Source organism: Actinomadura sp. NBRC 104425 (assembly GCF_030269545.1).
Lineage (GTDB): Bacteria > Actinomycetota > Actinomycetes > Streptosporangiales > Streptosporangiaceae > Spirillospora > Spirillospora keratinilytica.
Genome location: NZ_BSTN01000007.1, coordinates 288121 through 333012 on the forward strand (window position 1 = coordinate 288121; position 44892 = coordinate 333012).

The window sequence follows — 44892 nt, forward strand, 5'->3', positions numbered from 1 at the left end:
CGGCGAGCGCGTCTTCGGGTGGGTCGTCCCGGCGGCGCGCACACCCTGCGACGGATGCGGCGCGCCGGGAGGCGAGGTCCTGCTCGGGGAGCGTTTCTACTGACGGTCACGGTTTGACGGAACGAGGGTGCGAACATGAAAGCGCTGCGCGATTCCAGTGATGTGCGCGACGACACCGGCGAACTGGTCCGGCGGCTCCGGGAGGACGGCTACGTCTACCTGCCCGGGACGCTGGACCCGGCGAAGGTCGAGGCGGTCGCCGCCGACCTGCGCGCCGCCATGTACCGGGTCGGCTGGCTGGACGATCCCGGCACCACCCGGGTGAAGTCCCGCGACCGCCGCTTCACCCACGAGTCCATGGCCCGGGAGTACGCCGCGCTGCAGAGCGTCGAGTCCTTCCACCGGCTCGCGCACGACCCGATCCTGATGGACCTGACCTCCGAGCTGCTCGGCGGCCGCGTCTTCAGCCATCCGGCGCATGTGTGCAGGATCTCCTTCCCCGTGGACGGACCCGCGGACTTCCTGACCCGTCCCCACCAGGACTTCGTGGTCCTGCACGTGGCCACCGACGTGCTGACGGTCTGGTTCCCGTTCACGCCCTGCTCGGCCGAGCACCAGGGATTGTGCGTGCTGACGGGCTCGCACCGGGAGGGCTTCCTGCTGCCCGATCCGGACATGGGCGGCAGGCGTCCGCTGTACGTGCGGGTGGATCCCGACGATCCGCGGTGGGCCACGGCCGAGTACCGGCTCGGCGACATCGTGATCTTTCACAGCCTCACGGTGCATGGGTCGAGACCCAACCGCAGCGACCGGGTCCGCGTGTCGGCCGATGTGCGGTACCAGCTCCCGACCGATCCGATCCGCCCGGAGTTCCTGCACCCGCACGGCTGGCCGAGCACGCCCGACTGGCCGGAGCTGACGCACGGGTGGTCGTCTCTGGAGTGGATCTCCACGCCGGAGGTTCCGCGGATACCGCCACCGCCGGACATGGAGTACCTGGAGATACTGCGGTCGCTGAATCCGCCGCCGTCGCGGCTGCTGTCGGCGTCGTGAACGCGCGCGCTCACGACGGCATCCGGGCCGGCTGCGTCGACATCACCACGACCTCCACCCTGCGGCCGACGCTGATCCGGACGTACCGCTCGTTCTTCCGGCACGTCCGCCACTCCGGGTGCTTCCGCGTTCTGGTGACCGCCGACCCGGCGTATCCGGTCAGCGAGGACGAGGCCGAGGAGGTGCGCGCCTTCCTGCGGGACCTGCCCCGGCTCGACGACCGCGTCTGCTCCGTCGTGGTCGAGGAGTTCCCCCGGCACGTGGGCCTCCAGGGTGCGCTGTCGGTGCTGTTCGCGCACAAGCGCGCGCCGGTCGGCGTCCATCTGGAGGACGACTGGGAGTTCTTCCGCGACGTCGACCTCGACGCGCTGATCGAGGACCTGGTCGAGCAGGAGAGCACGCAGATCAGCTTCGCCAGCGACCACGTCGCCCGGGGCGGGACGTTCGACCGGGAGGGCGAGGTGGAGACCGTCCTCGGCACCAGGGTCCCGCTGCGCCGCCTCACCGCGGCGAGTTGGGCGGCGTACCATCTGCCGCTCGGTCCTCACGTCCACCAGACCGGCCGCTGGGTCCCGACCGTCGCCAAGGCCCTGGCGCTGTCCGACCCGATCCGTTGCCCGGACGAACGCATCCGCGAGCATGTCATCGCCGAATCCTCCAGGGTCCACCACAACGCGCTGTGGACGGAGGAGATCGTGGTGCGGGACATCGGCCGGACGTGGCTTCGCAAGCGGGGCGCGCACAAGGTCCTGGTCCCGCAGCGGAACTCTCTCGGCGTCGACGCCCTCGGCCTGCCCCGGGACGGAGCCGTCCCGTCGCTGACCCGGTCGGCCGCGTACCTGGCCGACGAGACACGGCTGCTCCCCGGGCAGCCCGCCGCGGATCCGCCCGCCGCCCCAGAGGACGACCCGCGGCCCCGGTTCCTGGAACGGGCCGAGGGAGCCGTCGTCTGGGACGTGGACGGATTCCCCTACATCGACCTGCTGTGCGGCGACGGCGGGGTGATCCTCGGGCACGACCACCCCGCCGTCACCCGCACCATCCGCGAGCGGACGGTCAAGGGGCTGGCTCTCGCACCGGCGTCCCCGGCCCGGGTCGTCGCCGCGGAGCTCATCGCCAAGGCCATCGCGGGGGCCGACAGCGTGCGCTTCGTCCCGACGGCGGTCGAGGCGGTCCGCGTGGCCGCCGAGGTGGCCCGCCGGTTCACCGGCCGCCCGCGGGTGGTGGCGGCGGGCCCGGTGGCCTGGCCGTCCGGCGGCCGTCTCACCCCGCCCGCCGCACACGGCGGCGCTGGACACGACGGCGCCGGACACGACGGCGCCGCGGTCGACGAGGTCGTCGCGCTGGGCGGGGTCGCGGACGAGGAGCAGCTGATCGACCTGGTCACGGCGCAGGGGGCCGGGCTCGCCGCCGTGCTTGTGGCCGCGCCGCTCCACCGCCCCCTCTCGGCGGGGTTCCTGCGCGGCCTCCAGCGGGCGTGCGCGCGCCGGGGCACGTTGTTCGCGCTCGATGAAGGGCTCACGGCCTTTCGGCTGCCCGGCGGGCTTGCCGCCGCGCACGAGGTCGTCCCCGACCTGGTCTGCCTCTCCCACGGGCTGGCCTCGGGCCTGTCCGCGGCGGCCGTGGCCGGGCGGGCGGACGTCATGCGCGAGGCGCCGCCGGACGACGGCTGCGGCCGGTCCGGCAACGTCCTGGTGTACGAGGTGATGAAGGCGTGCCTGCGCGAGTACGCCCAGCCCGGGCACTACGAACGGCTCGCCGAGACCGGGCGGCGGCTGCGCGCGGCCCTCGACGGCGTCGCCGTCCGCAGGGGGCTGGACAAGGTGGTCCACGGCCACGACCAGATGCCGTACCTGCGGTTCACCGGGAACGCCGCCGTCGACCAGAGGATCGTCGGTGAGATGGCCCGGCGGGGAGTGCTGATGCGCATCGGACCCAACTTCGTGAGCCGGGCGCATGACCGGCAGGTCGTTGACGTGGTGGCCGACGCGCTCGCGCGATCTCTGGACCGGGTGCTGGACGTGGAGGGCGGTGGGCGTGTCGCCCGATGATCGAGTGAGAGGAGTGCCCGTGCCGGACCGGTACCTGCGCCCGGCCGCCGACGCCGTCATCGAGCCGGACGAGATCGCGGATCTGTGCGCGCGGCTGCGCGCTCCCGGCTGTCCGCCCCAGGGGACCGTCCGGCTCGGCCCCTGGGAGCTGGAGTACCGCCACCCGCGCGCGTTCGCGTCGACCGTGGAGCTGCTGTTCCGGGACCGCGTCTACGATGTCGACGGCCTCGCGCCGCCCGGAGTGATCATCGACGGCGGTTCGTGGCTCGGGCTCAGCGCGCTGCACTGGCGTCGGCTGTTCCCCGGTGCGCGGATCCTGGCCTTCGAACCCGACCCGGAGCTGTTCGCGGTGCTCACCCGGAACCTGGCGCGCAACGGCGCGTCGGACGTGCGGGCGCACAACGTCGCCCTCGCCGGGCGGGAGGGCGAACTGGAGTTCCTCGCCACCGGCACCGACGCGGGGAGCCTGCGGGTGCGGTCCGCGCCGGGCCGCATCACGACGGTGCCCGCCGAGACGCTGAGCGGCCATGTCCGCGAACCGGTGTCGCTGCTCAAGCTCAACATCGAGGGCTCCGAATGGGAGGTCGTCGACGAGCTGGGCGACCGGCTCGCCCTGGTGGACCAGGTGCTCATCGAGTACCACGGATTCAACGAGCTCCCGCAGACGCTGCACCGCATCCTCGGCCGCCTGGACGAGCACGGGTTCACCTACATCGTCAGCCACTTCAACGAACGCAACCGCGCGTGTGTGCCGCCGCTGCGGCTCACCACCGGCTTCCGCTACTTCCTGCTGATCTACGCGCGCCGACTCGGCGGCACCGGATGAGGTGATCGCGGATGGGACTCTTCGCCGACCATCAGCCCATGTACGTCGAGGTCGAGACGACCACGTACTGCAACCGGCGGTGCGACTACTGCCCGAACAGCGTGTTCGACCGCGGGTTGCGGCAGAACGAGGTGCGGATGCCCGAGGACCTCTTCTACAAGATCGTGAGCGATCTCGGCCGCAACCACTTCTGCAACCAGTTCAGCCCGCACAACTACGGCGAGCCCCTGGCCGACGAGCGCATGCCGTACCTGCTGGAGATGGCCCGGCACGAGATGCCCAAGGCCAGGATCGCGCTCTACACCAACGGGGACTACCTGACGCCCGAGCTGTTCGAACGGCTGCTGCCCTCCGTCGACGCCTTCGTGATCACCCAGCACGGCGAGAAGATGCCGCCCGGGGTCAAGGCGATCTTCGACGAGCACGGGGGCGCGCACCCGAAGATCCGGTACAAGACCGCGCAGTCGATCAAACTGAACGCCTCCAACCGCGGCGGCCTCATCCCGATCAAGGTCAACCGCCGCAAGGCGTGCGGCGTGGTGATGAACGAGCTGCACATCAACGCCCACGGCCAGCTCATCCTGTGCTGCGAGGACTACCTGGCCCGCAAGACCTTCGGGAACATCCGGGACATGACGATCGAGGAGGCCTGGTCCTCCGAGGAGCGCATGCGGGTCCACCGCGCCAACGTCCGCGGCGAGTTCCAACTGGACCAGTGCGCCACCTGTGGCTACGGCCGGATGACATGATCGACCGGAACGCGCCGGGCCGCGTGGTGGCGCTGTCGCCGCACTTCGACGACGCGCTGCTGTCCGTCGGCGGGCTGCTGGCGGCGGCGGACGTCCCGGTGACCGTCGTCACCGTCCACGGCGGCGCGCCGCCCGGCGGCGCCGCCTCCGAGTGGGACCGGCTGTGCGGATTCGCCACCGGCGCCGAGGCCGCCCGGGCCAGGGCACTGGAGGACCGCCGCGCCTGCGGCGTGATCGGCGCCGAGCCGGTGCACCTGGCGTACCCGGACGGGATCTACGGCGCGCCGCCGTCCCTGGACGCGCTGACCGAGGCGATCGAAGCGCTGGTCACCGAGGACGCGCTGGTGCTCGTCCCGGCCGCGGTGTGCCGCCACGCCGACCATCACCGCGTCAGGGACGCCGCCCTCGCCGCCCTGGCGCGGCTGGACGCGGACGTCTGGCTGTACGCCGACCAGCCGTACGCGGGCCGGTCGCGGCACTGGGGCGGGCCGGGCGCCGAGACACTGGCCGACGACGTCTGGCGGGACCGGATGGCGCCGGCTGTGACGCGGTACGGGCTGGCGGAGGCGCGCACCGTCCGGCTCACGGCGCGGGACTGGGCGGTCAAGCACCGCGCGGTCCTGGCGTACGCCTCGCAGCTGGTGCCGCTGGCGACGTATGCGGGCCACTTCCTGGCCTTCGAGGGGCCGTTGAGTACAGAACTCGTCTGGCGGGTGGGGCTGCCGGGGGCGGCGGGTCGCGCCCGGGAGGAGGCGAAGGCAAGGTGACGATCTTCTTCTACTGGTCCGGCCAGGACTTCGACTTCGGCAACTACCTGGCGGTCGCGTCCGCAGCGCGGCACGCGTCCGGGATGCCGGTCGTCGTGGTGGTGGACGACCCCCCGGTGGACAACCCGCACTTCGACAACGTGCGGCGGTTGCCCGCAGTCGCGGTGGAGCCGCTGGATCCGGCCGCGCTGCTGCCGCCGGTGCTGCGCGACCTGTACGGCCGGATGCGCTTCGTGGCGCACCGGTCGGACCTCGTGCGGCTCGCGCTCCTCGCCGAGCACGGCGGTATCTACCTCGACACCGACACGTTGACGTGCGCCGATCTGGGTGACACGCCGGAGGTGCTGCTGCTGGACGACGGAAAGATCGTCCATCTCGGCTGCCTGGCGCTGCCCGCCGGGCACCCCGTCCTGACCGCCACGCTGAAGGCTCTGGAGAACTTCTCCGACGCCGATCTGGACGTCTACCAGAGCCTCATCTACATCTGGACGCGCATCGTGCGCGAGCAGTCACCGCCCGTGGAATTCGGGGAGCTGGAAGCCTACTTCCCGATACACTGGCGGGATTGGGAGCTGGCGTTCACCCGGCGTCTTGCGGCGGACCGCATCCGCGTCCTGCACCACTACGGCTACTACAGCCGGCGGTACACGCGGGTGATGGACGAGGAGTGGATCCTCCGCAACGACTGCCTGTTCAGCGACCTCGCCCGGCCGCTGCTGCGCGACCTGCACCGCATGGGATGGCCGGTCGGCGCCGCGGTCGCCGCTCCGCGGGGGCCTGAGCGGGACGGATAGACTGGCGTCCGGGCGCGTCGGCGGACAAGCGAACCGCGAACAACGATGAGGGCGATGTGAGCAACGGCAGCTTCATCTCTACCACGATTCCATACGTCAACGCGCGGCCTCATCTCGGGCATGCGCTGGAGTATGTCCAGGCGGATTGCTTCGCGCGTTTCCAGCGCCTCCGGGGAGAAGATGTCTTCTTCCTGACGGGCTCCGACGAGAACAGCCTGAAAAACGTCATCGCCGCGGAGGCCGAAGGCATTTCCACCCGCGAGCTGGTGGACCGCAACGTCGTCTACTTCGAGCAGCTCACCGAGCAGCTGGGGATGAGCCAGGACGACTTCATCCGGACCAGCGTCGACCGGCGGCACATCGAGGGGGCCTCCCGCGTCTGGGAGCTGATCGCCGCCAACGGCGACATCTACAAAAAGAGCTACGAAGGGCTCTACTGCGTCGGCTGCGAGCAGTTCTACACGGTTGCGGAACTGGTGGACGGAAAGTGCCCTGAGCACCTGGTGGAACCGGAGCTGGTGAGCGAGGAGAATTACTTCTTCCGGCTCTCCCGGTACCAGAACCGGCTGCTGGACGCGCTCAAGTCCGGCGCGCTGCGGATCGTCCCGGCGAGCCGTTACAACGAGGTGGTCAGCTTCGTGGAGTCGGGGCTGGAGGACATCAGCGTCTCCCGGTCCACCGAGCGCGCCCGCGGCTGGGGCATCCCGGTGCCCGGCGACCCCAGCCAGGTGATCTACGTCTGGATCGACGCGCTCACCAACTACATCACCGCCCTGGGCTGGGTTGATGGCGACGAGAAGTACCGGCGCTACTGGGAGAACGCCGAGTCCCGCGTCCACGTCCTCGGCAAGGGCGTCACGCGGTTCCACGCGGTCTACTGGCCGGCGATGCTCATGTCGGCGGGGCTGCCGCTGCCCACCAAGACGGTCGTCCACGGTTACGTCACGGCCAACGGGCGCAAGCTCAGCAAGTCGCTGGGCAACGTCGTCGACCCCGTGGCGATGGTCGACAAGTACGGCCTGGACGCGGTGCGCTACGCCCTGCTCGCCGACATTTCACCGTTCGAGGACGGCGACTTCAACGAGGAACGGCTCGTCCAGCGCTACACCACCGACCTCGCCAACGGCCTGGGCAACCTGGTCAGCCGGGTGGCCAGCATGATCGGGCGGTACCGGAAGGGGACGATCCCGCAGGCCGGGGGCGAGCGCACCGACCTGGACGAGCAGCTCGCCAGGCAGGCGGCCGCGAGCGCCGAGGGCGTGGTGGCGGCGATGAACGGCTACGACCACCGCGAGGCGCTGGCCCATGTCGGCGACCTGATCCGCGCGTCCAACGCCTACGTCGACAGCAACGCGCCGTGGCACCTGGCCAAGGCGGCGAAGGCGGGCGACGAGGCGGCCGACGCCCGCATGGACACCGTCTTCCTGCACCTCACCGGTGCCATCCGCCAGGTGGGCCTGCTGCTGCTGCCGTTCCTGCCCGCGTCGGCGGAGAAGATCCTGGCGACGATCGGCGAGGAGAGCCGCCGCCTGGGCGACCCCGGGGACTGGCTGGCGGGCCTGCCGGGCCGCACAATGGTGAAGCCCGAACCGATCTTCCCCAGGATGGACGTGCTGGATTGAGCAACGAGCCCGAGTCCGACGAGCAGGCATTCGAGCACAGGCGCACCGCCGTGGCCCTCGTCGGCTGCGGCACCGCGGGCGGCGCCCACGCGATCACCGTGTCCCGCCATGCGACCGCGGATCTGGTCGCCTGCACCGACATCGACGGTGCCAAGGCGCGCGAGCTGGCGGCCGGGCACGGGGCGCGGGCGGTGGACACCCTGGACGAGCTGGTCGCCGTCGGCCCGCGGGTCGTCATCGTCGCGGCCGGGCCCGCCGAGCAGCCCGGCATCGTGCGGCGGCTCGTCGAACTGGGGTTCCGCGGCGGTGTCCTGTGCGAGAAGCCGCTGGCGCTGTCGCTGGCCGAGGCGCGGGAGACGGTGCGGTACGCCACCGGCCACGGGGTCACGCTCGCCGTCAACCACCAGCGCCGGTTCGGTGCGCCGTTCGTCCGGGCGCTGGAGCTGCTGCGCGGCGGCCGTGTCGGGGACCCGGTGCGCATCGAGGCGTTCGGCCCCAAGGGCACCCTGCTGGACTGGGGGCCGCACTGGATCGACTTCGCCCGGATGGTCGTGGACGACGACCCGGTGACATGGGTGGACGGGCTGGCCGACTTCAGCGAGCCGCAGGCGCACGCCGGGCTGCGGCTCGAAGGGCACGCCCTGATCACCTGGGAGCACGCGGGCGGGGTCCGGGGCGTCCTGGAGACCCGAGGCACGCCGCTCGGGCAGCCGCTGCTGCGGATTTGGGGCACCGCCGGCGCCATCGAGATCGGCTGCGTGGCGCCTGACGGGGAGGGCGGCTGGCGTCCCGGCCCCGGGCTGCGCGTGGTCGACGGCTCCGTGGAGACCGACGCCGACATCGAGAGCCCGCTCGCCGCGACGCAGTGGCTGCGTTCCCTGGACGAGCTGATCCGCGCGTTGGACGAGGGCAGGCAGCCCGCGCACGACGCGGCCCGCGCGACGGCGGCGCTGGAGATCTGCCTGGCGGGCTACCGGGCCGCCCTCGGCGGCGGCCGTCAGCGCCTTCCCCTCGACCCGGCGTACACGCTGCGCGAGGGCGTGGCGGCCGGAGGGCCGGTCGCCGGGTGACAGACGAGCGCATCCTCCTGGTCTCGGACGACTTCGGCCGCCAGGTGAGCATCACCGCACCGGCGTCGGCCCGGCTCGAAACCCTGGGCCGGGTCGTGCATCTGCCCGACACCGCCGGCGAGCAGGCGGTCTTGGACGCGCTGCGCGACAGCACCGCGCTGGTGGTGGCCGGATGGGCGACCCGACTGCCCCGGCTGACGGCCGCGCGTCTCGCCGAACTCCCCCGGCTGACCTTCGTCGGCTGCGGGCAGGACAACCGGTGGCGGTTCCTCGACCCGGCCGAGGCGGTGGAGCGCGGCATCACGCTGGTCGACTCGTCGGGGTCGATGGGCTGGACGGTGGCCGAGTTCGGGCTCGGCCTCATCCTGTCCTGCCTGCGCCGGATCCCGGCGCACCATGCGGCCGTGGCCGCCGGGGGCTGGTACGACGGCTGGACCGACGATGACGGCATCGACCGCGACCTGCGCGGCAGCCGGGTCGGCATCGTCGGCATGGGGGAGATCGGGCGGGCGCTCGTGGCGATGCTGCGCCCCTTCGGCTGCCGGGTCGACGTCTGGTCGTCCTATCTCGACGACGCGCGGGCGGCGGATCTCGGCGTGCGGGTGCGGCCCGTGCGTGAGCTGGCCGGCGCGGCGGACGTGCTGGTCGTCGCGACGCAGCCGCGGCGCGACACCGCCGGCATCGTGGACCGCGCCGCGGTGGCGGCACTGCGCCCCGGGACGGTGGTGATCCTGCTGGGCCGTGCGTCGACCGTCGACTTCGAGGCGCTGGTCGAGCGAGTCGTCGCGGGGGACGTCACGCTCGGCATCGACGTGTGGGATACCGAGCCCGCCGAGGCCGGCCATCCGCTGCGAGGCCTGCCCAACGTGGTTCACACCCCCCATGTCGCGGGCCGACTGCGGGCGGCGAACCAGCGGATGTTCAGCGAGATCGTCGACGACCTGGAACGGTTGCGGTCGGGGAGCACACCGCGGTGGGCCGTCTCCCCGGAACGCGCCCGGCACGTCACCGCCACGCGGCGGTGACGGTCAGCCGCGCTGCGCGCGCCAGCGGTCGAGCACGGCCCGCTCGGTGGCGGGGTCGAGTCCCGCTCGGCGTTCGCGCTCCGGGCCCAGCGAGCGTTCCCAGTCCAGGCAGGCGCGGACGGTTTCGGCAAGTGGGCGGCAGCTGAGCCCCGCCTGTGCCGCGGGCCGCGGGTCCCGGCTCAGCAGACCCGCCTCCTCGGGGCGGCGCACCCACAGCGGCAGGGAGCACGGCCCGGACCACGGGGCCACACCCGCGGCCAGCAGGAAGTCCTGCGGAACCCACACAACGTCGCAACGGGCGCCCAGGGCCGCGACCATGCCGTCCAGCATGGCCCCGAAGCCGACCGGTGTCCCGACGGCGTCGAACACTCCGGACCGCCGCTGCTCGGCGCACCGCACGAGCCATTCCGCCAGGTCCGCGACGTCGATCCACTGGACGAGGTCGCCCGGCTCACCCGGCGCCAGCACGGTCCCCCCGCGCGCGATCCGCGCCGGCCAGTAGCCGAACCGGTCGGAGCGGTCCTCCCGGCCGACGATCAGACCCGGCCGGACGATGAGGGCGCGCGGCCCGAACAGCCGCGCCACCGCCTCCTCCGCCGCCCGCTTGGCCTGCGGGAACGGCCCGGTCTCGGCCGGCTCGACCAGCTCGGCGTCCGTTGTGGCGCCGGGCGTGGAGCGGTCGCGGTACACCAGGCAGGACGAAACGAACGTCCAGTGCCCCACGCGGTCGCGCATCCGTTCGGCGAGCAGCCGCACATGCCGGGCCGGACGGCGCGCGACATCGATCACCGCGTCGAACGTCCCGTCCGGCGGCGGGCCCGGGTCCGGGAGGGTCCAGTCGGCCCGCACGTGGGTCGCGCCGGGCGGCGGAGGGCCGGACGCGCCGCGGGTCAGGCACACCACCCGGTGGCCGCGGGCGATCGCGGTCTCGGCCACCGCGCGGGACAGGAAGGCCGTTCCGCCGGTGACCAATACCCGCATGCCGCTCGCCGTTCTCCGAGTCCCGCCTTTGGCGGGATGCCACGCTCGACACCCCTTGCCGTCCGCCGGAGCGGATACTAACCGCCGCCGCCCGCCGGGCGGAACGATCGCTCCGGCGGGATGCGCGCCGGGCGGAGCCCCCGGCCAACGGCGTGACCGGTCCACGCATGCCGAGCACACCTCTCCGGCGGGGCGGGCGGTGGCGGACGGCGCGTCGCCGGGCGGCGGCAGGGTTGTCCGCCGCCCGGCCGAAGATTATGATCACGCGGCGAACCTGGCGACGCCGGGAACATCAGGCCGATGTCCGTCGCCGCGAGGCTGCCGTCTCGTCGGCCCTGGGGGGACACGGCGTCGGTACGAGTGGGGTTGGGGGCCGATTGGGTGAGCCGACCCCGGCGGGCCTGCCCGTTTCGGCGCGCCGGATGGGATGGACGGCTTTGCCGCCCGAGGTCCGTTGCGCCATCGAAGACCGGCTCGGTTCGCCCGTCGTCGCGTCCAGCACCCGGCGCGGCGGTTTCTCTCCCGGCGTGGCGGCCGTTGTGACGTGCGCCGATGGGGAGCGGTACTTCGTCAAGGCGGTGCATCCCGATCTCAATCCCGTGTCTCCGGTGATGTACCGGGACGAGGCCAGGTGTGCCGCCGCGTTGCCGGGCCGGGTGCCCGCGCCGCGGCTTCGCCATGTCCACGACGACGGCTGGGTTGCGCTCGTCTTCGAGGCGGTCGACGGCGCTCCGCCCGAGGTGCCCTGGCGGGCGGTGGACGTGCGGCGGCTGCTGGGCACCGTCGAGCTGCTGACCGCCGCGCCGGTGGGCGGTGATCTGGCCGCCCTCCCGCCGGTTCCGGACCGGCTGGACGAGAGCTTCCGGGCCTACCGGCGGCTGGCCGACGGCAACGGCCTGGACGCCCTGTCGGACTGGGAGCGCCGCCACCTGGACCGGCTGGCCGCGGCCGCCGAGGACGCCCTGGAGTTCACGGCGGGCGACTTTCTGGTGCATCTCGATCTGCGCGCCGACAACATCATCTCGTCCCGGGACGGCGACTACATCGTCGACTGGTCCTGGGCGTCGGCCGGGGCCCCCTGGATCGACAAGGTGTGCCTTCTGGTGAACGTGGCGACCTACGGCGGCGACCCCGAGCCGTTCCTCGCCGACGACCGGGTCCTGGCCGCGGTGCCGCCGGACCATGTGACCGCCTTCCTCGCCGGGCTCAGCGGCATGTGGGCCGAGGCCGTCGCGCAGCCGCCGCCGCCCGGAATCCCCAATCTGCGCGCCTTCCAGGATCTCCAGGCCACCGCGGTGCGCGCGTGGATTCGTGCCCGGACGGGCTGGGACTGATGGCCGGGGCTCGACCGGTGCCGCCGCGATCTCGGTGCAGATGTGCAGAGGATGTGAATGGGCACGGGAGGCCGCCAGTGAGGGAAATCCTCGTCCGCGTGGACGGCCACCTGCCCGACTCCCTTTCCCGGCCGCCGGTCGTCCGCACGGCGACCGGAACCGCCCGTGAGGTCGGACGGATACACCCGCGGCCGCCGCCGGGTCTTCGACGGCCTCCGCTGCGCCGTCCCCGGCTCTGGGCGGGGCCGCGGCGCCGGAGCCCGCTGCCGGACCGAGCGGTGCGCCGTGCGGAACGTCGACGCGGCGCGCGGATCGGTGGTCCGCCGGGTTCCGCCGGCGCGGTTCGGCCCGGAGAAACACGACATCGTCCCGCCGCAGCCGAAAGCACCGGGCCTGGACGGCGGCGGCCGGGACGACGACCGGCCCCGCCGCCGGCTCGGCCGGAGCGAGGAGAGGTGCCGCCGTGACAGACCGACAAGTGCGCGCCGAGGAGCGGCGAACGGCCGAACCGCCGCCGACGAGTTTCAGCGAGGAGTACTTCGACCGCCGGTACGCCCGCGATCCCGACCCGTGGGGCCTGGCGCGCCGGTGGTACGAACGCCGCAAGTACGCGATCACCCTGGCGTCGCTGCCGCGGGAGCGCTACCGCGCCTGCTTCGAGCCCGGCTGCTCGATAGGGGAGCTGACCCGGCTGCTCGCGCCGCGCTGCGACCGGCTGCTCGCCGTCGACTTCGCCGAGGACGCGGTGCGGCAGGCCCGCGCGGCGGTGCGCGACTTCGACCATGTCGAGGTGCGGCGGTCTACGCTGCCCGCGCAGCTGCCGAACGGTCCGTTCGACCTGGTCGTCGTCAGCGAGATCCTCTACTACCTGTCCCGGGACGACCTCGATCTGATGCTGGACGGGCTCGTCGACCGGCTGGAGGCCGGCGGCGATCTCGTGGCCGTGCACTGGTGCGGCAACGGCCCCCCGCGCCGCTACAACGGGCACGACGTGCACCCGGTGATCGAGGCGCGCGAGGAGCTGGAACGGCTCGTGCACCACTCGGACGAGCAGTTCGTGCTGGACGTCTTCCGCCGGAAGGGGACGGCGTGACGCAGGTGCAGAGCTCGCCTCCGGGCGCGCGGCACCGGCCCTGGGCCGAGCTGCCCCGTGAGACCCGCGAGGCGGTGGAGGCGCATGTCGGGCCCGTCACCGAGGTGGAGCGCATCGAGATCGGGGAACGGTCCGAGATCGCGTCCGTGCTGGAGACGCCGGACGGCAGGATCTTCGCCAAGGGCGTGCCCGCCGACGCCCGGGACGCGCCGTGGCTCGACAACGAGGCCAGGATCAACCCGTACGTGGCGGGCCTCGCCCCGCGGCTGCTGTGCAGGGTGCTGGCCGGCGGGTGGCTCGTCCTCGGGTTCGAGCACGTGGCGGGACGGTACGTGGACTACTCCCCGGGCTCGGCGGACCTGGTCAAGGTCGCGGCGGTGCTGACGGCGCTCCAGGGGCTGCGCTGCCCGGACGTGGTGTCCAGGCGGGTCGAGCGCCGGTGGGCGGGGCTCGCCGTCCGCCCGCCCGCGGTGTCCGGCGACATGCTGGTCCACACCGACCTCAACCCCGGCAACGTCCTGGTCACCGAAGACCGCGCCTACCTGCTGGACTGGGCGGCGGCCTGCCGGGGGGCCGCGTGGACTGAACCCGCCATGCTCGTTCCCCGTCTCATCGCACATGGACATAGCCCCGGGGACGCGGAGGCGTGGGCGGCGCGGTTCGAATCCTGGCGCCGCGTTACGGCAGAGGCGCTGGGAACGATGGCGGCCGCCGAGGCCGACAAGTGGGAGGCGACAGCATCCCAATGGCCGTATCCAGAAATAGTCCGCACGGCCGCCGCGGCACGCCGGTGGCGGGACTGGCGTCTGACTCACCGCTGATCCGCGGCGCCCGGCCGGCCGAGAAAGGTACCGCTTCATGGCTCTGAGCAAGGATCGCCCGCCCGGCGGCGGGGTGTCGCTGAAGAAGAAGCTGGGAACGTCGGGCCTGCGGAAGAAGAAGGGCGGACCCCCGCAGGTCAGGGAAGCACACGGCCCCCTCTGGTCGAACGAGGAGATCATCGTCGTCGGCGTGGGGGTCGTGCTGGCGGCCGTCTGGGTCCTGGGGTTCCTCGCCTGGGCCGCCGGCGGGTTGGTCGCGCTCGTCACCAACGGCACCTGGCCCGGCGTGTCCGCCACGCGGTCGTTCCAGCTGCTCATCTCCCTGGTCGGCCACTGGGACGAACGGAGCCTCGCCTGGCCGGCCGAGGACCGGTCCGTGCTGGGACCGGACTGGATGTTCTGGTCGCTGTACGCCGTCATGGTCGCGGTGACGGGCACCGTGGGGACGCTCGTGATCGGCTGGCTCCGCCGCACCTTGGCCGAACGGCGGCGTGCGTGGCGTGTCAAGGTCCGCCAGTCGCAGCGGGACAACTCGGCCATCTGGGCCCGGGCCGAGGATGTCGAGGCGTTGCGGGTGGAGGACCGCCTGTCGCTGTCCGGGCGCGTCTACCTGGGCGAGATGGTCAACGACCGGTCGACCAAGCTGGCGACGCCGAAGTACACCTCGATCGCGGTCATCGCGCCGACGGGCTCGTCCAAGACCGTCAAGTATGTGGTGCCGACCATCCTGACCTGGCCCGACGCCGTGTTCGTCACGTCCACCAAGAACGACATCGCCGACCTGACGCTGGGCTGGCGCGGCGAACGGCTCGGCCGACCGGTGTACGTGTTCGACCCCGCCGGCGAGTGGCCGGAGCACCAGCAGAAGTACCTGGCCGCCTGGTCGCCGCTGATGGAGATCGAGAACTTCGCCGACGCCGACAAGGTCTCCCAGTGGCTGTCGGAGGCGGCCATGGCGAACGCCAGCATGGACCCCAAGGTGACCTACTGGGTCAACCTCACCCAGATCGCCCTGGGGCCGATGCTGTGGATCGCCAGGAAGATGAACAAAAACATGCAGGATGTCGCCAACTGGACCGGCTACATGCGCTTCGACGAGATCGAGGCGCTCTTCGACGAGTACGAGGCCCAGATCGGTGACGACCCCGAGGCCAAGACCGACCTCGCGCTGGCCCGGCGCGGGCTGGCGGCCACCGCCAAGCGCGACAAGTACACCCTTCCCGGCATCCTGGCCAACGCCGACGTCATCCTGAGGCCCTTCACCTCCCCGCAGATGGCGCCGACGACCGACATCAGGTTCGACGAGAACGGGCGGCCCTACAGCCCCTACGGCCGCAGGGTGCTGAACATCTCCGACGTCCTGGACAACGGCGGGACCCTCTACGCCATCAGCGACGAGGAGGAGCAGGAGATGCTCCGCCCCGCCTTCCAGTGCATCGCGCAGTGCTTCCTGCGGGCCTGCCGCAAGAAGCAGCGCAGGCTGGGCGCCGGTCCGCTGCCCAACCCGCCGCTGCTCCTGCTGGAGGAGGCCGCCAACGTCGCCCCGCTGCCGACCCTCGACAAGATGGCCGCGACCTACCGCGGCTACGGCATCGTGATCATGTCGATCTGGCAGGACGAGGCGCAGGTCGCCACGCTCTACGACTCCCGGGCCACCACGGTGCTGGGTAACCACACGACCCGGGTGTACCTGCCGGGCTCCTCGGACGACACGACGCTGGACCGCCTCTCCCGGCTCATCGGCGACCAGGCGGTGTCCCAGCGCAGGCTCGGCTACTCGCACCACGGCGGCCGCAACAACGTCATGGTGCATGAGGGAACCGAGGACGTCCGGCTGGCCCCGATCGACTATCTGCGCACCATGCCGAAGGACGAGGCGGTCATCCTGTCCGGCAACCTGCCCCCGATGAAGGTCGCGGCCACGCCGTGGTTCAAGGATGACGAGATGCGTGCCCGCATCGGGCCGGAGATGTGCGAGAAGTACGACCGCGCCTTCGGCGGTGGCGGCGGCCAGAACACGAAGGTGAAGGCCTGACGCCATCCGGCGCGTCCGTCCACGGGCCGCCGGGCGACCGACCGTGGACTGACGCGCCGGCCCGCCTCATTCTTCGGGGATGCGGTGGCCGGGGACGGACGGCCAGCGGACGGTCATGACGACGGCGTCCTCCTCCGCCTCCCACGAATGGTCGACGCCCGGCCCCCACACGACGTAGTCGCCCTGTTCGGACAGCACCACGTCGCCGTCCGGGAACTCCAGGCGGAAACGGCCGCTGATCAGTACGAGGAGTGCGGTGCGCCGGTCGCCCTCGGTCCAGCGGGCGCGCCGCTCACCGCGCGGGTGCACCCCCCACTTGATCTCCACGTCGCCGCTGTGCCGCAGGTCGCCGACCGGCTTGAAGTGGCCCAGCAACCAGCCCCGGTCGGCGGCGGCGTCGGCCGCGGCCCTGCCGACGTACACGTTGCGCATCACCGTGCCCGACGCCGACGGCCGGTACGCCGGCGCCGGACGGTCAGGACTGCGCACGCTTGACGGCGAAGCCGTCGCCGACCATGGCGGCCAGCTTCAGGTACGCCTCGCGGGTGGACGAGGCCAGCTGCTCCAGCTCGACCTCGGCGCCCTCCTCCAGGTGGTCGTCGTAGGGGATGCGGACGACCCCGCGGCAGCGGCTCTCGAAGTGGGCCTGCAGCTTGTCCAGGTCCACCTGGCTGCGGGTGCGGTTGCGGACCATCGACAGCACCACCACGCCCTCGCGGACCAGGTGGCCGTGGTCGTGGGCCTCCAGCCAGTCGAGGGTGGCGCTGGCGGAGCGGGCGCCGTCCACCGACGGGGAGCTGACCAGCACGAGCTGGTCGGCCAGGCGGAGCACCCCGGACATGGCCGAGTGCAGCAGGCCGGTGCCGCAGTCGGTGATGCAGATCGAGTAGAACCGCTCCAGCACCACGGCGACCGCCGCGTAGTCCTCGGCGCTGAACGCCTCGCTGATGGCCGGGTCGCGGTCGGAGGCCAGCACCTCCAGCCGGGCCGCGTTCTGCGAGGTGAAGCCGCGCACGTCGGCGTAGCGGTAGATCTTGTCGCGGTTGTTCAGCAGGTCGCGGACGGTGGCGGCGGTCTCCAGCCGCAGCTTGTCCGACAGCGTGCCGCGGTCGGGGTTGGCGTCCACCGCGATCACCCGGTCGCCGCGCAGCGACGCCAGCATGGAGCCGAGCCCGACGGTCGTGGTGGTCTTGCCCACGCCGCCCTTCAGCGACATGACCGCGACCCGGTGGTGGCCGGACTGCACCGGGGTGCGGGCGCGGGCGATGAGGTCCTTGCGGCGCAGCTCGGCCTGCGACTCGCTGGGGTGGATGCTGCCGCCGGTGGCCTTGTAGACGGCGCGGCGCCACCCGCCGGAGGGGGCGATGCGCCGGTGGCCGAGCAGGTTCTCCGAGCTCAGGGCTTCGGCGCTCTGCGGCGGAGGCGGCCCCTGCGGAGCCTGGGGAGCCTGCGCGGCCGGCTGCGCAGGGGGCTGCGCGGGCGCCGGAGGGTAGCCCGGGGGCGGACCGTCGAAGCCGGGCACCGGGTTGCTGTTGGGGTCGTACTGCGGCATGGGGGCGGGCGGCTGAGGCGCGCCGTAGGGCTGCCCCGGCTGCCATGGCTGGCCTGCGTACGGCGGCTGGACCGGCGGTTGCCCCGGTTGGCCCTCGTACGGCACCTGCACGCCCGGCTGGCCGGGCGGCACGGGCTGATCCTGCTGGACGGGCTGGGGCGGCTGGCCCTGCTGGACAGGCGTCTCCTCGGCCCCGGCGGGCGGGCTCTGGACGTCGCCCTGCTGCGGGGCGGGACCGCCGGACTGGTCGCCGGGGTACGGCAGCTGCTCCAGAGGCGGCGTCGCCTGCTCACCGGACGGCGCCTGCTCACCGGACTGCGCCTGCTCACCGGACTGCGCCTGCTCGGTGGACGGCGCCTGCTCCTCAGCGGGCGTCGTCTGCTCACCGGCCGACGATGCCTGCTCCCCGGCGGGTGGCGCTTGTTCCCCAGCGGGCGGTGCCTGCTCGTACGGAGGCGACACCTGCTGGTACGGAGGCGACACCTGCTGGTACGGGGGGGACATCTGCTGGTACGGGGGTGGCACCTGCTGATAGGGCGGCGGCGCCTGCTGGTACGGGGGCGATGCCTGCTCGTACGGGAACGGCGACAGTTCGTACACGGTCGGCGGCGGGTCCTGGGCAGGCGGCCCCGGCTGGAAGGGAGGGGGAGCCGGCTGCGCAGGCCGGTTCTCGGAGGCGGGCGGGGGCTGCGGGCCGGGGTGCTCCCCCGGTGGAGGCGGCGTCGGCCCCAGGTCCCCCGGCAGCGGAGGCGGAGGCATCTGGCCCGCGTCGTACGGCGGTGCGTAACCGGAGATGCCCGCGTACGGCGGGGGCAGCATGCCGCCGTCGAACGGCTGCGGCATCGGGCTGCCGTCGTACGGCTGGGGCGGCGGCGGTGGCGGCTGCTGACCCGCGTCGAACGGCTGGGGCGGCCCGTACTGGGGCATGGGAATGTCCCCGTAGGGCGGGAAGCCCGGATGCTGCTGTGCGTCGGCCGGAGGTTGCTGTGCCGCCGGAGGGGCGCCCTGGAAAGGCGGCGGCGGAGCCGACAGCCACGGCTCGGCGGGCGTCTCGCTTTGCGGGGGGCTCGCCGCGGGCTCGTTTCCGGACGCGTCCGGGGCCGGACGCTGCGCCGTCTCGGCCTGCGCGACCGTGCCCTCGTCCGCGGGGGTGCCCTCCGCGTCCGACGCCCCCTGGGCCGGCGAGGCGGCGTCGTCGGAGGCCGCGGCCGCCGCGGGCGGCGACTCGGCGGCGGGCTTGACCGGCTCCTCTCCGCCCGGTTCGCCGGGCGGGGACGTCTCGGCGCCCTGGCTGCTCATCGCGTCCAGAGATGCCAGGCGCTCCTCCAGCGACCGTCCGTCGTGCTCGTTCCTCGCCACCGGTTCTCCCCTCGACCCCGCCTCGAACGATCCTTTGGAGCTGGTTGGCATGACCCCACGCGGCAGGATACCCGTGCGCCTTTACCATGCGCCTCCGCTCAAGATCCACTCCTGCCGCCTGACGGGCCGTCCGGATATCGGGGGATGGGCGTGCCGAAGGGCCGGTAGCGTGATCCGTATGCATGCCATCGTCATCCGTGAACCGGGGGACGCCGACGTCCTGGAATGGACGCGGGTCCCCGATCCGGAAGCCGGGCCCGGCGAAGTGCTCATCGACGTGGCGGCCAGCGCGGTGAACCGGGCCGATGTGATGCAGCGCCGCGGCTTCTACCCGCCGCCGCCGGGCGCTCCCCCGTATCCGGGCCTGGAGGTGTCCGGCCGCGTGGCCGCGCTCGGCGAGGGCGTGACGGGCCTGCGGGTCGGCGACGAGGTGTGCGCCCTGCTCGGCGGCGGGGGATACGCCGAACGGGTGGCGGTCCCCGCGGGGCACGTGCTGCCGGTGCCGCGCGGCGTCGGCCTGATCGAGGCGGCGGGCCTGCCCGAAATCGCCTGTACGGTGTGGTCGAACGTCTTCATGCTGGCCGGGCTGCGCGAGGGCGAGACGTTCCTGGTGCACGGCGGTGGCAGCGGCATCGGCACCATGGCGATCCAGCTCGCGAAGGTGCACGGGGCGCGGGTGCTGTGCACGGTGGGCAGCGCGCAGAAGGCCGAACGCTGCCGCGAGCTCGGCGCCGACGAGGCGATCAACTACCGCGAGGACGACTTCACCGAGTACGGCCCGTTCGACGTCATCCTCGACAACATGGGCGCGGCGTATCTGGCGCGCAACGTGTCGGCGCTGGCCGTCGGCGGCCGGTTGATGATCATCGGGCTGCAGGGCGGCCGCCGCGCCGAGCTGGACCTGAACGAGCTGCTGCGCAAGCGGGCGCTGGTGCACGCGACGTCGCTGCGGGCGCGTCCCGCCGAGGAGAAGGCCGAGATCGTCGCGGCGGTGCGCGAGCACGTGTGGCCGCTGCTGGAGTCGGGGGCGGTGCGTCCGGTGGTGGACCGCACGGTCCCCATGGCGGACGCGGCGCGGGCCCACCGGCTGCTGGAGGACAGCGTGCACGTCGGCAAGATTGTCCTGACCGTCTGAAACCACTGGAGACAGCATGAACGAGTCTGCGCAGAACCCGTCCGGAGGCCGGGCCGAGCAGGAGCCGCAGGTTCTGGTGGTCGGCCCGAACGGCATCGCGGTGGAGGGCGGCAAGTCCGAGGGCGGTGACGAGAAGTCGGTCACCGACATGGTGGAGCAGCCCGCCAAGGTCATGCGGATCGGCAGCATGATCCGGCAGCTGCTGGAGGAGGTGAAGGCGGCCCCGCTGGACGAGGCCAGCCGGGCCCGCCTCCGCGAGATCCACCGGTCGTCCATCAAGGAGCTGGAGGACGGCCTGGCGCCCGAGCTGATCGGGGAGCTGGAGCGGCTGTCGCTGCCGTTCACCGAGGACGCGGTGCCGAGCGAGTCCGAGCTGCGCATCGCCCAGGCCCAGCTGGTGGGCTGGCTGGAGGGGCTGTTCCACGGCATCCAGACCACGCTGTTCGCCCAGCAGATGGCGGCGCGGGCCCAGCTGGAGCAGATGCGCCGCGCCCTGCCGTCCGGGATGATACCGCAGCCCCAGCAGGGCGACGAGGGGGAGCAGCGCCGCCGCCAGTCCGGCCCTTACCTGTAGGCCGGGCGGCGGCGCCGGTCACCGCGCTGCGATCAGCGGGCCCCGTCCTCCGGAACGCCGGGAAAGAGCTTTTCGAGGACCTGGGCGACGCCGTCGTCGTCGTTGCCCGCCGTGGTGTGGGTGACCGCCGCCAGCACCACGGGATGCGCGTTGGCCACACCGTAGGAGGTGCCCGCCCAGGTCAGCATCGGCAGGTCGTTGGGCATGTCGCCGAACGCCACCACGTCGGCGGGCGGGATGCCGTGCTCGGCGCACAGCTCGGCCAGGGCGCTGGCCTTGGTGACGCCGTGCGCGCTCATCTCCAGCAGGCCGCTTCCCGACGAGTGCGTGACGGTGACCAGGTCGCCCACGGCCTCGCGGGCCTTGACCGACAGCGAGTCCGGGTCGGCGTCGGGGTGGAACGCCAGCAGCTTGGTGCCGCCGCGGCTGACCAGCGTCTCGCCGTCCACCGCCCGCCCGCCCAGCGCCTCGGCGTCCCAGCTGCCCAGGTTGTAGCTGGCCTCGAACACGAACCCGTGCGGGTACTCCACGGCGAACCGCAGCTCGGGGATCGCCGCGCGCAGCCGCCGCACCGTCTCGGCGAGCACCTCGGGGGCGATCAGCCGAGTGCGCAGCACCGTCTCGGTGTGCAGGTCGTACACCACCGCCCCGTTGGCGCAGATGGCCACGCCCCGGTGCCCGACGGCCTCGGCGACGGGACGCATCCAGCGCGGCGGCCGTCCGGTGACCATGACCAGCAGCGCGCCCGCGCGCTCCACGCGGGCGAGGGCGTCGACGGTGCGGGGCGAGAGGGTGCCGTCGGAACGCACGATCGTCCCGTCGAGGTCGGTGGCGACCAGGCGCGGCATGGTTCGAGACATGTCACCTTCCCGTCGGGCCGCGTCCCGGGTCGTCGCGCATCGAAGGGGTTGGTGTGACGACGGCGGGCACGGCTGGGACACACCATAGGCGATATGTCAGACAGTGACCTTCGGAGGCCCACGGCCCGGCCGTCTGCCGTGCGGATCTCCCGCAGGCCGGACAGACAAATCATGACGGGGCGGGCGGGTGCGATTCCGGGAAGTTGCGACGACGCGCCCTCCGCGCCGGTCCGCCACGCCGCGCACAGTGATACGCGCATCGGAGTTCGTGTTCTGGGCCGTGCTGGTCGAGGGCCTGCCCAGGGGGTGGCGCCGGGGAAAGCGGGCGGAACGCGGCGGCGGGGCGCCTCCGGCGTGGTAGCGGGAGGCGACCCGCCGCGTACGGTCGTCCGGCCGGTGCTCAGTGCTTGACGGGCTCCAGCACCTCCAGGCCGAGGTACTTCTGCAGCGCCTTCGGCACGCGCACCGTCCCGTCGGCCTGCTGGTGGTTCTCCAGGATCGCCACGATCCACCGGGTGGTGGCCAGCGTGCCGTTCAGCGTCGCGACGGGCTGGTTGCGGCCGTCCTCGTCCCGGTACCGCACCGCCAGCCGCCGCGCCTGGAAGTCGGTGCAGTTGGACGTCGAGGTCACCTCGCGGTAGGTCCGCTGCGACGGCACCCACGCCTCGCAGTCGTACTTGCGGGCCGCGCTGGCGCCCAGGTCGCCGGCCGCCACGTCGATCACCCGGTACGGCAGCTCGACCTTGGCGAGCATCTCCTTCTCCCACTCCAGCAGCCGCAGATGCTCGGCGTGGGCGTCCTCCGGACGGCAGTAGGAGAACATCTCGACCTTGTCGAACTGGTGCACCCGGATGATGCCCCGGGTGTCCTTGCCGTAGGAGCCGGCCTCCCGGCGGAAGCAGGACGACCAGCCCGCGTACCGCCGGGGCAGCCCGTCGATGATCTCGTTCATGTGGTACGCGGCGAGCGGCACCTCGGACGTGCCCACCAGGTACAGGTCGTCCTGCGGCAGCTGGTAGACCTCGGCGGCGTGCGCGCCGAGGAACCCGGTGCCCTCCATGGCCTCCGGCTTGACCAGGACCGGCGGGTACATCGGGACGAACCCGGCGGCGACCGCCTGCTCCATGGCCAGGTTGAGCAGCGCCAGCTGCAGCCGGGCGCCGACCCCGGTCAGGAAGTAGAACCGCGCGCCGGACACCTTGGCGCCGCGCTCCATGTCGATCGCGCCGAGGCTCTCGCCCAGTTCGAGGTGGTCCTTGGGCTCGAAGTCGAACTGCGGGGGCTCGCCGATGTGCTCCAGGACGACGAAGTCCTCCTCGCCGCCGGGCGGGGCGCCCTCCTCGATGATGTTCGGGACGGTCTTCAGCAGCGCGTCCAGCTCGGCGCCGAGCCGGTCGGCCTCGGCCTCGGCCTCCTTGACCTGCTGCGCCAGCTCCTTGGCGCGGGCCAGCAGCCGCTGCCGCTCGTCGCCCTGCGCCTTCGACACCGACTTGCCGAAACTCTTCTGCTCGGCGCGCAGCCGCTCGAATGCCGACTGCGAACTGCGCCGCCGCTCGTCCAGGTCGAGCAGCGTGTCGACGACGGTCTCGTCCTCCCCGCGGGCGCGCTGCGAGGCGCGCAACCGCTCGGGATCCTCTCGAAGAGCTCGCAGGTCAATCACACACCCGAGGCTACCGGTGCGGCGCCCTCAACGCGCGCGAGTATCCGCGGCGTCGTCGTCTGCGGGCCGGCGGTTTACCCGCCAGGGCGTCCAATAGCGGACGTCTGCCCTTGCAACCGACTTATATCGCCGAACGTCAAAAAGGCGACAACGGGGAGAAAATCATGGCGCAGGCGACACTGAAGCGGCGGGGGTTGAGCATCGCGTGGGCGCTGAGCCCGGTGCTCACCTTGGGGATCGTGAGCCCCTTCATCTTCGCCTTCGCGGCGGCCCGGCTGAGATCCCGGCTGCTGTGGCTGGCGACCGGCATCTACTTCGTCGCCTGGACGGTCATGTTCATCACCGCCGGCTTGCCCGACAGCGGCCCGGGGGACGCCGCCTTCAGCATCGCGTTGATGATCGTGTGGATGGGTGCCACGGTCCACGCCTTCGCCATCCGCGACCGCGTCTTCTTCCAGGCGCCGGACCACCGCTCGGCCGCGTTCCAGCGGGCCCAGCTGGAGGTCGAGCACCGCCGCGAGCTGCGCCGGCGGGCGATGGAGATCGTCAACCGCGACCCGGCGATGGCCATCGAGATGCGCATCGGCCGGCCCGACCTGCCCCGCGCCTTCGACGACGGCGGGCTGGTGGACGTCAACCACGCCCCCGCCCCCGCCCTGGCAGCGGTCCTGGGCATCACGCCCGAGCAGGCGCACCAGCTCGTCCAGGTGCGCGAGCGCTGCGGCGGCTTCGTCTCCGCCGAGGAGGCCGCCGCGCTGGCGGGGCTGCCCCCGGCCCTCACCCCGCGGCTCGCCGAGTACGGGGTGTTCCTGCGCTGACCGGGGGTCAGGAGCGGCCGCTGCGGATGGAGCGCAGCCAGGCGGCGGCCTCGGTGAAGTCGGCGTCGTGGGTGCCGCGGCGGATCTCCGGGCGGACCTGGTCGGCCCGGGGGTAGGAGCCGAGGAACCGCACGTCGGCGCAGATGCGGCGCAGGCCCATCAGCGCCTCGCCGACGCGGGCGTCCTCGACGTGCCCCTCGAAGTCCATCCAGAACAGGTACGAGCCCAGGCCCGCGCCGGTGGGCCGGGACTGGATCAGCGTCAGGTTGATGCCGCGCATGGCGAACTCGTTGAGGATCTCCAGCAGGGCGCCGGGGTGGTCCTCGCCGATGAAGGCGACCACGGTGGTGCGGTCCATGCCGGTGCGCGGCGGCGGGACGCAGGGGCGCCGCAGCTCGATGAAGCGGGTCACCGCGTCGGCCACGTCGTGGATGTCCTCGGCCAGGACCGACAGCTTGTAGCGGTCGGCGGCGAACGCCCCGGCCAGCGCGGCGTCGTAGTGGCCGTCGGCGACCCGCTGGGCGGCCTCGGCGTTGGACGTGGCGGCCCGCCACTCGGCGTCCGGGACGTTCTCGGCCAGCCAGCGGCGGCACTGCGGCTGCGCGTGCGGGTGCGAGGCGACGGTCTTGATGTCGGCGAGCGTGGTGCCGGGCCGCACCAGCAGCGCGAACGACACCGGCAGATGCACCTCGGCGACGATCTGCAGCGGCTCGCCGGTGGCCAGCTCGTCCAGCGTGGTCGGCACCGAGCCCTCGACGGAGTTCTCCAGCGCGACGACCGCCGCGTCGGCGTCGCCGCGGCGCAGGGCGTCCAGCGCGGCGGGCACGGTCTCGTACGGCACCTGCTCGGCGCCCTCCGCGTCCGGCAACCGGCGCAGCGCGGCCTCGGTGAATGTGCCTCGGGGACCGAGGAACGCGTACGTCCTGGTCACGTGACGCCCCCCGGCCGTGTGCACGCTTGTCCCAATGGCATGTGAATGACTCCTCCGCCGCGCAGAGAACGCGCGGCGGGCTGTGTGACAGGTGGTACGGACGTCGAGTCTACGTGCCCGTACGGTCCGGCACCGGCAAAGAACCGATCATGGAACCGTCACGAACGCGGCGGAGTGCCGGCGCCGAGCCCGGGGAAGAGTCAGGCGCGGGGTGAGGGGGTGCGGTCGCCGAAGTCGGCGAGCGGGTCGTCCATGGTGACGACGGGGCCCTTGCCCAGACGCGCGGCGCGCAGGACCTGGTTCTCCTCGGGGGACAGCTTCTCCAGGGGGTGGCCGTCGCGCACCGGCTTGGCGTAGGTGCGGGTCTCGGTACGGCCGTTGATGGAACTGATCACCACGCCGTCGCCGTTGGCGTTGATCAGGGCGAGCGAGAACGACCGGTGCCCCGCCATCTCCTTGAGCGCGTCGTAGTGGACGATGGCCAGGTCGCGCAGGGCATGGCCGTCCACCGTTCCGGCGGAGAGCTGAAGTTGCCGCCGCAGCATCGCACCGCACTCGTCGACGACCTGGTTCACCCTGTTGTGGGCCACCACCGCGATGGACAGACCGGCCACCCCGGCGACCAGCCCGGCGACGGCCACCGCTACCAGCATCACGCAGTGAGCGTACCGACACCGCTCTCCCGGCGCGATGAACTGTCGCAAACAGGCCGCCCGGACAACCGGTCGACCAGCCGTCGCCCGAGCAACACGATCAGTGCCAGCGCGGCCAGCCCGAAGCAGCTCTGGATGATCCGCCCGACCACGAGTGAGGGGATCGAATGGTCGGGGCCGATCAGCCGGGTCCCCCACCACGGCAGCGGGAACAGGAAGTACAGCCAGATCAGCCCGGCGAACAGGCATCTGCGCATGTCCCGCCCGTCGCCCAGCACCGCGCCGATCACCGGGATGATCCACACGAGATGGTGGATCCAGCCCACCGGCGACAGCAGCACCGACAGCAGGCCGGTGATCGCGACGCCGGCCAGCAGGGCGGAGCGGGCGTCCGGGCCCGGCGGCATCGCGTCGGCGGCGAGCGTCGCGCGGCGGGCCAGCCGGAACCCGTGGTAGCCCACGTAGGCGACCAGCGCCAGCCACAGCAGGCTGGTGACCGGGCCGGGCAGGTAGAGCCGGGCGAGCATGCCGTTGATGGCCTGGTTGGTGGTGCCGTTGACGGCGCCGGTGCGGTCGCCGCCCTCCAGCAGTGCGCCGAACCAGTAGTCGACCGAGTCGCCCGGCAGCAACGCGAACCCGGCCAGACTGGCGACGGCGGCGGTCAGCACGGCGTTGGCGGCCGCGTCCCGCCGCCCGGTGATCCAGAAGTAGATCAGAAAGACGCCCGGCACCAGCTTGATCGCGGCGGCCAGGCCGACCAGCAGGCCGCGCGGCCAGCGCGGCGTCCGCACGCAGCAGTCGGCCAGGCACATCGCCAGCAGGAACAGCCCCACCTGGCCGAACCGCGCCTGGTCGTACACGGGGACGAGCCAGGCCGCGGCGCCGACGAGCGCGCCCGCCGCCGGCGGCGCCCAGCGGCCCGCCCGCCGGATCAGGTCGCGGAACGACAGCCACACCACGATCGCCAGCGCGACGTACAGCAGCACCATCCACGTCACCTGGGCCGCGCCCCACGACATGAGGGTGAACGGCACCGCCAGCGCGGCAGCGATCGGCGGGTAGGTGAACGGCAGCAGCTGCGGCGGCTGGGTGAGCACCTCGTACAGCGGCGCCCCGCGCAGGACGGCGCGTCCGCCGTCCCGGTACACCTCCAGGTCGACCATGCGCTGGTCCGGGGGGTTGGTCAGCCAGTGGACGACGATCGGCGCGACCGCCGCCACCACGACGCAGATCCCGGCCGCCAGGATCAGCAGGTTCGCCGGCGAGGCCGCCGGTGCGGACGGGGCCGGCGCCGCCCGCCGGCGTTTCGGCTGGTCCGTCCCGATACGTTCGCCCATGTCCCCATCCTGATGTAAGCCGCCCACTACCCTGGCACGCATGACGCATCGGGGGGCGGCGGCCGAGACGCGCAGGGTCGTGGCGACCATTGTGGCGGTCGGCGCGGCGCTGCTCGCGCTGTTCGCCGTGTCGTCCCCTCGCGCCCACGCCGCCTCCGCCCGCTCCGCTGCCGCGCCCGCCGGACGGGTCGCGATCATCGGCATCCCCGGGCTCAAGTGGAAGGACGTCACCCGCGGCGGGACGCCGACGCTGTGGCGGCTGACCGGGCAGGGCGCCGCCGGCGCGCTCAGCATCCGCACCACCCGGGTCAACACCTGCCCGATGGACGGCTGGCTCACGGTGTCGGCGGGGCAGCGGGCCCGGCTGGCGCACGGCGACTGCGCACTGCCCTCGGCGCCGGTGACGGCCGCGCGGCCCGGGGCGCAGGAGGGCGCGCCGCCGGAGGGCGGGGCGCTGGCCCCCGGCTGGCAGACGATCAAGGACGACAACTCGCGGACCTCCTACCACGCCCGGGTGGGCCTGCTCGGCGATGCGGTGCGCGGCGCGGGCGGCTGCACCCTGGCCGTCGGGCCGGGCGCCGTGTTCGGGCTGGCCGACGGGGCGGGACGCGTGGACCGGTACGCCCCGTCCCCCGACAAGGTGCCCGCCGCCGACTGGTCGCGGTGCGCGCTGATCGGGGTGGAGATCGACGACATCTTCCGCGCCTACCTGACCGCGGGGGTGGACGCCGAGGGCGAGCAGGTACCCGTAACCGGCCGCGCCCGCGCGCGCGCCGCACGCGCGGCGGACCAGCGGGTCGCCCAGGTGCTGGCGGGTCTCCCCCAGGGCACCACGGTGCTGGTGGCGGGGCTGTCGGACACGGGCATCAAGCCGCACATCCGCGTGGCCATAGCCCAGGGGCCCACCGGAGAGGGCGGCAAGACGTACCAGCCGGGCTACCTGACGTCCAGCGCCACCCGGCAGACCGCCCTGGTCACCCTCACCGACCTCACCGCGACCACGTTGCAGGTGCTCGGGCTCCCCCAGCCCAAGGAGGCGGTCGGGTCGGCGTGGCGCACGTCCGGGGGCGGCGACGCCACGACCATGGGAAAGGTCGACCGGCTGCGGGACGAGGACGTCGCCGCCCAGGCGATCCGGCACGTGCAGGGCGGTTTCTGGTGGGTGCTGGGGGGCGCCCAGCTGCTGCTCTACGGCATCGCGGGCGTGGCGCTGCGGCGGCGGTGGAACGTCCCCGCGTCCCGGGCGCGCATCCTGAGCACGACGCGGTTCATCGCCCTGGTCGGGGGCGCGGTCCCGGTCGCCACATTCCTGACCGGCATGGTGCCGTGGTGGAACCTGCCGTACCCGACGCCGGCGCTCATCGCCACCGTGCTGGGGTTCAGCGTGCTGGTGGCCGCGCTGGCGTGGGCGGGGCCGTGGCGCGGCTCGCTGCTCGGCCCCGGGCTGGCGATCGCGGCCGTGACCGCCCTGACTCTGGCGGCGGACGTCATGGCCGACTCGCGGCTGCAGCTCAACACGCTGATGGGCTACAACGCGATCATCGCCGGCCGGTTCTACGGGTTCGGCAACCAGGCGTTCTCGCTGTTCGCGGCGGCGGCGATCCTGACGGCCGCATGGCTGGCCGAGCGTCCGGTGCAGGCGGGCCGCCGGGTCGGCGCCGTGGCGGTCATCGCGGCGGTCGGAGCGGCGGCGGTCGCGGTGGACGGCCTGCCCGCCTGGGGCAGCGACTTCGGCGGCGTGATCGCGATGGTGCCCGCGTTCGCGGTCCTCGGCCTGATGGCCACCGGGCAGCGGGTGTCGGCGCTGCGGGTCGGGCTGTTCTGCCTGCTGGGCGCCGCGCTGGTGCTGCTGATCTCCTACGTCAACTCGCGCAGCGCCAACCCGACGCACCTGGGCCGGTTCTGGCAGGACCTGATGAACGGCGACGCCTGGGACGTGGTGGTGCGCAAGTTCGGCGCCATGCTGCGCAGCCTGGGCTACTGGCCGTTCACGCTCGCGCTGGCCGCCGCCATCGCATTTTTGTACTTCGTGCTGATCCGTCCGCTGAAGTGGCGGGCCTCGCTGCTGGAACGGCTGTACGAGCGGTGCGCGACGATGCGTCCCGCGCTGGTGTGCGCGCTCACCGTCGGGGTGGTCGGCACGCTGGTGAACGACTCGGGCGTGGTGATCCTGTCGGTGGCGTTCAGCCTGGCGACCCCGCTGCTGCTCGCGGCGGCGGTCCGGGCGCTGGAACTGGATCTGGCCGCCGAAGGCACAGCCGCACCGCAGCGATCAGGATCACCGTCAGCATCACCGGGATGACGCCCGGCCGCGCCACGTCCAGCAGGAAGTCCAGCGAGGACGGCAGCCCGATCAGCTTCGGGTCGCGGGCGGGCAGGTAGCCGAGGCTGAGCGCGCCGGTGTGCGCCAGCAGCACCCAGTCGAACCGCGACCACGGCAGCAGCGCCAGCGCCGCCCACGCGAACCCGCTGTACCAGGGCAGCTCGTAGGGCGTGGCCAGCAGCCAGGCCAGCACCAGCGCCGCCGCGACCCGTTCGCCCTCGACGCCCGTGCCGGCGGCCCCCTCGGCGGGACGGGCGCGGGGCAGGGCGCGGGCCAGCAGCACCGCCAGCACCGCGAACAGCGCCAACCAGCCGATCTTGATGAAGACGCGGTTCTGCCGGCCGAGCAGCAGGTCGGCCAGATGCCAGGGGGTGGCCAGCGACACCTGGTCGGCGGCCCGCCTGAGCTGGTCGAACGTGTGCGGTCCGGTGAACGCGTAGGTGGCCGCCGTCACCGCCAGCGCCCCCGCGGCCAAGGCCGCCAGGCGGAGTGCGGCGGCGCCCCGGCCCCCCGGCGCGCGGCCGTCGCGGGCCAGCGCCCAGGCGAGCCCGCCGCCGACGAGCGCGGCGGGCACCTTGATCGCGCCGCCGACGGCGATCAGCGCCCCGGCGCCCAGCGAGCGCGGCACCGTGCCGGGACGGCCGCGCCGCGCCGCGAACAGCGCCAGCCCCGCCACCATCGGGCAGACCGCCAGCGCGTCGTTGTGTGCGCCGCCGACCAGGTGGTACAGCAGCAGCGGATTGCACGTCCACAGCAGCGCGACCCGCAGCCGCCGTTCGGCGGTGCCGGCGGTGCGGTAGAGGATCCAGGCGGTCAGCGCGAACGCCAGCGCGTTCAGCAGCGACAGCACGAACACCGTCAGCCGCACCGAGTCGCCGCCGACCCAGGACGCCAGGGCCTGCGTGCCGGTCGCGACGGGCCCGTACACCGACGGGGTGCGCCGCCACTCCTCCACCTCGCTGATCACCGGGTCGCCGGGCACGTCCACCGCGCGGGTGACGTAGGGGTCGTGCCCGGTGACCGCCATGCGGCCGTAGGCGGCGTAGTTGAGGTGGTCGGCGGACCCGACCGGCGGCATCAGCGCGAACGCCGCCGTCACCAGCAGCCCCGCCGCCATCAGCGCGCCCGGATGGAACCGCCGGCCCTTGTGCACGGCGCGCCAGCACAGCGCCAGGCCCGCCGTCCCGGTTATCATTCCGGCTGCGACCAGGCCGATCACCAGGTGCGGCGACGGGTGGACGGTCAGCGAGTAGGGCGGTTGCCCGGCCGGGCCGCGCAGTTCGGGCTGCATGGCCGAAGGGCCCAGCAGGGCCGTCAGCAGGAAGCAGGCGAGGCTCGTCCCGACGGCGGCGAGGCCGATGCGGGCCCCGGCGGCGCCGGTGCCGCTCGCCGCGCCGGAGGATGCGGCACCGGGACGAGACGGGGTCACGGCAGGCGGGTGCCGCGCAGCAGCCGCGCCACGGCCGGTTCGCGCACGGCCAGGGCGCGCGCCACGTCGCGGAACTGCCGGGCCCGGTGCAGCTGGGACCGCCAGTCGGTGCCGGTGGCCCGGTGCGCCAGCGGCACCTCCACCTCGGTCACCCTGAATCCCCGGCGCAGCAGGTCGATGGTCAGGGCGGTCTCGACGCCGAACCCGGCGGCCAGCGGACGCGCCGCCTCGAACGCGGCCCGGGTCAGGCAGCGCTGCCCGTTGAGCGGCTGCGTCGCCTCCCAGCCGGTGGCGCGCCGGATGCCCTCCCGCGACAGCCGCACCACGAACCCGTGCCCGCCCAGCTTGACCGTGGTGGAGAACACCGCGATCGCCATGTCGGCCTCGCCGCGCCGCACCGGCTCGACGAGCGGGGCGGCGTCGCGGGCGGTCTCGGCCAGGTCGGCGTCCAAGAACAGCAGGTGGCGCGGCTCGCGGCGGTCGTCGTCCAGTAGCCGCACCGCCTCGGCGCCGCTCTCCATCGCCGCGCCCTTGCCGCGGTTGCGGCCGTGCCGCACCACCTTGGCCCCAGCCTGCTCGGCGACCCGGGCGGTGCCGTCGGCGGAACCGTCGTCGACCACCACGACCAGCCCGGCGCCGGGCAGCTCCAGCGCCGCCTTGACGGTCGCCGCGATCCGGTCCGCCTCGTCCTTGGCCGGGATGACCACCGCTACGTCCTGCATACGGGCGATCGTAGTGCGGGTTCGCGGGGACCGCCCGCCAACGGCAGCGACCCGCGGGGTCGTTCCCCCGCGGGTCGCTCGTCGTTCACGCGGTCGTCGGCGCCGGGCCCCGGATCTGCCGAGGCGCCGGATCAGCCGACGTCGAGGACAGGCACCGCGTCGCACACGGTGAACACCGTGTCCAGTCCGGTCACCTGCAGGATGCGCCGGACGGCCGGGCGCGGCGCGGCCAGCTCCAGCGAGCCGCCCTGCTCCTTGAGCCGCTTCATGGCCGCCAGCAGCACGTTCATGCCGGTCGAGTCGCAGAATTCGACGCCGCTCAGGTCGACGACGATGCGGTCGACCGGCTCGCGCAGCAGGCCGGCCAGGGCGGCCTGCAGACGCGGCGCGGTGTACAGGTCGAGCTCGCCCGTCGCTGTGACGACGGCGTTACCTCCCTGAGACGCGGTCGAGACATTCAGCTCCACGATCGGCACACTATCGGGCCGAGCGGCGACGGGCCAGGGGGTTGCCCGAACCGCCGTGTCCCTGCGTCCGGTACGTATGACCTTGGTGTATGACATTGGGTAATGTCTTGATTGCAGCACTTGGCGGGCTCCTCCCGCTATGGGGGTCTCCCTTGGGTGCGGACTGTGTAATTCCCCTCCGCGCGGCCCAAGAATTAGGGGACGCTGAGCGGGTGCGACAGCGGCAGAGGCAGGCGGCGGGCCCCGGACGGCGCCCCGCGAGCCCGGCGGCGACCCCGCGCGGGGGGTGCCGCGCGTGAAGACCGAGCGAGACCCGCGCGAGGTCCGGCTGCGCGAGCGCATCGAGGCGATCCGGGCCCGGTCGGCGAAGTCGACCCCGTGGCGTTCGTCCGTCCAGTACCTGTCCCGACTGGTCAACGACACCGGGCATGTCCCGGTCAAGGTGCGGCTGTCACGCGAGGACCTGTCGTTCTTGGCGGGCGCCCGGGAAGAGGTGATCATGCTGGCCGACCTGGCGGTCCGCCTGATCGAGCTGCACCGGCCGCAGGACTCGGGCGGCATCACCAGCGACCCGGACAGCCCCATCCGCCGCTGCCGCGCCTGCATGTGGCGCTGGCCCTGCCCCACCTTCCGCGCCATCGACGAATCCGTGACCCGCTGACCCGCCCACCCCGCCCCCCGACCTCGCCCCCGCACGAGCGACGAGCACTGCCGACCGAACACCTGCGCTCCTGCGTGCACGCAGGCAGTCGGCCGCGGCCGGCACGCCGGTACCGGTGTGGCAGTCGAGGTCACGACGGGGCGGGGAAGTCGCGGAGGGCGGCGCGGGAGCGTGCGGTGGGGAGGCTCGCCCTGCGGTGGTGCGCTGCGCCTGGTGGTTCCTCGGCTCGTTCCGAACGAGGCGTTCGGCTCAGCCGGTCGCCGCGGGCGTCCGGGGGTTCGGCAGGCCGGGCGTCCAGGGCCGACCACTCCCCCGAGGTATCGCATGAACGCACCTTCCGTCATCGCGCTGCTTCTCCTCGCGAGCGCGGTCTGTTGCGTGCTCGGCTACCTGTACGCCCGTGAAGGCGCGGGCGCGGGGGCGCGTCACCGGGTTGTTATGGACGGTCTGTTTAATGGCCGCATGTCCTCGACCCGGACCGCCCCCTCCGGCGGAGCGCCGATCGTGGCGTTGCTGATCGGCGGCGCCGCCGCCACGGCGATCAACGCGCTGTTGGTGATCATTTACATCTACCTCGTCATCGAGATGGGCCAGGATCCCGACGAGCCGGTCTTCGACGTGTACGCCACGATCGAAAGCGTGGTGGTGGGGGCGGCCGTCTCCGGGCCGTTGCTGTTCACCCGTCCGCGCGGGCCGGTGGCGCCGATTCTGGCGGTCGTGTTCGCAGTTTTCGCCGACGTCGTCGGGGACATCCTCGGCTACTACGGCTACGGCCTGATGCACGGCACAATGCCGAGGTTGGAGTACATCAACGTGTACTTCCGCACCTTCGGCCACTACACCGCGTTCGTCTGGTTCCTGTTCCTGCTGGGGCCCGTCGTGGCGGCGGCACTGGCCGGGCTGCGCGTCATGATGGCGGGCCGGGCGGCCCAGCAGCAGCCCGCCGCCGGGCCATGGGGGGCGCCGCAGCCTCCGGGCGGCCCGTACACGCCGCCCCCGGTAGGCAGCGGGTACGCGGCGCCCGGGGCCGGTGGGCCGTACGCGCCGCCGCCCGGAGGGTACGGGCAGCCCGCCCCCGGGCAGCCGTACCCCGCACAGCCGAACCCGGGGCAGCAGCCGTATCCGGGTGCTCCCGGCCAGCCGAACCCGGGGCAGCAGCCGTATCCGGGTGCTCCCGGCCAGCCGAACCCGGGGCAGCCGGGGTAGCCGGGGCAGGACGTCCCCCCGCCGCAGTAAGCAGCAAACCCGTAGGGGACGCCCGGCCAGGGCGCGGCCCCACAAGCCCGGCCGTCGGTTGCGGCGATGCTCCGATCGCGCGACGTCGGCAGGTGAAGGCGGGCTCGGACGGGGCCAAGGCGGTATCCCCGCGCGCTCTTCCAGCAGCGCGTAGGCGTTGCGGTCGACCAGCACGACGGCCACCGCCGGCGCGCCGGACGGTGCGGCGCCGGCGGGGGCCGTGGCGCGCCGGTCGGTGAGTGCGCGCAGCCGGTCGCGGGCCGGCAGCAGCACCGAGCCGAGCGCGATCAACCAGGGCACGACGGCAGCTCGGGGGCCCTGGCAGCCACGTTACGAAGAGACCTGCCCCGAGGGGCGGCCGGGTCCCTATCAGCGGTCCATCGACGCCACCAGACCGGGTGAACCCCAGGATCATCAACCACAGGGACGATCAGTCATGCATGGCCCGGCGACCAAGATTCCCGCTTGCCGGGGACACGAAGAAGGTAACGGGCGGTCGGTGGTCAACCGGCTTTGTTCGGCTCTATGGCCGACGCCCGCACCGTCGCGTGCCCGAGGCCCTCAGCAGCCCGGTCAGGGGGTCTCGCGCAACGCGGCCGGCCCTGACTCCGTCTCAGGGTGGCGTTCCGCCTTCGGGTGGGTGAGCGCGGCCGCCTGGTCGTCCCACAGGGTGATGACGCGTCCGGCACCGCGCAATACCGTGAGAGGCATGGGACGAACAATTCTGATGGTCGTCGGCGTGATTCTCGCCCTGTGGCTGCTCATGAGCGTCATCGGCTGGATCCTGTCGATGCTGAAGCTGTTCTTCTTCGTCGGCTTCGTCGCGGTGCTGGTCTTCCTGGTCGTCACCCTGGTCGCCAAGGGCGCCAAGAGCAGATAGCGCGGGCCGGGCCGCGGAATCTCGCGGGGGCCCTTGCCGCCGCCCGCCGGTGACCTCATGATGCGCAAACAACCGTGGTCACCGGCGAAAGGGGATCCTCCGTGCCAAGCCTGACCCAGGTGCTGCGCGAACGCGCGCAACGTCATCCGGACCGGCTCGCCTACATCGCGGGCGACGTTCAGATCACCTACCGGGACTTCGACCGGCGCGCCGACCAGGTGGCGGCGGCGCTGGCCGCGGCCGGGGTCGGGCCCGGCGACCGGGTGGCCATTCTCGACAAGAACTCCCTGGAGTACGCCGAACTGCTGTTCGGCGCGGCCCGCGTAGGCGCCGCGGAGGTGCCCATCAACTACCGCCTCGCGCCCGACGAGGCGGCCTACATCGTCAACAACGCGCAGGCGAAAATCTTGGTCGTCGGCCCCGAGTTCGTGCAGGTGCTGGACGCGGTCGCGGGGAAGCTGGAGCACACCACCCACCTGGTGGTCATCGGCGGCTCCGGGCACGCCTACCGCGACTACGCCGAGTGGACGGGCGCCCACGAGCCCCCGGCCTCGCCCCCCGACGCCGATGCCGACACCGCCGAGGTGTTCGTCCAGCTCTACTCGTCGGGCACCACCGGGCTGCCCAAGGGCGTGATGCTCACCCACGACAACTTCAACGCGGTGCTGCCGCTCAGCAACGAGCTGTGGGGCATCGACGACGACACCGTGATGATGGTCGCGATGCCGATGTACCACGTGGCGGGCTGCGCGCTCACCGTGTGCACGGTGTTCGACGGTCTCACCGGCGTGATCGTGCGCGAGCCCGACCCGGTCGCCATCGCCCGCGCGATCGAACGGCACCGGGTGACGCACGTGTTCCTCGTCCCGGTGCTGCTGCAGTTCATGCAGCTGATGCCCGAGGTGCGCGAGGCGGACCTGTCCAGTCTGCGGCTGCTGCTGTACGGCGCGTCCCCGATCAGCGAGGAGGTGCTGCGCGGCGCCATGCAGCTGCTGCCCGGCGCCGGGTTCATGCAGGTCTACGGGCTGACGGAGACCACCGGCGCGATCACCTACCTGCCGCCGGAGGACCACGACCCGGGCGGCCCGAACGCGCACCGGCTGCGCAGCGCGGGCATCCCCAACCCGACCTGCCGGCTGCGGATCGTCGACCCGGCGACGCTGGAGGAGATGCCGCGCGGGCAGGTCGGCGAGATCCTGTGCCAGACGCCGCAGAACATGAAGGGCTACTGGGGGATGCCGGAGGCCACCACCGCGGCGCTGCTGGAGGACGGCTGGTTCCGCACCGGCGACGCCGGATACCTGGACGAGGACGGCTACCTCTACATCCACGACCGGGTCAAGGACATGATCATCTCCGGTGGGGAGAACATCTACCCGGCCGAGGTGGAGAACGTGCTGATGAGCCACCCCGGCATCGCCGACTGCGCGGTGATCGGTGTGCCGCACGAGCGGTGGGGCGAGACGCCCAAGGCGTTCGTCGTGCCCGCCGAGGGCGCCGAGTTCTCCGAACAGGAGATCATCGACTACTGCCGGGAACGGCTGGCGCACTTCAAGTGCCCCACGTCCGTCGAGCGCCGCGACGCCATCCCGCGCAACCCCACCGGCAAGATCCTCAAGAAGGACCTGCGCAGCCCGTACTGGCAGGGCCAGGACCGCGCCGTCCACTGAGCCCGGTGGATCCGGGGGCGGGCGCCGCGCGGTGCCCGCCCCCGCGTCCCGCCGTGGACGGCCGGGTCAGCGGGCCTCGATGACCGCTTCGTAGTCGGGGAAGCGGACGACCGCGCCGACCGGCCGGTGGTCGGACGAGCGCACCGGCGTCTCCGGCACCCCGCACGAGATCCCGGCGGGCCCGGAGGCGAACAGGTAGTCGGTCTTCTCCACCGCCGTGCCGTTCGCGTCCTGCCGGGTCTTGGCACCGGTGCGGGCGGTGCCGGGCCCCTGGTCGCATTCGGCGTAGTCGCGGTAGAGCACATCGAGGTTGCGGGACTCGGGCTGCTCGCCGAGGTCGCCGCCGAACACGACGCGTCCCGTCCCGGCCGCCTCGGCGACCTTCTGCGCCTGCTTGCCCCGCCATTGGCCGTTCGGGTCGTCGTCCCAGCCGGTGCCGCTCAGCCGCGCCGTGCACAGCTTGGTGTGCCAGGCGGCCGCATGACCGCACAGCATGACCCGCCGCACACCGGCGGACGGCGACGGCAGCTCCGTGGTGCGCACGTCGGTGAGGCGTTCCCGGGAACCGATGGCCACGCCGAAACTCCCCTGCCCGTTGGCGCACTTGCGCGCCGCGCCGTCGGACCCCCGGTACGCGGCGAACTCCCAGCTCCACGCCTTGAACCGGGACGTCTTGCGCAGCGCGGCCACGTGGCCGGAGCAGACGTCCTGCAGGAACACCGCGTCCATGGTGACCTTGCGACCGCCGACGCGGACGTCCGCCACCTGGCGGGGAATGGCGCGGACCAGGTCGGCCGGACGCGACCCGAGCGGGCATCCGGACGCCGAGTCGCCGCAGACGTTCCAGGTCATCGCGGTGACGGTGGCCGCGGGGACCTCCCGTGCCCCGTCAGAGAGGGCCGGTCCGATGGCAGGGGCCCCCTCGATCGCGGCACCGGCGCCGGCGGTCACCACGACCGCCGCGGCGCCGCACACGGCAAGCAGGGGGATCAGGGCGCGCGGGGCTCGCACTCGTTCTCCAGGTCGGGACAGAAACACGGGGAATGATCACGAATCCCACCACATCGGGATCATGTCCGCCAGCGATTCGCCCGCACCCGGGCCTTCTGTCCCGAAACTTGGTGACCACCCGGCCACCCGATGGGTCGGCGCGGCGCCCCCGCCGGCGGGCTCCCCTCGGAAGGAGAGCCCGCCGGCGGACGCGGCCTACTCGTCCACCACGGCGATGACGGTGCCGGCGCCGACCGTGCGGCCGCCCTCGCGGATCGCGATGGCCGAGGCCCTCGGCCATCGCGACCGGCTTGCCGAGCTCGACCGCCATCTCGACGGTGTCGCCCGGCATCGCCATGGCGCCCTCGCCGCCGAGGTCCACGCCGCCCACCACGTCGGTGGTGCGGAAGTGGAACTGCGGCCGGTAGCCGTGGAAGAACGGCTTGCTGCGGCCGCCCTCCGCCGCGGTCAGCACCCGCACCCGGGCGCGGAACCGGGTGTGCGGGCGGATCGCACCCGGCGTGCTGATCACCTGGCCGCGCCGGACCTGGTCCCGCTTGACACCGCGCAGCAGCATCGCGGTGTTGTCCCCCGCCTCGGCGTGGTCCATCGCCTGCCCGAACGTCTCCAGGCCGGTGGCGACGGTGGCGATCGTGTCGCCGAGCCCGACGATCTCGACGGGGTCGCCGACCCGGATCGCGCCCTGCGCCACCACGCCGGTCACGACGGTGCCGCGGCCGGTGATGGTCAGCACGTTCTCCACCGGCATCAGGAACGGCCGGTCGAGCACCCGCTCGGGGACGGGCACGTAGGCGTCGATCGCGTCCAGCAGCTCCACGATGCGGGCCGTCCAGTACGGGTCGCCCTCCAGCGCCCGCAGCCCGGACACCCGGACCACCGGCACCTGGTCGCCGGGGAACCCGTACTCCGACAGCAGCTCGCGGACCTCCAGCTCCACCAGGTCGAGCAGCTCGGGGTCGTCGACCGCGTCGGCCTTGTTAAGCGCGACCACCACGTGCCGCACGCCCACCTGGCGGGCCAGCACGATGTGCTCGCGGGTCTGCGGCATCGCGCCGTCCTGCGCCGACACCACCAGCACCGCCCCGTCGATCTGCGCCGCGCCGGTGATCATGTTCTTCACGTAGTCGGCGTGGCCGGGCATGTCGACGTGGGCGTAGTGCCGGGTGGCGGTCTCGTACTGGACGTGGCCGATGTTGATGGTGATGCCGCGCTCGCGCTCCTCGGGGGCTCGGTCGATGCGCTCGAACGGCACGGCCGCGGCCAGCCCGCGCTCGGCCAGCACCTTGGTGATGGCGGCGGTCAGCGTGGTCTTGCCGTGGTCGACGTGCCCCATCGTGCCGATGTTGAGATGCGGCTTGCTCCGTTCGTACAGCGGCTTGGCCATCTCGATTCGTCCTCACTCGTTCGTGGGGGAAGTGAGAACCGCACGGGCGTACGGCCGCGCGCACCTTGCGCGGTCATCGTCGCCCGTGTTCTGGTGACAACCCTCCTCCGCTGGTTCTCATCGGAGGCGGGACGGAGGAGGGTCAGCCTCGCAGGCCGTCGAATGCGGCCGTATCGGCTGCCGCATCAGCTGCCGCTGCCAGGGAGGCAGCCGGCGCCGCGCTCAGCAGAGTGACCTCTGCGAGCGTGCGGGCGCCGGCTGCGAAGAACATGCCCCGAGGGTACGAATCCGGCCGCGGCGGTGTCGATTGATTTTTCGCGTGTCCGCGGGGATCAGGCGGTGCGCTCGTCCGCGCCACCGCGTCGGGTGGCGCCGAGCAGGAGCAGGCCCACGGCGGCGCCGGTGAACTGGCAGGCGGCGATCGCCAGCACCAGGCCGTCCGGGCCCAGGCGGTCGGCGAGCATCCCGGTCAGCGCCGCGCCCACCGCGAACGTGCCGATCTTCAGGCTGCCGCCGGTGGTGTTGACCTGCCCCAGCCGCTCCGGCGGAGACTCGCGCTGGCGCAGCATCAGCGTCGCGGCGAAGACGGGACCCTCGCACAGCCCGGCCGCCAGGAAGCACAACAGGGCCCATAGCAGCGACGGCGCCCACGCCAGCGCGGCCAGCGCGCCGCCGAAGGCCACCAGCCCCAGCACCATCACCTGTTCGGCGTGCCGGGGGCGCAGCCAGCGGGCGCACGCCAGCGAACCGGCCAGCGACCCCACCGCGGCGGCCGCCATGAACTGGCCGCCCGCGCTCGGCTCGGCGTCCAAGCGCCCGGCCAGCAGCACAGCCGCGATCGCGATGCCGCCCCACCCCAGCCACGCCAGCGACGTCGCCGCCGTGAGCGCGCGCAGCACCCGATTTTCCACCAGCACCCACAACCCGCCGATCACCGCGTCCACCAGCACTTTCGCGCCACCGCGCCCGCCGACCCGCTCACCCGCGCCGAACGGCTCCGCCGCCTGCCCGCCGCCGGCCTCGGCGGCCGCTCGCTCGTCCGCGTCGGTGCTTCCGCCCGTCTGTTGGTGGGGTGCGTGCGTGGCCGCCTCGCCGGTTCCGGCCGGCCCGGCCGTCTGTGGGGCGCCGGCTTCGGTGGCCGCTCGCTCGTCCGCGTCGGTGCCCCTGCTCATTTCGCGGCGGGGTGCCGACAAGGCGGCCTCGCTCGCGCGGGACGGCCCGGATGAGGGCGCGGCGCCGGCCTCGGTGGTCGTCTGCTCGGAGTCCTCGGCCGTCTCACGGCCGGGTGTCTGCGTGGCCGCTTGGTCGGTGTCGGGTCGTCCAGCCGTCTGCTCGTTGTGGGGTACCGGCGCGGTCGGCCGGTCGGCGGGGCCGGGGATCGGGAGGAGGGGGAGGACGAGCAGGGCGACGAACGCGCTGGCCACGACGGCGAGCCCCGCGTATGTCCCGGTCGTGGCGGAGGCCAGGCCGGCGGCAAGGCCGGGGCCGGCGATGGCCGCGACGTTGTAGCTCGACGCCTCCAGCCCGTACGCGCGCGGCAGCCGCTCGGCCGGAACGTACCGGGGCAGCAGGCTCGTCAGCGCGACGACGACGGGTTCGGTCACGCCGATCACCGCAGCGACCAGCAGGGCGAGCCCCAGCGCGGAGCGTCCCGCCATGAGCAGCAGCGCCGCCGCCGCGACCGCATATCCCACCGCCAGCGTCATGATCAGCGGGCGGGGGCGGCGGACCCGGTCGAGCGCGTGGCCGATCAGCGGGCCGCTCAGCACGTACGGCAGGGTCGCGGCGGTCTGTAGGAACCCGGCGTCGGCGGCGCGTCCGGTGCGGGCCTCCACCGTCAGGACCAGCGCGGTCGCCATCCCCTCCGCCGAGACCCGCAGCAGCGTGGCGGCCGTCAGGTGCAGGGGGAGCGGCCCGCGGTCGATCACGTGGCGATGGTGGCACACCGTCCGATCGGCCGGTAGGCGCGAAGATGGGGCCACATAGACTGCCGGTGTGGGCGAGACGACCGAACACCGGGTCACCACCGAGGTGGGACGGCTGCGGACCGTCCTGCTGCACCGCCCTGGCGCGGAGCTCAAACGCCTGACGCCCCGCAACAACGACAAGCTGCTGTTCGACGGCATCCCCTGGGTGGGGCGCGCCCAGGAGGAGCACGACGCGTTCGCCCAGGCGCTGCGCGACCGGGGCGTCGAGGTCCTCTACATCACCGAGCTGCTCCAGGACGTGCTGGAGTACGAGACGGCGCGCGACGAGGCGATCAGCGGCGTGCTCGACGACCCCCGCCTCGGCGACCAGCTGCGCGGCGTGGTCGGGGGGTACCTGCGCGACCAGGACCCCGAGGAACTCGCCCACACCCTGATCGCAGGGCTGGCCCACGAGGAGCTGAAAACCGGTCACGGCCTGGTCTACCGGCTGCTGGACCGGCACGACTTCATCATCGACCCGCTGCCCAGCCTGCTGTTCACCCGCGACAACAGCACCTGGATCGGCGACCGGGTGGCGGTGACGAGCCTGGCCATGCCCGCCCGGCACCGCGAATCGGCCCTGATCGGCCTGGTCTACGCGCACCACCCGAGGTTCGCCGGGGTGCGGTGGGTGTACGACCCGACGCTGGAGCACATGGAGGGCGGGGACGTCCTGCTGCTGTGCCCCGGCGTGATCGCGGTCGGCACGGGGGAGCGCACCACGCCCGCCGGGGCGGAGCGGCTGGCCCGCCAGGTGTTCGACGCCGGGCTGGCGCACACCGTCCTGGCCGTGCCGATCGCGCAGAAGCGCGCCACCATGCACCTGGACACCGTGTGCACGATGGTGGACGTGGATACCGTGGTCATGTACCCGCCGATGGCGGACTCGATGACCGCCTACGCGGTGACGACCGACGACGGCGACCTGCGCGTGGCCGAACCGCGCCCGTTCCTGGAGGCCGCCGCCGAAGCGATGGGCCTGGACCGCCTGAAGGTCATCGACACCGGCCTGGACCCGGTCACCGCCGAACGCGAGCAGTGGGACGACGGCAACAACACCCTGGCCATCGCCCCCCGCGTGGCGGTCGCGTACGAACGCAACATCGAGACCAACGCGCAGTTGGAGGCGGCGGGCATCGAGGTCATCCGGATCAGCGGCAGCGAGCTCGGCAGCGGCCGCGGCGGCCCCCGCTGCATGTCCTGCCCGCTACTCCGCGACACCCCCACCACCTGAGCCCTAAGACCCCCGCCGCCCCGATGTTGGGGCGCGGTGTCCTGGGCCCACGCGTCCCCTGTATTGGGGTTATGACCCGGTGTTGTGGGCCCGCATGGTCAGCACCCTGAGCAGGACAGTCCGGCACCGTAAGCCCGGACATCCTGAGACCAAGGCAATCAATTAGAAGTCAGCGAGATTGGTTGCGATACCTCCAGGGTGATGATGCGGCGAGCTGGCCGGGCGTCCCCGCCGCGCATCCCTGCCCGCGTTGCGATCCCTCCAGGGGGATGATGCGGCCGGGGTCTACCGGCGACAGCGCCCCCGCGAGGGCGGCTGTTGCGATACCTCCAGGGTGATGATGCGGCCCGAGGGTAAAGCCGCAGGTGGGCACGGCTTGCGCATGGCCGCACAGGGTGAATTCTTCAGCAGTCCGGCGGTTGTGCAAGTGCGCAGGTCAGAGCGGTTCTGGTGAGCCGGTTGGCTCCCGAATCCCACTGGCGTCCGTAGACGTCGCCCTGCTGCCCTCGCGTTCCTCTCCTTCGATCTTGGTCTTGGCATCTTGACGAGTCACGCGGCGGCCGTCTCATTTCACGACGCCACATTTTTTGACCTGCACGAACTCGTACAGCACCTCGTGGACGCAACCGCATGCCGACGCCCCCAGCCGTTCTACGTGGCGATCCGGTTGTTTGCGATACATCCAGGGTGATGATGCGGCCAGGCCGCCGGGGACGGCCCCTATGACCGGGATGCCTAGTTGCGATCCCTCCAGGGTGATGATGCGGCCCGAGGGTAAAGCCGCAGGTGGGGACGGCTTGCGCATGGCCGCTCATGGTGAATTTTGCAGCAGTCCGGCGGTTGTGCAAGTGCGCAGGTCAGAGCGGTGCTGGTTTGAGATGGGTGTTCGCTGTAGTTTGCGCAGGGCAGCGCATATGTGCCGGGCTGCCCCGCTACGGGCGACGTGTGGTGGCGGGCTGGAGTTATGCAGGTGCCTGCCGGTCGCGTGGTGTGAACCAGAACACTGGTGATGTCGCGGGTGTGGTGGGCGCCGGGGCGGGGTGGTGGCGGTGGTGGTCACCAGAGTTCCCATATGACCGCGCCGGTCTTCTCCTCGCGCCGGGCTCGTGCGACCGGGCCGAGATCGACGTAGACGGGGCGTCCGGACGGGCTGAGTGTCACCCGTCGGACGACGCCCCGCGTCCCGTCCTCGGCCTTCCGCAGGGCGTCGGTCACGTGGCCGATGGCGGCCGCTCTGCTGTCGGTGACACCGCACAGGCCGTCCGGCGTATTGAGGTCCCAGGCGTACAGCTCGACCATCACGCCCCTTTGCGCAGTAGGCGTCGCCAAAATTTGCCCCGCCGTCCACGCGGCATCCGCGCTGGACGCCGCCGCACGCGCTGTCGCGGCTTCCGGTGACGCGGCCCGTTGCGGCCCACCGGATGCGCTGCGGCCGGGTGGGGCGTCCCCGGCCGCGTCAGCGGACGCGCCTCGCCCTGCCCTGCCACGCCCAGATCGACCCGGTCCGCCTCGCAAGGCACGGCCCCGCCTGCCGCAGTGGCCACCGCTTCACCCGGCCCCCGTCCACCGGACACGCCCGGAGCCCGCACACCGGCCCCGGCTTGGTATGACACCGCAGCCAGTGCCCAATCGGACTGACCACGTACACCCAGCCCGCTCCGTTCCAGCAGGCCGTCCGCACTCCGCCCCAGCGCGCCGGACGGGCGCGGGGCCGACCTGCCGGACACCGCCCCGCCAATCTCGCCGGACGCGCTCGAGCTGGCGGCACCGGTCGCTCTCTCAGTCGGCAGGCTGGGGACTGGCGTGCCGTCCGCGAGCTGTTTCGGTGTACCGGGTTGGGCCTTGCCAGCGATTCCGGCCGCTGTCTTGCTCGGCGTGCTTTGGTTCGGTGTGCCGCGCGTGGTCCGTCTGGGCATGTCGGGTGGGTGCGGGTTTGAGTTGTTGGACGCGGTCCCGCTCACCACGCCGGATGTGCCCGAATGGGTGACGTTGGCTGTCGTCCTGCTCGGCGGGTTGGGGGCTGGGGTGCCGTCCGCGATTCGTTGCGGTGCGCCGAGTTGGCTCTTGCCGGTGATACCGGTCGGTGCTTGGCTTGGCGCGCTTCTATGCGGTGTGGCGGGCGCACCGTGGTTCGGTTGCGTGGGCATGGGCTGTGGTCTGGCGGGTGTTGGCTGGCCGGGCACGCCTCGCGCGAAGCGTTGTGGGATGCCGGGCGGGCTTGTGTTCGGCACGCGGGAGACGGCGCTGTCGGGTCTGCCGGTCGCCGGTTCGTTGGGGATGCTTCGGGGCTGCGTGTTGGGCGGGCGGGAGCGTGGCGCGGCGGCCGGGGCGCGGCTTGGAGGTGGGAACCCGCCGCCGGGGGCGGCCGGGGTCTGTGCGCTGGGCGCGCCGGGCATCGCCCGGTGCGGCGCGTTGGGTGTGCCTTGGCCGTTGGCGGGTGTGGTGTGGCTTCGCCCCGTGGACACGGCCCGGTTCTGTACGGGGGGTGTGGGCCAGTCCGGCGCGGTGGGCGGGGCTGGGTTCCCTGTGGCCGTACGCGTGTCAGGGGGTTGGGCTCTGTACGGCGCGGGGGCGTTTGGAACAAAAGTGTGGCCGGGTGGGATTAACCGTCCATTGGGTCCGTGCCCGGGCTCGTTCTGCTCCGGGGGGTGCGGCGGCGGGGTGGGGGTGCTGGGGCGCGAGTAAAGGGCCTCGGTGAGGTACTCGGAGAATTGCGCGAAGGACGATGCCTCGATCAAGCGGTCGCCGCGTGCGTCCTGGATCATCGCCCAGAAGTGGCCGGTGTAGGTGCCGTACCACAGGCAGACG

The 44892-nt window shown here is 72.7% G+C and carries 38 protein-coding genes and 1 pseudogene (1 of these 39 only partly in view); 23 read left to right on the plus strand and 16 right to left on the minus strand.

Annotated elements, in window-relative coordinates:
- The 10 genes in view from QSK22_RS14220 to QSK22_RS14265 are tightly spaced (at most 56 nt apart) and all read left to right on the plus strand, a layout consistent with a single transcriptional unit that may run on beyond the window.
- On the plus strand, nucleotides 1-103 hold the final stretch of the coding sequence (locus QSK22_RS14220) for a hypothetical protein (RefSeq protein WP_285494600.1). The gene continues 1133 nt to the left of window position 1, outside the view; the window shows 103 of its 1236 coding nt (coding positions 1134-1236); its start codon lies beyond the left edge, outside the window; it ends in the stop codon at nucleotides 101-103.
- Between the two features lie 32 nt (nucleotides 104-135).
- A complete protein-coding gene (locus QSK22_RS14225; protein ID WP_285494601.1) occupies nucleotides 136-1053 on the plus strand; it encodes a phytanoyl-CoA dioxygenase family protein in 918 nt (305 codons plus the stop codon).
- A complete protein-coding gene (locus tag QSK22_RS14230) occupies nucleotides 1050-3104 on the plus strand; it encodes an aminotransferase class III-fold pyridoxal phosphate-dependent enzyme (RefSeq protein ID WP_285494602.1) in 2055 nt (684 codons plus the stop codon). The genes QSK22_RS14225 and QSK22_RS14230 overlap by 4 nt, the downstream gene beginning before the upstream one ends.
- Nucleotides 3105-3123: 19 nt before the next feature.
- Nucleotides 3124-3930: an FkbM family methyltransferase gene (locus tag QSK22_RS14235; RefSeq protein WP_285494603.1), complete on the plus strand. Its 807-nt coding sequence runs from the start codon at nucleotides 3124-3126 to the stop codon at nucleotides 3928-3930.
- Between the two features lie 11 nt (nucleotides 3931-3941).
- On the plus strand, nucleotides 3942-4679 hold the full coding sequence (locus tag QSK22_RS14240; RefSeq protein WP_285494604.1) for a radical SAM/SPASM domain-containing protein: 738 nt from the start codon (nucleotides 3942-3944) through the stop codon (nucleotides 4677-4679).
- On the plus strand, nucleotides 4676-5446 hold the full coding sequence (locus QSK22_RS14245) for a PIG-L deacetylase family protein (protein WP_285494605.1): 771 nt from the start codon (nucleotides 4676-4678) through the stop codon (nucleotides 5444-5446). Before QSK22_RS14240 ends, QSK22_RS14245 begins: the two co-directional genes overlap by 4 nt.
- Nucleotides 5443-6240: a glycosyltransferase gene (locus tag QSK22_RS14250; protein WP_285494606.1), complete on the plus strand. Its 798-nt coding sequence runs from the start codon at nucleotides 5443-5445 to the stop codon at nucleotides 6238-6240. The genes QSK22_RS14245 and QSK22_RS14250 overlap by 4 nt, the downstream gene beginning before the upstream one ends.
- Before the next feature lie 56 nt (nucleotides 6241-6296).
- Complete coding sequence (locus QSK22_RS14255) at nucleotides 6297-7862, plus strand: class I tRNA ligase family protein (protein WP_285494607.1); 1566 nt, start codon at nucleotides 6297-6299, stop codon at nucleotides 7860-7862.
- The gene (locus QSK22_RS14260) at nucleotides 7859-8932 is read left to right on the plus strand and encodes a Gfo/Idh/MocA family protein (RefSeq protein ID WP_285494608.1); all 1074 of its coding nucleotides are present in this window, start codon (nucleotides 7859-7861) and stop codon (nucleotides 8930-8932) included. Before QSK22_RS14255 ends, QSK22_RS14260 begins: the two co-directional genes overlap by 4 nt.
- On the plus strand, nucleotides 8929-9957 hold the full coding sequence (locus QSK22_RS14265; RefSeq protein WP_285494609.1) for an NAD(P)-dependent oxidoreductase: 1029 nt from the start codon (nucleotides 8929-8931) through the stop codon (nucleotides 9955-9957). Before QSK22_RS14260 ends, QSK22_RS14265 begins: the two co-directional genes overlap by 4 nt.
- A gap of 3 nt (nucleotides 9958-9960) precedes the next feature.
- Here the strand turns inward: QSK22_RS14265 and QSK22_RS14270 are convergent, their stop codons facing one another.
- On the minus strand, nucleotides 9961-10938 hold the full coding sequence (locus QSK22_RS14270; RefSeq protein ID WP_285494610.1) for an NAD-dependent epimerase/dehydratase family protein: 978 nt from the start codon (nucleotides 10936-10938) through the stop codon (nucleotides 9961-9963).
- Between the two features lie 527 nt (nucleotides 10939-11465).
- Between QSK22_RS14270 and QSK22_RS14275 the strand changes: the two genes are divergently transcribed.
- The 4 genes from QSK22_RS14275 to QSK22_RS14290 all read left to right on the plus strand — a co-directional run bounded on the left by QSK22_RS14275 (nucleotide 11466) and on the right by QSK22_RS14290 (nucleotide 16221).
- A complete protein-coding gene (locus QSK22_RS14275) occupies nucleotides 11466-12272 on the plus strand; it encodes a phosphotransferase family protein (RefSeq protein ID WP_285494611.1) in 807 nt (268 codons plus the stop codon).
- Nucleotides 12273-12735: 463 nt separating this feature from the next.
- Nucleotides 12736-13365: an SAM-dependent methyltransferase gene (locus tag QSK22_RS14280; protein ID WP_285494612.1), complete on the plus strand. Its 630-nt coding sequence runs from the start codon at nucleotides 12736-12738 to the stop codon at nucleotides 13363-13365.
- The gene (locus QSK22_RS14285; protein WP_285494613.1) at nucleotides 13362-14186 is read left to right on the plus strand and encodes a phosphotransferase family protein; all 825 of its coding nucleotides are present in this window, start codon (nucleotides 13362-13364) and stop codon (nucleotides 14184-14186) included. Before QSK22_RS14280 ends, QSK22_RS14285 begins: the two co-directional genes overlap by 4 nt.
- Nucleotides 14187-14223: 37 nt before the next feature.
- On the plus strand, nucleotides 14224-16221 hold the full coding sequence (locus QSK22_RS14290) for a type IV secretory system conjugative DNA transfer family protein (protein ID WP_285494614.1): 1998 nt from the start codon (nucleotides 14224-14226) through the stop codon (nucleotides 16219-16221).
- Between the two features lie 66 nt (nucleotides 16222-16287).
- On the opposite strand, the gene QSK22_RS14295 is transcribed toward QSK22_RS14290, so the two are convergent.
- Nucleotides 16288-16653: a cupin domain-containing protein gene (locus tag QSK22_RS14295; RefSeq protein ID WP_285494648.1), complete on the minus strand. Its 366-nt coding sequence runs from the start codon at nucleotides 16651-16653 to the stop codon at nucleotides 16288-16290.
- Between the two features lie 43 nt (nucleotides 16654-16696).
- On the minus strand, nucleotides 16697-19132 hold the full coding sequence (locus tag QSK22_RS14300) for a MinD/ParA family ATP-binding protein (protein WP_285494615.1): 2436 nt from the start codon (nucleotides 19130-19132) through the stop codon (nucleotides 16697-16699).
- 178 nt (nucleotides 19133-19310) lie between these two features.
- Here QSK22_RS14300 and QSK22_RS14305 point away from each other — a divergent pair, with 178 nt between their 5' ends.
- Nucleotides 19311-20267, plus strand: a complete 957-nt coding sequence (locus QSK22_RS14305) for an NAD(P)H-quinone oxidoreductase (protein ID WP_285494616.1) — start codon at nucleotides 19311-19313, stop codon at nucleotides 20265-20267.
- A gap of 16 nt (nucleotides 20268-20283) precedes the next feature.
- Nucleotides 20284-20841, plus strand: coding sequence for a bacterial proteasome activator family protein (locus QSK22_RS14310; RefSeq protein ID WP_285494617.1), 558 nt, complete (start codon nucleotides 20284-20286; stop codon nucleotides 20839-20841).
- 32 nt (nucleotides 20842-20873) lie between these two features.
- Here the strand turns inward: QSK22_RS14310 and QSK22_RS14315 are convergent, their stop codons facing one another.
- Nucleotides 20874-21701 (minus strand): HAD family hydrolase, encoded by an 828-nt coding sequence (locus QSK22_RS14315; protein ID WP_285494618.1) that lies wholly within the window; start codon nucleotides 21699-21701, stop codon nucleotides 20874-20876.
- A gap of 400 nt (nucleotides 21702-22101) precedes the next feature.
- On the minus strand, nucleotides 22102-23361 hold the full coding sequence (serS, locus tag QSK22_RS14320) for a serine--tRNA ligase (protein WP_285494619.1): 1260 nt from the start codon (nucleotides 23359-23361) through the stop codon (nucleotides 22102-22104).
- A gap of 164 nt (nucleotides 23362-23525) precedes the next feature.
- On the opposite strand from serS, the gene QSK22_RS14325 reads away from it, so the two are divergent.
- Nucleotides 23526-24179 (plus strand): helix-hairpin-helix domain-containing protein, encoded by a 654-nt coding sequence (locus tag QSK22_RS14325; protein ID WP_285494620.1) that lies wholly within the window; start codon nucleotides 23526-23528, stop codon nucleotides 24177-24179.
- 7 nt (nucleotides 24180-24186) lie between these two features.
- On the opposite strand, the gene pheA is transcribed toward QSK22_RS14325, so the two are convergent.
- From pheA to QSK22_RS14340, 3 genes are all read right to left on the minus strand, one after another.
- Complete coding sequence (gene pheA, locus QSK22_RS14330) at nucleotides 24187-25110, minus strand: prephenate dehydratase (protein WP_285494621.1); 924 nt, start codon at nucleotides 25108-25110, stop codon at nucleotides 24187-24189.
- Between the two features lie 200 nt (nucleotides 25111-25310).
- Complete coding sequence (locus tag QSK22_RS14335; protein WP_285494649.1) at nucleotides 25311-25763, minus strand: DUF4446 family protein; 453 nt, start codon at nucleotides 25761-25763, stop codon at nucleotides 25311-25313.
- Nucleotides 25763-27100, minus strand: a complete 1338-nt coding sequence (locus tag QSK22_RS14340) for a glycosyltransferase 87 family protein (protein ID WP_285494622.1) — start codon at nucleotides 27098-27100, stop codon at nucleotides 25763-25765. The genes QSK22_RS14335 and QSK22_RS14340 overlap by 1 nt, the downstream gene beginning before the upstream one ends.
- A gap of 40 nt (nucleotides 27101-27140) precedes the next feature.
- Between QSK22_RS14340 and QSK22_RS14345 the strand changes: the two genes are divergently transcribed.
- Nucleotides 27141-29402: a hypothetical protein gene (locus QSK22_RS14345; RefSeq protein WP_285494623.1), complete on the plus strand. Its 2262-nt coding sequence runs from the start codon at nucleotides 27141-27143 to the stop codon at nucleotides 29400-29402.
- Here QSK22_RS14345 and mptB read toward each other — a convergent pair.
- The 3 genes from mptB to QSK22_RS14360 all read right to left on the minus strand — a co-directional run bounded on the left by mptB (nucleotide 29284) and on the right by QSK22_RS14360 (nucleotide 32041).
- A complete protein-coding gene (mptB, locus tag QSK22_RS14350; RefSeq protein WP_285494624.1) occupies nucleotides 29284-30852 on the minus strand; it encodes a polyprenol phosphomannose-dependent alpha 1,6 mannosyltransferase MptB in 1569 nt (522 codons plus the stop codon). The genes QSK22_RS14345 and mptB overlap by 119 nt on opposite strands.
- The gene (locus tag QSK22_RS14355; RefSeq protein ID WP_285494625.1) at nucleotides 30849-31574 is read right to left on the minus strand and encodes a glycosyltransferase family 2 protein; all 726 of its coding nucleotides are present in this window, start codon (nucleotides 31572-31574) and stop codon (nucleotides 30849-30851) included. Before QSK22_RS14355 ends, mptB begins: the two co-directional genes overlap by 4 nt.
- Nucleotides 31575-31705: 131 nt before the next feature.
- Entirely contained in the window at nucleotides 31706-32041 is a 336-nt protein-coding gene (locus tag QSK22_RS14360) for an STAS domain-containing protein (RefSeq protein ID WP_285494626.1), read from the minus strand.
- Nucleotides 32042-32336: 295 nt separating this feature from the next.
- On the opposite strand from QSK22_RS14360, the gene QSK22_RS14365 reads away from it, so the two are divergent.
- Together QSK22_RS14365 and QSK22_RS14370 are read left to right on the plus strand one after the other, a co-directional pair.
- Entirely contained in the window at nucleotides 32337-32702 is a 366-nt protein-coding gene (locus QSK22_RS14365) for a hypothetical protein (RefSeq protein WP_285494627.1), read from the plus strand.
- A 462-nt stretch (nucleotides 32703-33164) separates the two neighbouring features.
- Nucleotides 33165-33908: a hypothetical protein gene (locus tag QSK22_RS14370; RefSeq protein WP_285494628.1), complete on the plus strand. Its 744-nt coding sequence runs from the start codon at nucleotides 33165-33167 to the stop codon at nucleotides 33906-33908.
- Between the two features lie 603 nt (nucleotides 33909-34511).
- Here the strand turns inward: QSK22_RS14370 and QSK22_RS14375 are convergent.
- On the minus strand, nucleotides 34512-34649 hold the full coding sequence (locus QSK22_RS14375) for a hypothetical protein (protein WP_285494629.1): 138 nt from the start codon (nucleotides 34647-34649) through the stop codon (nucleotides 34512-34514).
- On the opposite strand from QSK22_RS14375, the gene QSK22_RS14380 reads away from it, so the two are divergent.
- The gene (locus QSK22_RS14380; RefSeq protein WP_285494630.1) at nucleotides 34648-34818 is read left to right on the plus strand and encodes a hypothetical protein; all 171 of its coding nucleotides are present in this window, start codon (nucleotides 34648-34650) and stop codon (nucleotides 34816-34818) included. The genes QSK22_RS14375 and QSK22_RS14380 overlap by 2 nt on opposite strands.
- Nucleotides 34819-34919: 101 nt before the next feature.
- Entirely contained in the window at nucleotides 34920-36488 is a 1569-nt protein-coding gene (locus QSK22_RS14385; protein ID WP_285494631.1) for a long-chain-fatty-acid--CoA ligase, read from the plus strand.
- 66 nt (nucleotides 36489-36554) lie between these two features.
- On the opposite strand, the gene QSK22_RS14390 is transcribed toward QSK22_RS14385, so the two are convergent.
- From QSK22_RS14390 to QSK22_RS14400, 3 genes and pseudogenes are all read right to left on the minus strand, one after another.
- Nucleotides 36555-37340, minus strand: a complete 786-nt coding sequence (locus tag QSK22_RS14390; RefSeq protein ID WP_285494632.1) for an endonuclease/exonuclease/phosphatase family protein — start codon at nucleotides 37338-37340, stop codon at nucleotides 36555-36557.
- 354 nt (nucleotides 37341-37694) lie between these two features.
- A pseudogene (tuf, locus tag QSK22_RS14395) lies at nucleotides 37695-38883 on the minus strand (elongation factor Tu).
- A 332-nt stretch (nucleotides 38884-39215) separates the two neighbouring features.
- The gene (locus tag QSK22_RS14400) at nucleotides 39216-40811 is read right to left on the minus strand and encodes an MFS transporter (RefSeq protein ID WP_285494633.1); all 1596 of its coding nucleotides are present in this window, start codon (nucleotides 40809-40811) and stop codon (nucleotides 39216-39218) included.
- 67 nt (nucleotides 40812-40878) lie between these two features.
- Between QSK22_RS14400 and QSK22_RS14405 the strand changes: the two genes are divergently transcribed.
- A complete protein-coding gene (locus tag QSK22_RS14405; RefSeq protein ID WP_285494634.1) occupies nucleotides 40879-42084 on the plus strand; it encodes an arginine deiminase in 1206 nt (401 codons plus the stop codon).
- Nucleotides 42085-43140: 1056 nt separating this feature from the next.
- Here QSK22_RS14405 and QSK22_RS14410 read toward each other — a convergent pair.
- On the minus strand, nucleotides 43141-43383 hold the full coding sequence (locus QSK22_RS14410) for a hypothetical protein (RefSeq protein ID WP_285494635.1): 243 nt from the start codon (nucleotides 43381-43383) through the stop codon (nucleotides 43141-43143).
- Between the last annotated feature and the right edge of the window lie 1509 nt (nucleotides 43384-44892).

What these genes read in the sequence shown, in the direction of transcription:
- QSK22_RS14340 (WP_285494622.1), bottom strand. Translation starts at nt 27,100, where the DNA reads ATGGGCGAACGTATCGGGACGGACCAGCCGAAACGCCGGCGGGCGGCG.
- QSK22_RS14240 (WP_285494604.1), top strand. Translation starts at nt 3,942, where the DNA reads ATGGGACTCTTCGCCGACCATCAGCCCATGTACGTCGAGGTCGAGACG.
- QSK22_RS14390 (WP_285494632.1), bottom strand. Translation starts at nt 37,340, where the DNA reads ATGACCTGGAACGTCTGCGGCGACTCGGCGTCCGGATGCCCGCTCGGG.
- QSK22_RS14335 (WP_285494649.1), bottom strand. Translation starts at nt 25,763, where the DNA reads ATGCTGGTAGCGGTGGCCGTCGCCGGGCTGGTCGCCGGGGTGGCCGGT.
- QSK22_RS14375 (WP_285494629.1), bottom strand. Translation starts at nt 34,649, where the DNA reads ATGCCTCTCACGGTATTGCGCGGTGCCGGACGCGTCATCACCCTGTGG.
- QSK22_RS14325 (WP_285494620.1), top strand. Translation starts at nt 23,526, where the DNA reads ATGGCGCAGGCGACACTGAAGCGGCGGGGGTTGAGCATCGCGTGGGCG.
- QSK22_RS14315 (WP_285494618.1), bottom strand. Translation starts at nt 21,701, where the DNA reads ATGTCTCGAACCATGCCGCGCCTGGTCGCCACCGACCTCGACGGGACG.
- QSK22_RS14245 (WP_285494605.1), top strand. Translation starts at nt 4,676, where the DNA reads ATGATCGACCGGAACGCGCCGGGCCGCGTGGTGGCGCTGTCGCCGCAC.
- QSK22_RS14310 (WP_285494617.1), top strand. Translation starts at nt 20,284, where the DNA reads ATGAACGAGTCTGCGCAGAACCCGTCCGGAGGCCGGGCCGAGCAGGAG.
- QSK22_RS14345 (WP_285494623.1), top strand. Translation starts at nt 27,141, where the DNA reads ATGACGCATCGGGGGGCGGCGGCCGAGACGCGCAGGGTCGTGGCGACC.
- QSK22_RS14380 (WP_285494630.1), top strand. Translation starts at nt 34,648, where the DNA reads ATGGGACGAACAATTCTGATGGTCGTCGGCGTGATTCTCGCCCTGTGG.
- QSK22_RS14225 (WP_285494601.1), top strand. Translation starts at nt 136, where the DNA reads ATGAAAGCGCTGCGCGATTCCAGTGATGTGCGCGACGACACCGGCGAA.
- QSK22_RS14295 (WP_285494648.1), bottom strand. Translation starts at nt 16,653, where the DNA reads ATGCGCAACGTGTACGTCGGCAGGGCCGCGGCCGACGCCGCCGCCGAC.
- QSK22_RS14305 (WP_285494616.1), top strand. Translation starts at nt 19,311, where the DNA reads ATGCATGCCATCGTCATCCGTGAACCGGGGGACGCCGACGTCCTGGAA.
- QSK22_RS14270 (WP_285494610.1), bottom strand. Translation starts at nt 10,938, where the DNA reads ATGCGGGTATTGGTCACCGGCGGAACGGCCTTCCTGTCCCGCGCGGTG.
- QSK22_RS14370 (WP_285494628.1), top strand. Translation starts at nt 33,165, where the DNA reads ATGTCCTCGACCCGGACCGCCCCCTCCGGCGGAGCGCCGATCGTGGCG.
- QSK22_RS14355 (WP_285494625.1), bottom strand. Translation starts at nt 31,574, where the DNA reads ATGCAGGACGTAGCGGTGGTCATCCCGGCCAAGGACGAGGCGGACCGG.
- QSK22_RS14290 (WP_285494614.1), top strand. Translation starts at nt 14,224, where the DNA reads ATGGCTCTGAGCAAGGATCGCCCGCCCGGCGGCGGGGTGTCGCTGAAG.
- QSK22_RS14410 (WP_285494635.1), bottom strand. Translation starts at nt 43,383, where the DNA reads ATGGTCGAGCTGTACGCCTGGGACCTCAATACGCCGGACGGCCTGTGC.